General features: G+C 43.6%; 43 protein-coding genes and 4 pseudogenes. 31 read left to right on the top strand and 16 right to left on the bottom strand.

The window, feature by feature from the left end:
- The coding region (locus tag BLV54_RS06460; RefSeq protein WP_143032434.1) for a transposase at positions 1-520 on the bottom strand (520 nt) is incomplete at its 3' end.
- Between the two features lie 69 nt (positions 521-589).
- On the opposite strand from BLV54_RS06460, the gene BLV54_RS06455 reads away from it, so the two are divergent.
- Positions 590-913: a DinB/UmuC family translesion DNA polymerase gene (locus tag BLV54_RS06455; protein ID WP_090569437.1), complete on the top strand. Its 324-nt coding sequence runs from the start codon at positions 590-592 to the stop codon at positions 911-913.
- Here the strand turns inward: BLV54_RS06455 and BLV54_RS06450 are convergent.
- A pseudogene (locus tag BLV54_RS06450) lies at positions 884-2,131 on the bottom strand (IS256 family transposase). The gene BLV54_RS06455 and the pseudogene BLV54_RS06450 sit on opposite strands and share 30 nt — an antisense overlap.
- A gap of 109 nt (positions 2,132-2,240) precedes the next feature.
- Between BLV54_RS06450 and BLV54_RS17225 the strand changes: the two are divergent.
- The 3 genes and pseudogenes from BLV54_RS17225 to BLV54_RS06440 form a co-directional block, all read left to right on the top strand.
- Positions 2,241-2,363, top strand: a pseudogene (locus BLV54_RS17225) (hypothetical protein); the annotation flags it as partial.
- On the top strand, positions 2,346-2,564 hold the full coding sequence (locus BLV54_RS06445; RefSeq protein WP_339389408.1) for a DUF4113 domain-containing protein: 219 nt from the start codon (positions 2,346-2,348) through the stop codon (positions 2,562-2,564). The pseudogene BLV54_RS17225 and the gene BLV54_RS06445, both read left to right, overlap by 18 nt.
- 948 nt (positions 2,565-3,512) lie before the next feature.
- Positions 3,513-4,892, top strand: coding sequence for a porin (locus BLV54_RS06440; protein ID WP_090569431.1), 1,380 nt, complete (start codon positions 3,513-3,515; stop codon positions 4,890-4,892).
- A gap of 133 nt (positions 4,893-5,025) precedes the next feature.
- Here the strand turns inward: BLV54_RS06440 and rluD are convergent, their stop codons facing one another.
- The gene (rluD, locus tag BLV54_RS06435) at positions 5,026-5,997 is read right to left on the bottom strand and encodes a 23S rRNA pseudouridine(1911/1915/1917) synthase RluD (protein ID WP_090569427.1); all 972 of its coding nucleotides are present in this window, start codon (positions 5,995-5,997) and stop codon (positions 5,026-5,028) included.
- A gap of 63 nt (positions 5,998-6,060) precedes the next feature.
- On the opposite strand from rluD, the gene BLV54_RS06430 reads away from it, so the two are divergent.
- Positions 6,061-6,861, top strand: a complete 801-nt coding sequence (locus BLV54_RS06430) for an outer membrane protein assembly factor BamD (RefSeq protein ID WP_090569424.1) — start codon at positions 6,061-6,063, stop codon at positions 6,859-6,861.
- A 178-nt stretch (positions 6,862-7,039) separates the two neighbouring features.
- Here BLV54_RS06430 and BLV54_RS06425 read toward each other — a convergent pair whose 3' ends face one another.
- Positions 7,040-7,513, bottom strand: coding sequence for a universal stress protein (locus BLV54_RS06425; RefSeq protein ID WP_090569420.1), 474 nt, complete (start codon positions 7,511-7,513; stop codon positions 7,040-7,042).
- A gap of 26 nt (positions 7,514-7,539) precedes the next feature.
- Between BLV54_RS06425 and BLV54_RS15475 the strand changes: the two genes are divergently transcribed.
- On the top strand, positions 7,540-7,836 hold the full coding sequence (locus tag BLV54_RS15475; RefSeq protein ID WP_143032432.1) for a hypothetical protein: 297 nt from the start codon (positions 7,540-7,542) through the stop codon (positions 7,834-7,836).
- Between the two features lie 60 nt (positions 7,837-7,896).
- Here the strand turns inward: BLV54_RS15475 and BLV54_RS06415 are convergent, their stop codons facing one another.
- The gene (locus BLV54_RS06415) at positions 7,897-8,877 is read right to left on the bottom strand and encodes a sulfite exporter TauE/SafE family protein (protein WP_090569414.1); all 981 of its coding nucleotides are present in this window, start codon (positions 8,875-8,877) and stop codon (positions 7,897-7,899) included.
- A gap of 446 nt (positions 8,878-9,323) precedes the next feature.
- Here BLV54_RS06415 and BLV54_RS06410 point away from each other — a divergent pair, with 446 nt between their 5' ends.
- Entirely contained in the window at positions 9,324-11,969 is a 2,646-nt protein-coding gene (locus BLV54_RS06410) for an MMPL family transporter (protein ID WP_090569411.1), read from the top strand.
- 131 nt (positions 11,970-12,100) lie between these two features.
- Here BLV54_RS06410 and BLV54_RS06405 read toward each other — a convergent pair whose 3' ends face one another.
- Positions 12,101-12,736 (bottom strand): DedA family protein, encoded by a 636-nt coding sequence (locus tag BLV54_RS06405; RefSeq protein ID WP_090569408.1) that lies wholly within the window; start codon positions 12,734-12,736, stop codon positions 12,101-12,103.
- A 470-nt stretch (positions 12,737-13,206) separates the two neighbouring features.
- Between BLV54_RS06405 and BLV54_RS06400 the strand changes: the two genes are divergently transcribed.
- Entirely contained in the window at positions 13,207-14,442 is a 1,236-nt protein-coding gene (locus BLV54_RS06400; RefSeq protein WP_090569405.1) for a TraB/GumN family protein, read from the top strand.
- Positions 14,443-14,566: 124 nt separating this feature from the next.
- On the opposite strand, the gene BLV54_RS06395 is transcribed toward BLV54_RS06400, so the two are convergent.
- Positions 14,567-15,427: an alpha/beta hydrolase gene (locus BLV54_RS06395; protein ID WP_090569402.1), complete on the bottom strand. Its 861-nt coding sequence runs from the start codon at positions 15,425-15,427 to the stop codon at positions 14,567-14,569.
- Positions 15,428-15,772: 345 nt separating this feature from the next.
- On the opposite strand from BLV54_RS06395, the gene BLV54_RS06390 reads away from it, so the two are divergent.
- The 3 genes from BLV54_RS06390 to BLV54_RS06380 all read left to right on the top strand — a co-directional run bounded on the left by BLV54_RS06390 (position 15,773) and on the right by BLV54_RS06380 (position 17,925).
- Positions 15,773-16,960 (top strand): EAL domain-containing protein, encoded by a 1,188-nt coding sequence (locus BLV54_RS06390; RefSeq protein ID WP_090569399.1) that lies wholly within the window; start codon positions 15,773-15,775, stop codon positions 16,958-16,960.
- 245 nt (positions 16,961-17,205) lie between these two features.
- Positions 17,206-17,385, top strand: a complete 180-nt coding sequence (locus BLV54_RS06385; protein WP_090569396.1) for a hypothetical protein — start codon at positions 17,206-17,208, stop codon at positions 17,383-17,385.
- Positions 17,386-17,535: 150 nt separating this feature from the next.
- The gene (locus tag BLV54_RS06380; RefSeq protein ID WP_256329213.1) at positions 17,536-17,925 is read left to right on the top strand and encodes a RidA family protein; all 390 of its coding nucleotides are present in this window, start codon (positions 17,536-17,538) and stop codon (positions 17,923-17,925) included.
- A 297-nt stretch (positions 17,926-18,222) separates the two neighbouring features.
- Here BLV54_RS06380 and BLV54_RS06375 read toward each other — a convergent pair whose 3' ends face one another.
- Entirely contained in the window at positions 18,223-19,383 is a 1,161-nt protein-coding gene (locus BLV54_RS06375) for an NnrS family protein (protein WP_256329210.1), read from the bottom strand.
- A gap of 387 nt (positions 19,384-19,770) precedes the next feature.
- Between BLV54_RS06375 and BLV54_RS06370 the strand changes: the two genes are divergently transcribed.
- The 10 genes from BLV54_RS06370 (at position 19,771) to BLV54_RS06325 (ending at position 29,674) form a co-directional block, all read left to right on the top strand.
- On the top strand, positions 19,771-20,250 hold the full coding sequence (locus tag BLV54_RS06370) for a PepSY-like domain-containing protein (RefSeq protein WP_090569390.1): 480 nt from the start codon (positions 19,771-19,773) through the stop codon (positions 20,248-20,250).
- A 210-nt stretch (positions 20,251-20,460) separates the two neighbouring features.
- Positions 20,461-20,814 carry a hypothetical protein gene (locus tag BLV54_RS06365; RefSeq protein WP_090569388.1) on the top strand — a complete coding sequence of 118 codons (354 nt, stop codon included), beginning with the start codon at positions 20,461-20,463 and terminating at the stop codon, positions 20,812-20,814.
- Positions 20,815-20,872: 58 nt separating this feature from the next.
- Entirely contained in the window at positions 20,873-21,310 is a 438-nt protein-coding gene (locus tag BLV54_RS06360; RefSeq protein WP_143032430.1) for a hypothetical protein, read from the top strand.
- A gap of 199 nt (positions 21,311-21,509) precedes the next feature.
- On the top strand, positions 21,510-21,830 hold the full coding sequence (locus BLV54_RS06355) for a copper-binding protein (RefSeq protein ID WP_090569382.1): 321 nt from the start codon (positions 21,510-21,512) through the stop codon (positions 21,828-21,830).
- 58 nt (positions 21,831-21,888) lie between these two features.
- Positions 21,889-23,274 carry a TolC family protein gene (locus BLV54_RS06350; protein ID WP_256329208.1) on the top strand — a complete coding sequence of 462 codons (1,386 nt, stop codon included), beginning with the start codon at positions 21,889-21,891 and terminating at the stop codon, positions 23,272-23,274.
- 11 nt (positions 23,275-23,285) lie between these two features.
- Positions 23,286-24,878, top strand: coding sequence for an efflux RND transporter periplasmic adaptor subunit (locus BLV54_RS06345; RefSeq protein ID WP_090569444.1), 1,593 nt, complete (start codon positions 23,286-23,288; stop codon positions 24,876-24,878).
- Between the two features lies 1 nt (position 24,879).
- Entirely contained in the window at positions 24,880-28,023 is a 3,144-nt protein-coding gene (locus tag BLV54_RS06340; protein ID WP_090569379.1) for an efflux RND transporter permease subunit, read from the top strand.
- A 92-nt stretch (positions 28,024-28,115) separates the two neighbouring features.
- Positions 28,116-28,499, top strand: a complete 384-nt coding sequence (locus BLV54_RS06335) for an IS630 transposase-related protein (RefSeq protein WP_256329207.1) — start codon at positions 28,116-28,118, stop codon at positions 28,497-28,499.
- Complete coding sequence (locus BLV54_RS06330; protein WP_339389407.1) at positions 28,423-28,956, top strand: transposase; 534 nt, start codon at positions 28,423-28,425, stop codon at positions 28,954-28,956. The genes BLV54_RS06335 and BLV54_RS06330 overlap by 77 nt, the downstream gene beginning before the upstream one ends.
- 43 nt (positions 28,957-28,999) lie before the next feature.
- Entirely contained in the window at positions 29,000-29,674 is a 675-nt protein-coding gene (locus BLV54_RS06325) for a class I SAM-dependent methyltransferase (RefSeq protein ID WP_090569373.1), read from the top strand.
- 207 nt (positions 29,675-29,881) lie between these two features.
- On the opposite strand, the gene BLV54_RS06320 is transcribed toward BLV54_RS06325, so the two are convergent.
- Positions 29,882-30,754 (bottom strand): DUF6502 family protein, encoded by an 873-nt coding sequence (locus BLV54_RS06320; protein ID WP_090569371.1) that lies wholly within the window; start codon positions 30,752-30,754, stop codon positions 29,882-29,884.
- A gap of 253 nt (positions 30,755-31,007) precedes the next feature.
- Here BLV54_RS06320 and BLV54_RS06315 point away from each other — a divergent pair, with 253 nt between their 5' ends.
- The 9 genes and pseudogenes from BLV54_RS06315 (at position 31,008) to BLV54_RS06285 (ending at position 37,567) form a co-directional block, all read left to right on the top strand.
- Entirely contained in the window at positions 31,008-31,202 is a 195-nt protein-coding gene (locus BLV54_RS06315) for a hypothetical protein (RefSeq protein WP_090569369.1), read from the top strand.
- A 150-nt stretch (positions 31,203-31,352) separates the two neighbouring features.
- Positions 31,353-33,191 (top strand): copper oxidase, encoded by a 1,839-nt coding sequence (locus BLV54_RS06310; protein ID WP_090569366.1) that lies wholly within the window; start codon positions 31,353-31,355, stop codon positions 33,189-33,191.
- A 509-nt stretch (positions 33,192-33,700) separates the two neighbouring features.
- Positions 33,701-34,216 carry a hypothetical protein gene (locus BLV54_RS06305; protein WP_176969697.1) on the top strand — a complete coding sequence of 172 codons (516 nt, stop codon included), beginning with the start codon at positions 33,701-33,703 and terminating at the stop codon, positions 34,214-34,216.
- A 228-nt stretch (positions 34,217-34,444) separates the two neighbouring features.
- A complete protein-coding gene (locus BLV54_RS16750; protein WP_256329206.1) occupies positions 34,445-34,594 on the top strand; it encodes a hypothetical protein in 150 nt (49 codons plus the stop codon).
- Positions 34,522-34,767 (top strand): integrase core domain-containing protein, encoded by a 246-nt coding sequence (locus BLV54_RS17220; protein ID WP_371113276.1) that lies wholly within the window; start codon positions 34,522-34,524, stop codon positions 34,765-34,767. The genes BLV54_RS16750 and BLV54_RS17220 overlap by 73 nt, the downstream gene beginning before the upstream one ends.
- A 78-nt stretch (positions 34,768-34,845) precedes the next feature.
- A pseudogene (locus BLV54_RS15465) lies at positions 34,846-34,950 on the top strand (IS481 family transposase); the annotation flags it as partial.
- Positions 34,951-35,155: 205 nt separating this feature from the next.
- A complete protein-coding gene (locus BLV54_RS06295; protein WP_090569363.1) occupies positions 35,156-35,350 on the top strand; it encodes a hypothetical protein in 195 nt (64 codons plus the stop codon).
- Between the two features lie 123 nt (positions 35,351-35,473).
- The gene (locus BLV54_RS06290; protein WP_090569360.1) at positions 35,474-37,309 is read left to right on the top strand and encodes a copper oxidase; all 1,836 of its coding nucleotides are present in this window, start codon (positions 35,474-35,476) and stop codon (positions 37,307-37,309) included.
- Between the two features lie 36 nt (positions 37,310-37,345).
- Positions 37,346-37,567, top strand: a complete 222-nt coding sequence (locus BLV54_RS06285; RefSeq protein ID WP_090569357.1) for a hypothetical protein — start codon at positions 37,346-37,348, stop codon at positions 37,565-37,567.
- 142 nt (positions 37,568-37,709) lie between these two features.
- On the opposite strand, the gene BLV54_RS15460 is transcribed toward BLV54_RS06285, so the two are convergent.
- On the bottom strand, positions 37,710-37,916 hold the full coding sequence (locus BLV54_RS15460; protein ID WP_143032429.1) for a hypothetical protein: 207 nt from the start codon (positions 37,914-37,916) through the stop codon (positions 37,710-37,712).
- Between BLV54_RS15460 and BLV54_RS06280 the strand changes: the two are divergent.
- Positions 37,830-38,047, top strand: a pseudogene (locus tag BLV54_RS06280) (integrase core domain-containing protein); the annotation flags it as partial. The gene BLV54_RS15460 and the pseudogene BLV54_RS06280 sit on opposite strands and share 87 nt — an antisense overlap.
- A gap of 60 nt (positions 38,048-38,107) precedes the next feature.
- Here the strand turns inward: BLV54_RS06280 and BLV54_RS06275 are convergent.
- The 6 genes from BLV54_RS06275 to BLV54_RS16410 form a co-directional block, all read right to left on the bottom strand.
- Complete coding sequence (locus tag BLV54_RS06275) at positions 38,108-38,905, bottom strand: CPBP family intramembrane glutamic endopeptidase (RefSeq protein WP_090569353.1); 798 nt, start codon at positions 38,903-38,905, stop codon at positions 38,108-38,110.
- A gap of 164 nt (positions 38,906-39,069) precedes the next feature.
- Entirely contained in the window at positions 39,070-39,216 is a 147-nt protein-coding gene (locus BLV54_RS17215) for a GrpB family protein (RefSeq protein ID WP_371113275.1), read from the bottom strand.
- Complete coding sequence (locus tag BLV54_RS06270) at positions 39,147-39,617, bottom strand: GrpB family protein (RefSeq protein ID WP_218132330.1); 471 nt, start codon at positions 39,615-39,617, stop codon at positions 39,147-39,149. Before BLV54_RS06270 ends, BLV54_RS17215 begins: the two co-directional genes overlap by 70 nt.
- Positions 39,618-39,950: 333 nt before the next feature.
- Complete coding sequence (locus BLV54_RS06265; RefSeq protein ID WP_090569350.1) at positions 39,951-40,562, bottom strand: hypothetical protein; 612 nt, start codon at positions 40,560-40,562, stop codon at positions 39,951-39,953.
- Between the two features lie 137 nt (positions 40,563-40,699).
- The gene (locus tag BLV54_RS06260; protein WP_218132329.1) at positions 40,700-41,251 is read right to left on the bottom strand and encodes a hypothetical protein; all 552 of its coding nucleotides are present in this window, start codon (positions 41,249-41,251) and stop codon (positions 40,700-40,702) included.
- Positions 41,238-41,498, bottom strand: coding sequence for a transposase (locus BLV54_RS16410; RefSeq protein ID WP_256329203.1), 261 nt, complete (start codon positions 41,496-41,498; stop codon positions 41,238-41,240). The genes BLV54_RS06260 and BLV54_RS16410 overlap by 14 nt, the downstream gene beginning before the upstream one ends.
- Positions 41,499-41,699 lie beyond the last annotated feature (201 nt).

Genomic DNA, 41,699 nt, shown 5'->3' with positions numbered 1-41,699 from the left:
CCAGTGCACTTCCAGCCTTATGATACAGCCGGGCATCTGTCGGGTAATTGATCGCTTTTTCCTGCACCGTGCTATCCACGTTTACTGCTGTGAGCGATGTCTTTGATACGGTCTGCGTGGCAATTCCTGCTACCACCGTTAGACTTAACATGAATTCACAGCCTGCTTCGCCTATGCGGTCACGAAATCTCGTCATCTGGCTGGGATCGATTGGCAATTCGTGGCGAAAGTATTCTTCTCCACAGAAGTATTGCCAATAGGGGTTCTCCACCCAGCGTTCCACCACCGTTTCATCCGATTCGTTGAAAGTGTGCTTCAGGTAGTGCAGCCCTACCATCAAGCGGATCGGAATAGCTGGGCGGCCTTCATCTGAATACAGTCGGTCAAATCGCTCTTCTACTACAGACCAGTCAATCTTCCCTGCCAGGCGATACAGCTCGTGGCGCTGGTCCAACATCTGCTCCAGTCTCATGCGAAAAAGATCATCACAGGGGGTGGGTTCTTGCTTCTTTGGCTTCATCAATTCACCAGAAATTAGGGGTCAATAGTATTAATTCTGGCAAATTCCATACCTTTTCAGTATCCCTCAATGCCAATATTTATGCTAGCTTCTATAGTATTTCAGGGGCGACTAACTAAGAAACAGATCATGTCATCCCGATCATTTGGTAGGCTGGTAATGGATCTGGAAAGCTTGCAAGAAGCTGTCACGCTATATATAAGTCGAGCAGCGGAAAAATTGCGCCAGCAGCACTCGTATGCGAGTTTGGTATATGTATATATTCGAACCAGCCCGTTCAACAAGAAAAAAGCATATTACAGCAACAGTCTGACTACTCCGTTACCTTCACCAGAGCTACAGTCAAATCTGGTGTATAGAGAGTTAAGCGGCTGCCTGTTTTTGATCTCCTGATTGTTTAATACCGTTAACAAATTTGACGCCGGTGATGACATCAGCTAACAGCTTATAACCTCGTAATCGAAACCATTTTTTCTGTGCTGTTTCCATGAGTTTGAACGCCATGGCCAACGTGGTTGTCCTGCTACCACAATTCCTGGTTTTGTCTGTTCTCAATCTGACAGTAGCAAAGACGGATTCAACTGGATTGGTTGTTCTAATATGCTGCCAGTTTTCGGCAGGATAATCATAGAAAGCCAGCATGGAAGCTTTGTCTTTAGCCAGGCACTCCATTGCTTTTGGATATTTCGGGCTGAATCGTTCAATACAATGATCAAATGCCTGATAAGCTTCTTCCCGGGTACTGGCTTGCCAAATATCATGCAAGGCTTTTTTGACCTTGGGTTGCATGGCTTTGGGTAGTTTTTCCAATACATTAGCAGTTTTATGTACCCAGCAGCGTTGCTGGTCTGTTTCTGGCTAGAGTTTGGTTACCACTTTCCAGAATCCCGGCGCACCATCACCCACAGCCAATTCAGGTGCATTCTTAAGACCCCGTTGCTTCAAATCGATTAACACTTCCTCCCGGCTTGCCGCCGATTCACGATAGCCATCAGATAATGCCAATAACTCTTTACGTCCTGTTTCGTCAGAACCAATCATCACCAGCAGGCATAAGCGATCGTCCATGCGCGCATTGCTGTAAACACCATCAACCCAGACATAGACATAGCGTTTGTTACTCAGGTTGCGTCGACTCCAATTATAATAATCCAGCTCCCAGCCTTGCTTTAAACGGCTAATCGTAGCCGCCGATAATCCAGGTGCCCCAGGCCCCAACAGATGCTTCAGTGTCTCTGAAAAATCCCCCGTTGAAATGCCTCTCAAATAAAGCCAGGGTAAAAATTCTTCAATATTCCTGGTGCGCTTCAAGTAGGGTGGCACCAGGCTGCTGTTAAACTTGATGCCAGATTCAGAGCGATCCCGAATCTTTGGTACTTTGACCTCGATAGCTCCCAGCCCCGTCTGAATCGGACGTTCTGGCAGATAACCATTTCTGACTACTGCCGGTTTTCCCTCATCAGTTTTTAAAGTGCTATATTGCTCAATAAAGGCAGCTACTTCCGCTTCAATGGCTGCAGCCAACATTTTGCGGGCGCCTTCGCGGAGAACTTCCTGTAGCAGATCATTTTGATCTGGTTTGTTCAGGTTAAAATGATTACTATCTATCATAGCGGTGTGTCCCTTCTAGTGGTGGTTGATCTGCCAAGATCTTTACCAACAGGTTACACCGCTTCCTTCTCCTGTCATACACCAGAAATGATCATAACTCCCTTCACCAACTGATAATACCATAGCGCTCGTCAGAGCTGCTTTGTGGGGATTGAAGCGTATTTACAGGCCGGGGTATTCCTACCAAAAAGCAGGTGTGACGCTGTTGGAACTGGTGCCAGCAGAGCGCTGCCAAGGAAAGCTTTTTTCTTCAGGTAATTTAGATGATAAATCTAATCAATTAGTGGCTACACTTGACATGATCAATCGTGCTATGGGTAGACAGTCAGTGAAACTTGCTTCGGAAAGACTCCGGCAGCCATGGAAAATGAAACAGGAAAATAGAAGTCCTGCTTATACGACAAAATGGGAAGAATTAGTGATTGCAAGATGAAGTATGCTAGCTCAGGTCGAGCTAGCAGTAACCAAGGTGGAAAGTCAGAATATTTGACCGTCATCTCACATTCTGGGGACTGAGTATTTATCGGCTTATTTATAAACTCTCTGAAAAAATAAAGCCAATACTCTGCTATATAAAGCCAATATTTCTATTTATTAATCAAAAAAATTGAGAGTATAAGTAAATTAAATTTTCATATATGAGTTGATTGTATCCTAATAAGCGCCAATGTGACTCATTTTATTATGCTTATTCTTTGAATATGTTATCGCTACTATACATCCTTAAGAGAACCATATTACCAGTATGGTTTCTCAAATGTAATAAAATTATAAAGGAGAAAATTTATGAAATTACCAACAGCATATTATATTATTCTATCTATTCTTTCATTATTAAATATTCTTGAAGGGATTGCTTAATATAAATAAGCGATAGGTTATTATCAGTAATAATCGCCGCACGTTTTATATCATGAAGGATAATGTGCGGCATTTTTTTATTTTAAATTAATAAAATCTAACTATTCATTATATAAAGTAGAAAATCTATCATATAGTGATAATTTTTTAGAAAGAAAGCATTACACCAACTTTCTTTCTTAAGAATCAAATGGTTCCGCGTTCTAAAATAGCATCCTTGAACAATTTCCTTTCTCTACGTTTCTCCTTTGCTTGCTAATTTATCCCAAATTATCCCAAAGCTTCCCAATCTGCATAAGTATTAAAGTTCCAATTTTGCCCTCATCATGTTAACTATTGCACCATCCCTTGTGGCTGATTTCTGGTGTCGATAGTTCAAATCACTTTACTTAATGCTAGAGAGGTTTTACATTGACCCAGTCTTATGTTATGTGTAAAGTCAAATCCTTGTATTAAATAAGGGTATTAACTTTTCATTTTTATATTTTTAATTTATAAGTCCGAGGAAAGAGGGGGGAGAATGAGAATTAATTCTAAATGCAGAAAGCAGGGGGTCTTTGCTGTAATCGTGGGATTGTTATTATTTGGCATGAGCTCTGCTGCCGTTCATGCAAACACCACCATGAATTTTCTTGATAAATACGGACTTAATCTTGATCAATACGGGCTTAAAGTTGGTGGCTGGATTCATGGTGGTGCAACCTATAATACGTTTCAGACTGATGGATTTAATGGTCCGGTTACTTTTGCAGATCAGGCCAACCGATTTCAACTCAACCAACTTAATTTGTTCATGGAACGGCCTGTAGTAACAGAGGGAAGTTCATGGGATATAGGCTTCCGAGCCGACTTCATGTTCGGTACCGATGCTATTTTTGCACAAGCCTTTGGAAATCCGGCATTTGATGTAAATAATGGTAGACCTCTCGAGGACAGAGGCAATTGGGATCTTGATATTTGCTGTAACTCCAGTCGTACCTATGGTATTGCTTTTCCACAAGCTTTTGCTGAGGTGTACGCCCCCATTACTGACAGCAGAGGCGTGAATATAAAGATTGGGCACTTTTACACACCGATTGGTTATGAATCGGTTCCGGCACCTAATAATTTCTTCTATACCCATGCTTACACTATGCAATTTGGTGAACCTTTTACCCATACTGGCTTATTGGGTGAATATGCTATTACCGATAATTGGTCCGTAAAGGCGGGAGCAATTACAGGGAGCGCGACAGGTGGCTGGGACGGTAATTTTGATAAACAATTGGCTAACTGGGGTGGGATAGGTGGATTAAGCTGGATGAGCGATGATGGTGATACCTCTCTCGATATCAGTGGCACAGGTAGTACAACTTCCACCCGGAACAGTAGCTTCTGGGGGATGTTCAGTATCGTTCTGAAACATATGATTACTTCAAAAACCCATTTTGTTTTGCAACATGATCATGGTTTTGCTGATAACGTATTGCTTAATAATCTCCATTTTACTAATGTAACCAAGAATGCCGAGTGGTATGGAATCAATATGCACCTTTATTATGATGTGACATCAGATTTGTCGGTGGGTGTGCGGGGGGAATGGTTTCGCGATAGGGATGGGTTCCGTGTATTTTCGCCAGCTCGGGTCTCCCTTGCAACTAACCACTTAGGAGAGAGCTTTGCCTTAGGTGGCTCAACCCAACTTGCTACCAGTTCTCCTTCAGACTATTATGCTGTAACACTGGGTTTGAATTGGAAACCAGGAAAAATGTTTAATTTTACTGATAGCCTGCGGCAGCTGAATATTCGACCGAACTTTCGCTACGATATAGCAGATCCGCTTCATGGATCATCCTTTAGGCCATTTGGCGGTAATAACGATCAAGTTCTGATGTCACTCGATGCAATACTGCCTTTTTAAAACAACAATTTTCTAGGAGATAGTGAATTGTTAAACTATTTAAATATATTCAAGAAATGTACCTGCGGGTGCATTTCTTATATTGTCTCTTAGTTTTTGCATACTCTAGCTTAATAGATTCTCTATTAAGAGATTAAAATGATGCCAGACTTGGCAACGTACCATATTGCCGTAGCCCCTGCAGCAGTACACTCATATCTTCCGGTAGTTCAGAATTCCATATCATTGTTTCACCATGCAGCGGATGAACGAAGGCTAGCTGTTGTGCATGCAAAGCTTGTCTCGGGAATCGCATGATCAATCGTGCTATCTCTGGAGGTAGTTTCCTGGTTTTGCCAGTGTAGACCGGATCGCCCACGAGCGGATGGCCCATATTGTGCATGTGTACGCGGATCTGATGAGTCCGCCCAGTTTCCAGGCTGCAACGAAGCAAAGTACAACCGTCGAATGATTCTAATATTTGATAGTAAGTACGTGCTGGCTTGCCATGGATAGTCACAGCCATTTTGGTGCGTTGAACAGGATGTCGACCTATGGGAGCGTCGATATAACCGTTCTGTTTGACCTCACCTAATGCAATTGCTAAATAATCCCGCTTGACGCTATGCTCTTGTAGTTGCCGCACCAGGCTGGTTTGTGCTTCTATTGTTTTTGCAACAACGAGCAAACCAGTGGTATCTTTGTCTAGCCGATGGACAATACCCGCTCTTGGTATATTGTTAAGCTGCTTGGAATGATGAAGGAGTGCATTTAATAGTGTTCCCTGCCAATTCCCATTGCCAGGATGGACGACCATTCCTGCTGGTTTATTGATCACAAGTAAGTGATTATCTTCATAAATGATCTCAAGCGAAATTGCTTCTGCAGCATGCGTCTCGTTGGCCCCAACAATATGAGGTCTAATACTAATTTTTTCGTTTCCCCAAATTTTTTGTTTGGGGGTAGCAATCTTGCCATCTACGTTCACACGTTTCTCAAGTATCCATGACTGCAAACGGCTGCGTGACCAGTGGGGTAGTAATTGTGCTAACACGAGGTCTAGTCGAAGCCCGATATAACTTTGGGGCACAACTAATTCAATAATCGATTCAGTTTGGTCAGTCATGCGAATAAAGGTGGCTTTACGTTATAATCTTGAATAGCTTTGTTAGTTTTTACAGGAAATTTCATGTGGTATCGTTTAATTTTAGTTTTGGTTTTTGGGTTGTCAGCATGTGGTTTATTGAAGGAAAAGTCAGCGGACAATAGCCACTGGTCACCTAATAAATTTTACTCTGAAGCTAAGAATGAACTAAATAATGGTAATTATGAGAAAGCGGTCAAATTATTCGAAGCGCTGGAGGCGCGCTATCCTTATGGACGGTATGCGCAACAAGCGCAACTTGAGATTGCGTATGCCTATTATAAAGATCAACAGCAAGCTTCAGCAATTGCGGCAGCAGATCGTTTCATTCAGCTTTACCCCCATCACCCCAATGTTGACTATGCATATTATATCAAGGGGTTAGCTAATTTTCATGATGACTTGGGAATCATCGGTTATATCTCATCCAGAATTATTAATCAGGATATGAGTGAGCGTGATTCGAAGGCATCACGTGAATCGTTTGAAAATTTCAAAGAACTGGTTATCCGCTTTCCGAAGAGCAAGTACACCCCTGATGCGCTTAAGCGTATGGCACATTTGGTTAACGTAGTTGCTAAAAGTGAAATATATGTTGCGCGCTATTATATGAAACGTAAAGCGTATGTTGCTGCAGCCAGGCGCGCGCAATATGTTCTGGAAGAATATCCACAAACACCTGCTACAGAAGAAGCTCTGTACATCATGGCCAAGGCCTATGATGAAATGGGAATGAACGATTTACGAGATGACGCAGAACGTGTCATGAGAAAAAATTTTCCTGAAAGCGAATTCTTTTCGGATTCTAGTTCGCTAGGAAAAGAGGCTTGGTGGAAAATATGGTAATCATATGAATCTACCTGGAAGAGAGGATGCTTCTAGCAAGTTGTTGAAAAACGTATTTGAGGCCAGTCGATGATAAGCAAAAACAGGCAAAAAAAGCGGAGTTTATACCTGATAAATGAGCATTTTAAACCTGTTTTTAACACCGCAGCGGCAACGTAGATAGTTTTTCAACAGTCTGCTAGGCAGATGCAAACATTACCGAGCCAGCCCACTCATCCTGTAAGCGAACAGCCAGAACATCACATTGCGCATGGTGCAGCACACCACTGGCAGTAGATCCTAGAAGTAATGCAAGGCCGTGCCGTCCATGTGAACCTACTACAATCAAATCAACACCCTCTTCATTCGCGATTCGAATAATTTCTACTTCTGGTTTACCCCAGATTAACCATCGATTGGCGGGATCAATAGTTAATCTATTGGTCGTCTGGATTAATTTGTTTTTTTCTATTTCAAGCAGTTCGTAGGATGAATCCGAATAAAGTGGAATCACTGTGCCATAGGCGGTATCTGGCATTGGAATATTATCCAGTACGTGAATAATGCTCAATTTTGCGTTGAAGAAGGTCGCTAAACGTTCAGCTTTGCGGGCAACATACGTATCCTGATCGGAGAAATCGACTGCTAACAGAATATGCTGATAATCGGCCATAATTACTCCTTTAGTTTGGTAGGATAATGCTGACTGGTAAAAACAATTATTTTACTGCCATGGATACTTGGACAAAAACGAGGAAACGTGTTCCTCATAGTGTCTACTATTGTAAGTATGAATGTTATAGTAGCGGTGTCTATATGGGCAAAAACCGAGATAGCCAAGATTTTTTGCCGATTAAGCTGGATTCGAGAATGCAATTCAAGAAAGACAGCGATGATTTTCATTATTCTGCAAAAATTGCAGGCCGTAATCTGCTTGAGAATTGTCAGTGTAACGCTAAAATCCCAGTAACAAGAGCCGTAACAAATAATTCATGACACAGCTTTTGTTGTGATGAGTCTACTCTATTATGTGTTGCTCTTGCCGAAGGCTTCCTTTTATAGAGAAATAAAGGCTTTATAAAGATTGTAGCAACTAATAATAGTAATCAGAATTCCTACCAGTATGAGTAATGTGCGTGCATGAAATTTCTTGCATAAGATTGCTGCAAAGGGCGCTGCAAATAAACCTCCGAATACTAGGCCTATAATAAGTGGCCAAGTGTTAGTCTCCATCAGTAATGCAAAAACGGCTGCACTAGTTAGTGTCAAGAAAAATTCTGCAAAATTGACTGAACCAATTGTTGTGCGTGGATCATTACCCGTGCCTACCAAGGTTGTTGTTACAATAGGCCCCCAACCTCCGCCACCTGCAGCATCCATGAAACTACCAAAAAGTGCCAGCTTACCTACATGTTTTGGGGCTTCTTTTCGAATACTTAACTGACGAAAGGCTTTACTCAGGATGTAAACTCCTAGCAGAAGCAGGTAAGCTGAAATGAAAGGTTTAAATAATGTACTATCTATATGTGTAACTAATACTGCACCTAATATACCACCCAGTATGCCTGGTGCCAGTAAGCGCGTGAATAGTTGTTTGTTCACGTTGCCAAATTTGGCATGAGCAATACCTGAAACACCGGTTGTGAAAATCTCGGCAATATGGACACTAGCGCTAGCTGCAGCAGGACTTGCGCCTGATGCCAATAAAAAAGTAGTTGCTGTAATGCCATAGGCCATACCCAATGCACCATCGACCACTTGTGCGAGAAAACCAACAGCAACAGCGATCCAGAAAATTCTGCTATCCAGCGTACCGTTAATGATCTGCCAACTATCATCCCAATTCTGTGCAAGGAAGAAGCGACCAATCAGAAATAAAATAAGCGAAACTAAAATAATGACAGCAAACCAGACGGAAGCGCGTAAAAAAGGGTGTGCCTCTAAGTGAGATACAGTGTCTTCAACAGGTGGTAGCCCCAATTGTTGGTGTTCTTCATTTACCGGATTGAGTGTCAGGTCCAGATTGCGGATTTTCATAAGCTTAACTTAATAATCTTAAAATGTTTGGCACTATAGTCTTGCTCGCGAAAAATGAGAAATAATATTAAGTAATAAGCTTATATGAAAAATTTCTAACGCTAATTAGAGTATTCCAATAAATACTATGACTGAACATCTATAAACGCACTCAATTAGCCTTACCGGAGCGCCAGGTGCATTTGATGGTTTTATTGAACACGCCATTGGAAAGCTACTTATCTAGCTAAATGGTATCGAATTAGTCGACTGTACTTACTTAACTTATTACAGTTGAGCCTCTTAAGGGTTTGAATAACGCCACCTATTATGAAATACTCTCAGCTTTTTTATACACTAGACTGTCAACAGCCTGCTTAAATCCTATCAATTATGGAATTAACACTGGCACACTGGCAGATTAAAGCTGATTTTCTCAGATTGTTGCCAGAAGGAAAATTTAAATAATGGAAGCTTCACACAGTTATACCTACAGAGCCTTTGCCCGATGCGCCAGCTTCTCCTACCACTATGCTCCTTGGGTTCTGTTTGCAGCATTCCTGATAGCTGTAGCCAGCACTGTATACATCTCGCGCAATCTTGGTATGAATACCGATACTACAGATATGCTCTCTAAGGATCTGCCGTTTCGTGTTAATAGTATCCACTACAATAAAACATTCCCTCAGGAGATGGATATTCTGCTGCTCGTGCTGGATGCTCCTACACCGGAGCAGGCTTATTCTGCTGCTAATCAGCTTGCAGCGCACTTAAAAAAAGACACCAGGAATTTTATTGATGTTTATGCTCCAAATGTTGATGTTTTTTTTGAGCGCAATGGCTTACTTTACGAGAGTATTTCAGAACTCGAACGCATTACTGATCGCTTGGCAGAGGCACAACCATTAATTGCGCGCATTGCTGATAATCCATCACTCTATACTTTTACCTCAGTGCTTACCGGCGCAATAGAAGAATTAAGAAAAGGGCGTAACTTGGAGCTGGAGCCGGTGTTAAAAAGTATGAGCAATACTCTGGATGCGCGGCTTGCAGGTAAGCCACAGCAGCTATCATGGCAGACACTTTTTCGCGGTGAACCGCAGAAAAATAGCTACCAAGAGATGATTTTAGTAAAACCAAGACCAGATTATTCACAACTTTTTCCAAGTGAACAGGCTATATCTGCAGTTCATGCTGCGGCGATAGATATTGGCTTAACAGAAGATGGTCCAATTCAGCTTCGTGTTACTGGCGATATGGCGTTAGCTGATGATGAACTCAAGAGTTCGCTCAGTGGCATGGAATATGCTGGAATAATCACATTTGTGCTGGTGGGAATAGTACTCTATTTCGCAATGCGCACGATTGGTATGGCACTTGCCGTAGTGCTTTGCTTAACGCTAGGACTGTTGCTCACTGCAGCCTTTGCTACCGTTGCCATTGGTCAACTGAATGTTATCTCTATCGCTTTTGCAGTGCTATACATAGGTCTTGGCGCAGATTTCGCTATTCATTTTTTGCTACGATATCGCGAAATGTTAGAGAATGGTCTGATCTCAACAGAAGCCATGTATAAGGCGGGCGGCGAAGCCGGGAGTGCGCTGGCTGCATGTACTATTGCCAACGCTATTGGTTTCTATGCATTTATCCCGACCAGTTACAGTGGGGTGGCAGAGTTGGGGATAATCTCTGGCACAGGTATGCTGATCAGCTTATTGGTTACCTTTATCATAGGTCCCGCTCTGTTACGATATTTGTCAAAACGACCTACCCCTGAAGCGGGCATAAAAGGGTCTCTGGGCAAAGTACTTGAGTTCTCGTTGAAGTGGCGCAAATTGACGTATGCCGCTACTTTAGTGTTGTTACTTATTGCTATAGCACTATTGCCCCAGATAAGGTTTGACTACAATCTGCTTAACATGCAAGACCCGGAAGGAAAAGCGGTGCAGACTTTTCGGAAGTTACTAGCATTGCCTGAACATTCACCTTGGCACGCAGTCGTGTTGACCAAGGATCGTGAAGAAGCGCGACAATTAAAAGAACGCTTGGCTGAGCTTCCTGAAGTAGGCAAGATAGTTACATTTCTTGATTTTGTACCAACGGAGCAGGAAGAGAAACTCTCAGCCATTGAGGAAATGGCGCTTATAATAGGCCCACTCATATTATCATTGCCAGAGCCTTCGACAGATAAGCAAATGGTAGTACAGCAGTTGGAAGCATTGAATAAGTTAAATGCGGCGTTAGACCGCTATATTAAGGAACACCCCGGATCCTCCTTATCTGACTCTGCGCCTACTCTCAAGGCATCTCTTGCAGAGCTGTTTATCCGGCTAGACATGATGGATCTCAGTGATAAGGAAAAATTACTGCATTCAATAGAAGAAGATCTGCTTTCCACATTGCCTGTTTCGATTCAGCGATTACGCACTTCGATTGAAGCTACACCCTTTAGTGAGCAAGAGCTACCCGAATCACTCACTAGACGCTGGCTAAGCCATACAGGAGAATATCGAATCGCTGTTTATCCATCAGAAGATATCGGCGATAATGAAACATTAACTCGCTTCGTAAGATCAGTACAGCAAATAGCACCGAATGCTACCGGAATGCCGGTGGTAAGTCTTGAGGCAGGCGAAGCAGTAGTAGAAGCATTTGTTCAGGCTTTTTCCCTGGCGCTGGTAGGGGTCACAGTAGCGCTTTTGATATTATTGCGCAGCATAAAATATACTTTACTAGTGCTGATTCCTCTTTTGCTGTCTAGCATATTTACTGGTGTCTTCACTGTCTTGTTGAATATACCGTTTAACTTTGCCAACATTATTGCCTTACCGCTATTACTTGGCCTTGGTATCGATAGTAGTCTGCATATGGTGCACCGGAGCTTGGATAAGAAGCAGGAAAGTGAAATTCTGATTCACACCAGTACCGCGCGCGCTATTTTTTATAGTGCTTTAACTGCTTTGGTCGATTTTGCAAGTCTCATGTTCTCATCGCACAAAGGTACCGCCAGCATGGGTGCATTACTTACCGTTGGGCTAACCTTTACTTTGCTTTGTACTCTCATCATCTTACCTACATTGCTGCGGATTCCTGCTCAGTATGCAAAGTCATGAATCCCGGTTACGTTAAATTTTTCAGCTAAATGATTATGTAAATCAACCAACTTGATCTTCTGAGCTATGTGAGATTGAAAATCGGTTCTTGATAATTCAGAAAACAGAATCCTAATTTATTTCAATCTACTTTATTGTTTTTTATGGCGGTGTTTGAGATATTCAATTATGGGTGGCGTTATCGATAGAATGATAATTGCGAAAATAATAAACTTGAAGTTCTTCTGAACAAATGGGAGTTGTCCAAAATAATATCCGGCATAAATAAATAACCCTACCCACAGTACAGCGCCAATTATGTTATACACAATGAAAGTACGATAGGGCATAGTTCCAATACCAGCCACGAATGGAGCGAATGTGCGAATAATGGGAATGAAGCGTGCGATGATAATTGTTTTACTTCCGTGTTTGAGGTAGAAAGCGTGAGTCTTGTCTAAATACTCTCGTTTAAAGAAGCGAGATTCTTGCGAGGCAAAAACTTTTGATCCGATTTTTTTACCTATCCAGTAATTCACAGTATCCCCCAGAATACCTGCGATGCACAATCCAACAAGTAAAAGATGCGGATTGAGTTGTGAATTTTGTAACGATGCGAGAGAACCCGCTGCGAATAATAGGGAATCACCCGGCAAGAGAGGAAACACAACAAGTCCGGTCTCACAAAATATAATCAAGAAGAGAATTCCATAGATCCATAGCCCATATTCTGATGCGAGTGCATGCAGATACTTGTCAATATGGAGAATAAAGTCAATAAGAAACATGAGCGCAGGAAAAAATAATTTTCTTTTTTAAGAAGGATGGACTGGAAAATCCAGCATGCTATCAAACACATTGATAAGCAGTCAAAAAAAATATTTAGCTTAAGCGATAAATTACCACCAAAAGTTTAGGATTTGTAATTGGTAGCAATGTCGTAAATTTGAATTCTGATGATCGGCATGATATTTTCATGCAGATCTTCACGAATAAAAAGTGTTGAAGTTTCACAACCTTAATTCTTTTTGTATGCGGCAACATCAAATGAAAAGAATCATAAAATTCTTTTTTCACTTAATATCGGCTGCTCTCTATTTATTATATTCGACTATACTGCCTATTTATTACTGATCATTCTGAATACATAAAGGCTTATATCTTTAGATATCAAAATTGAATTGGCAATATTTCCACTAGTTAAAATAACCTTACCTTAAGCCTTAATCGATAAAACTAATCCACTCATGTCTGAATTATGCAAGAACAGATAACACTCTCGGTAAAAATAAAAAACGAAACCGAGACAGAACCAATCAAAACTGTTGAGGTAGACGGTCACAAAATTACGATCCTCGGTACCGCACATATTTCCCAAGCTAGCGCAGACAAAGTGAAAGAATTGATTGCCATGGGTGAATTTGATGCGGTTGCTGTCGAATTATGCCCAAGCCGTCATAAGGCTATCGTTGATCCGGATCTGTTAAGCAAAATGGATCTCTTCCAAGTTATTCGAAAAGATCAAGCAAGTATGGTTGCTGCCAGTCTAGCGCTGGGAGCTTTTCAGCAGCGGATGGCTGAACGATTAGATATCGAACCTGGCGCAGAAATGCGAACTGCTATTAAAGACGCTATGGAAGCCAAACTACCGATTTTACTGATTGATAGAGAGATTGGAACCACTCTTAAGCGCATCTATCACAGTGTACCCTGGTGGAGACGTATGGAGTTATATAGTGGTTTGCTGGCCAGCATTATCACTCGGGAAGCAGTGAGTGCTGAAGAAATCGAGCGATTGAAAGAAGGCGATGTGTTGGAAAGCGCTTTTTCACAGTTTGCAGAAAACGAAAAGCACCTATTTAAACCCTTGATTAGTGAACGGGATGAATATATGTCGGCACGCCTCTTGAAAGAATGCAGGGAAAACAATTATCAACACACCCTTGCAGTGGTAGGCGCTGGACACTTGAAAGGGATTGAGCAAATCATGATGGACGGTAGGATTAACGATCCGGATATAACTATTCAGCAGCTTGACACCATTCCAGAATCCACAAACTGGCTTAAATTTATACCATGGGTGATTGTAACCTTGGTACTGACTGGCTTTACAATAGGATTCATGCGTAGCCCTGAGGTTGGTATGGCTATGATAATCGATTGGATACTCATCAATGGTGGTCTGGCCGCTTTAGGTGCTGCCATTGCACTCGCCCATCCACTCACAATTTTAACTGCTTTTCTAGCTGCACCAATTACCTCCCTTGATCCTACAACAGGGGTCGGAATGTTTACAGCTTTAGCAGAGGCTTATTTACGTAAACCCACAGTGGGTGATTTTAGTCGTCTTAGAAGTGATACAACTAGCCTAAAAGGCTGGTGGCACAATCAAGTAACACGTATTTTACTGATATTTCTGCTTTCTTCATTCGGATCCGCTATTGGCACATATATAGCAGGTTTCAAAATACTTGAACTAATCACTGGTAGCTGATACCTATTAAGAAAAAACCTTTGAATAAGTAGTCAAATAGTGAAATAAGGGTTTGAATAATCGAGAATGACTGCTCTTATTGTCTTAGTATGATTCTGATTAATAAAGAAAGGATGAAAATATTTTATTGCCGTAGATACTTGGACAGAAACGAGGAAACGCGCTCCTCATAGTTTCTGCTGTTGTAAGTATGCATATTATAGTGACCTGCACCGGGAACGATCCACAGTTCTTTGGGCTGAAGAGCGGCATCAAATAAACGCTCAGTCTCGGATTGTGTCGTATGTCTGTCGTGCGTACCTGAAATCAAGAGGATAGGGGTATTCAGATTACTTATCCGATCAATGGGATTGAGTTGATCAGTTGAGAGATCCAAAAGCAAGGATAAGTAGGATAATAAGAAAGGCTTAAGCCATATGCCGAATTCACCGAGATGAAGTTTTAGTCGATTCTCAACGGCTTCTTCAAATGTCGGATGAAGAGATTCCAGCACAACGGCATTGAGTTTTAGAGGGGGATTTGCTAGCGTGATCGCGGCTGCGCCCAGGGTGACACCGATGGCGGCAATGCGTTCACCAGGAAAATTGTCCCGCAGATAGTCAACAGCAGCTTTGACATCTTTCGACTCACGCACACCAAAAGTAATTCGTTCGCCCGGTGTTTCCCCATGAGCTTGCAGATCAATCAATAATACGCTGTATCCTTGCGCATTTAAAAATCTGGCTCTGCCAAGCATTTCCAGGCGATTGCTGCGGATGGAGTGGACAAGCAGTACTGCACCGTGATCCCTGATGCCCCGTGCCAGCCAGCCATGGACTTTGTGGTTCTGGCCAGCTGGAATCTGTACTGATTCCACCGGAAAATCGGGTATCAAGACACCAACAGCGGTGGATGCAGGGCTGGTTAAAATCTCGCCCATGATAACAATGCCGATAACAGCAGCGACCAGAATTGAAGCGATTTGAATCAGAATCAAGCGATACATTGTTTAGAGTTTGATGAATAACTTGTTGGAAATTATGAGGTGAATATCTGGTCAAAACTCATGTTTTTATACCATGCTCAGGTAACATATTCTATAGTGCGAATAAGAGCGGCAAATTTTCTTGGCTGACCGGGATGAAAAATCAGCATACAGAAGAAGTGCGTGTATGATAAGGATGGCATAACATTAAGCAATAATTGTTGATATTTAGGCTTTATCCTGAACTCATTCTATTTCTAAATTAAATATGACATGAAGGTCAGCCGTAAACAGTATAAATAATAAGGCAAAGAGAAACCGATAAAGTCGGGTTTGATTTAGAAATAGAATAAGAGGTGAGAGCTTATGACAGTACCTGGCAATCAGCGTTTTATTTTGGCTGTTCAACTGACACAACCGGAGCGCTTTCGTGAGATTTTTGGCGAGGCAATCGTCAAGTTTGCTTATGTGGATATGACATATGATATTCAACTTTTATCCGAAGTTCTGTTACAAAAATATCAATGTTACGGCTCGATCGCTTCATCTTATTTCGGACGCTGGTACAGAGTATTTAGTCCTAAAGCTTCCTTAATGTCTTTTGACATGGCGGAGCAAATCCCGCTATTACAGGAAGTAGGTACAGCAAAGATGCATGAATTGCTGATCACCAATTTCGGGCAAGCAACTGGCAGTCGGCAAAATTTTAGATTATTGATTCTACCTGCCCCAGAATTGCTTGATGAGAAATCGATTAACCAAGCCATCGATGATGCGCTTAAGCTTGTTGCTGATGCGAGCCTGCTTTTGCATGGCAATCAAACCAGGGAAATCCTGCAACGATTGATTGAGCAGGATCAGCTGCAATGCTATTTTCAACCCATCTTTTCACTTGCTGATCAAAAAATCGTCGGCTATGAAGCATTATCACGAGGACCAGCCGATTCAGTTTTTTATACGGCAGATGCCTTATTTACTGCCGCCAGGCAGTTTGGTATGACGCAAGCGCTGGAATTTGCCTGCCTCAAACAAGCAATCAATTGGTTGACTGATATTCCTAAGCATTTATGGATATCAGTCAATCTGGGACCAGACTTGTTCATGTCAGATGAGTTTCAGCAATACTTATCCAGCCCACATATCAAGCCTTTGTTGTCACGCATTGTTTTCGAACTGACAGAACATTTGCCAATTGAATCGGCGGTAAAGCTGCATAGCGTGATGGCAGATTTCAGGAACAACGGGCTTAAGCTTTCATTGGACGATACGGGTTGTGGTTTTTTTGATATGACGACGGTCGAGGAATTGCGCCCCGCAATTGTTAAATTATGCATTACTGTAATCAGCCGCATTGGTCGTAAAGACGGAGTCGAACAGGAGATGTCGGAAACGATTCGAGCGATTACCGCGCTGGGTGGGTTAACTTTAGGGGAAGGCGTGGAAAATGCTTATCAGGCTGAGGTGCTCAAGCAATGTGGCGCAACCCTAGTTCAAGGCAACTTATTTGGGCTACCAAAGCCTGCAAAAGAATTATTTTTAACTGAAAGGCTGTGATTAAATCTACTGCACACTCCAATCGTTGTATTGGGCGGTACTCGCTTCTCGCCTATCTATTTGATATGTGTAGCTACGCTAAAACGCAGTTTCGCTGAAACTTCATTTTCTCGTCGCTGCGCTCCGTCCGCCTTGCGCTTGGAGTGTTCGCTACGATTTTTTGGCGAAACTTCGTTTTAGCGAAACTCATTACATTCGTTTTCACTACCTTTGAGAGTGTGCGAAGTTACTAATGAACCAATGACATGGACGCAGATCCCGATTGCAACAAAAGTGTCTTGATCAATCCGCTACCGATCATTATGGTGATCTTGCTTGCAATAAGTGTGCTGATCAAGAATATTCATCTGGAAAGTGCCCGCCCCAGTGATGTCGAGCGGGTGAAGTTTGTTCCGATCAAACAGCAGAGTACTGACGCATTATGAGCAAGCGCTGTTACTGCCATTGGGTGGTTTTGGTGGAGCGCAGTTGATTGATTATCTATTCACATTTTAATCTACGTAGTTGACTTTATTTGCTAGACCGGTTGATCATTATTGAATGAAATTTTTATCAATATTTTAAGGGGAGATAGTATGAGTATGACAAGGCGGTTGATTAGCTCAGGTTCCATCTTTGAAGAAGAAATTGGCTATTCACGTGCAGTTGTGGAAGGGGACTGGATTTTTGTTTCAGGAACGACAGGCTTTGATTACTCCACCATGACCATTTCGGATGATTTACTTGAGCAGGCCGAGCAGTGCTTCAAGAATATCGAATCAGCCCTACGACAGGCCGGCTCCGGTTTGCAGGACATCGTACGGGTGACTTATGTACTACCCAATGCGGCTGATTTTGAATTGTGCTGGCCAGTTTTTCGCAAGTATCTCGATAAGGTTCGCCCGGCGGCCATGATGATTGCAGCTGGCTTATCCGATCCGCGCATGCGAATTGAAATTCAGGTAACCGCACGCAAGAGCCCCTAAGGTAACCATATCCAGGCACCTGTATTTGTTGCATATTCAGCGTGAATTGCACAAGAGCACCGGTATATTTCGGAGGAACCCGATCCGTGAGGTAGCTGCACAAATCACGCTACGATATGGCTGAACACCAGCGTACCAGCGAACTGGTCAGGTGCTACTCCCATTGCGGGCTGGGTTATATTGCAACCAATTCCACTCTGGATGGGTTGCAATATTTTCCGCAGGCTTTTGAACAGCAGATTGTCAATCTATTGTTTTTTTAATTTTGGCCAGATAAGTAATAAATCGAAGGAAGTGTTAGATCTTATCTTTTGCCAATGACTGCTGCTTCACAGATTTGTGCTGCAGTATATTCGTCCGGCAATCCAGCAAAACAAATAAAACAAACAAAAAACTGGTACTCCAGGCTACTGCGGCGATAGCTAATAATATTTCCCGATGGGCGCTGAAATCAGCGCCCATGCGCGTGAGTGCAGCGATGCTCATGATGGTAGTCATTATCACGATCTGCGGTATACGCGAAGGGTATTGCTTCACATGCAGCAGTGTCACGCGCACCATGACATTGGCGGCGAGTGTACCTAACGCACCTACGGTGATTGCGTGAACTGCGGTACTAAAATAGTCACCTCCACTCAGCTTTACCCAGCCCAGCAGCATGAGCCCCAATGCCAACCAGCCGTAGCCTAGCCCAAGACAAATCAGATCAGGCCGTGCCAGACAATGCCATAATTGCCAGCGAAACAGCCGGATAGCTGCCAAAATTCCACTCATGATCAGCAAAACACCTGATACCGAAGTCGCGATTGGAGCAAGCACGAAAGCAGCTGTAACTGTCACAATTAACCCTGCTTCGATGTGCGGCTGAACCCTTGCCTCAAGTTCCATCCCTTGGCGATAAAACTCACCGGCTACTGCTGGCGCCAGCATGCGTCCTCCCATGAAAAGCATCAGTAAGGCGAATAATTGCACGCTTTCATCCAGCAAAAAGCGATGCAACCAGCGATAGTCAAGCTGGTTCATCAAGGTGATTGCAATTGTAATGGCGCAAATCAGACCGAGCAAAGGTACCAGCGTACGATTACGCCATTTCTTCGCAACCCGCAGACGGGGAAGTAAATGCCAGGCAAGCAGCGTGACAAAGGCAGCATTACTCACCAAAGTCAGCCAATTGGCAGGATCGATCAATCCCATTAGCCGCGCCAGCAGCCAAGTAACTATGAATAAGGCTAATCGTCGTGCAGGCATAGGACCCAGCAGATAACCCGCGATCAAGGCCAAGGCGAAACCGAACAGCATTTCAAAAGCATGGCCGGTTGGTGCGGCCAGCGCTCCCGGTCCGTAACCATGCCTTGCCAGCATGGCCAATGGCACCATCAGCACAGCATATACACATGCAGCCGGAAAGAACCATTGATGCGCGTGAGTTTTAGTTTCATCCGGAAACCACTGTAACAATATATTTTTCAATTGGGTAATGTACTTTTTTATTCAAATTATTATTTTATTCCATTTTAAAACCAAACCCGACTTTGTCGGCTTCTCTGCCGTATTATTTATACTGTCTGCGGCTCTCCTTCGCGTCATGTTTGATTTGGAAATGGAATTAGCTGCAAATCAGCTTTGCTGATTGAATATGACCGACTGCTGCGATAAATGCAGACGAACTCGTTATTTTGGGTAATTCTCATACATCGAAAATGATATTGACAATCATTCAACTAAAGAGTAGAGATAGATCGCAACGAAAATTTTTTCGTTGCGATCTTTTCGATCTCTGCCTGCAAAGACAGAGATCGATAGGTTTTAATGAGTGCATATTCGGCTACGGCCAAAGGAGGTTTTATGAAAATGCAACTTTGGATTGTGGCGGCACTGGCCACTTTTTTAGCAGCATTCGGCCAGGCAAATGCCGGTGAGAAAGAATTAAGCAAGCATCAAGTACCCAAAGCGGTTCTCGAAGCCTTTGAAAAGGCTTACCCAAATACCAAAAAGGTAGAATTCGAGAAGGGAGTGTTCGAAGGCAAAGATGCTTATGAGGTGGAATACAAAGAAGACGGCAGAGAACACGAAATTCTGTATAGCCCAGAAGGTGTGGTGCTGCAGAAGGAAGAAACCATCGACGTCAAGACACTACCTGAACCGGTAGTTCAAGCCATTTCCAAGGCACACCCAAAAGCGACCATCAAGGAGGCTGAGAAGATAATGAAGCCTGATGGGACGATTACTGGTTATGAAGTTGAACTCAAGACAGAAGGAAAGGAACTCGAACTCGAACTCGAATTGGATCTCAATGGAAATATTCTGAAAACAGAGCGGGATTGAGTTTATCTTTATCTGATACTAATACAAGACAGTATTCCTCATCCACTTGCCTTTCTTTTAACTTGGGTGAGGAGTCCGTTATTTCTCCTGAAGTATTCTTTGCAAAATCCTTTTTTCAGGGACAATTTAATAGTAAACTCCAGTGTGGTAAGTCGTATCAGGAAGTCTTAATTGCTAGCTTAATACTTCAACTTATTTGGGAGCGATGTCATGAGAATATGGAAAATTTCTGTGATTTTAATCGTTCTTGCTTTATTGATTTCCTGTGCCCAAATGAAACCCCATTCAATGGATATGACACAAGCTATCCAGAATGCTAAAACCGCTGCTGACCATGAAGCGCTAGCCAGGCACTATGAAGCTGTTGCTAGAGAGATGCAATCAAAAGTGCAAGAGCATAAGAAAATGCTTGAACAATATGAAGCACAAAGACAATTTTATGGTAGACGCGGTCTAGATATGGAATCGATGTGCCATGCCTTGATCAATTTTTATGAGCAAGCTGTAAAAGAGAATATGGATATGGCTAATTCTCATCGTAAAGTGGCTGCAGAGATCAAGTAATGTTTGATCAACAAAGTAGCAAGATTCGGCTGCCAGTTTTAAGAGTTTGTTTTTCGGCATGAAGCACTTAACTCTTTCCACCTGCTCCCGCCTGTTTTCCTTGCGCTATTCGAAACGACTGTTGAGCGGAGTATTGCTCATCTCCCTTTTGATGATGCAAGCAAAGATTATGCTGGAGGGCTGTCTGGTAATGCCCTATCTGCCAGCACTGCAGAGCATGGAGCATATGGAGGGGACTTGTGCTGAGCCTGCTTCACCTAGTGAGCGAGTCTGTCTGGCTAATTGTGAATATTCGATAAGTAAACCCAAGCTTACAGGTGAGATCGCGTTGCTTGACATTATCGTCGGGTTACCGGTGATAATGTTTGTGATGGGCTTATTCCTTAGCTTTTCGCCCCATACTTCTTATACCGCATTTGTGCCCGGCCTCGGGCCGCCTTTATATCTACTCTTCCTGCGTCTTTTCATTCCCACTCCTCCTTTCAGTATTGATTGACTGGATTTCTGCACGCCCCTCAGCGTGAGTGAATTCCATTCGATTCAACGAGTATTTTTAATCGTTTTCCAAACTTGTTTCGCTTTCCTCATTAGAAGGAAAGCGCAATACATCCTGCCAGTGTGCCAGGATGTATTTGCCTGCTTGGATTACTAGAGCGATTTGTATACCAAGATTTATTTATTCAGGAGTGAGAATCATGAAACGAAACGTAATGGTTGTTTTTGTCAATGTTTGTGTTTTATCCGTATTGGCTGGGTTGATCACCATGCAGCTTGCCGGTGCTGCCGCCGTGTCTCATGAGGGAACAGCAACGGTAAAAGCGATTGATTTGGATAAGAACATCGTAAAACTTGCCCATGGGCCGATTGCATCACTTAAATGGCCAGCTATGGTGATGAATTTTAAGGTCAAGGAGCGTGCTCCCATGCAAGAAATCAAAGTGGGTGACAGTGTGACTTTTACATTCATTCAGTCGAATGGGGACTATATAGTTACGCATATCCAGCGGAGTAAATAGGTGTGGCTATCAGGGAGGTCGTATATCAGTGATACATTGATACGTGAGGGAGAGCAAAATGATTGCCTCATCGCCGGACAGCGCTAGAAATGTTTTTTCCATACTCAGGAATGGAATTATCGCAGTATGGGTTTTAGGGATGGTGATTCCGCTCAATGTGCGGGCAGATGCTTCAAACCATGCTCATCCAGCGATATTTCAGCAAGATAAGCCCACAGTCGATGGCAAGCAGGTTACGCCACTGGCCACCCTCATCACCGAGGTCTTACAGAACAATCCGGAAATACAGGCTGCGCAGCGGGAACGCGAAGCAGCTCAGCGGAGAATATTACCGGCAGAGGCACTGGATGATCCTGTGCTGGAAGCGGGAGTGATTAATGCGCCCTTGGCATCTTCGCCATTCAATCGCGAGGATATGACCATGAAAATGATTGGCCTATCCCAGCGTTTCCCCTTTCCGGGGAAACGTGGTTTACGCAAGGAAGTTGCCAGCAAGGACGCAGAAGCGATTGATTACGGCTATCAAGAAACAGTAAATCGAGTAGTACGTGATCTCAAAGTTGCTTATTTCGACCTGGGGCTTACTCTGGAAATGACCAAGCTGGTCGAGAAAAACAAGTTGATTCTGGAAGATCTTACTCACTTGGCTGTGGATCATTACCGGGTGGGAATGGGTACTCAGGCCGATGCATTCAAGGCGCAGACACAGGTATCCAGAATGCAGGATGAGTTGCTCAAGCTGGCACGCGAACGGCCCGTGATTGAAGCAGAGCTTATTCGCGCGCTTGGTCGTAGTGCTTATGCTGGAGAGCTGATACCCGAGTCGCTACACATTCATCAAGCCTCCTTGAAGCTGGAATCATTGCGGGAGAGAGCAATGACGCAGCGGCCGCAATTATTAGCACTGCAGAGCCTTGCCGCGCGCAATAAAAAAGCAGTGGAACTCGCGCAAAAAGCATATTATCCGGATTTTGATGTGCGCCTTGCGTATGGCCAGCGGGATAGGATGTTAGATAACACATCGCGCCCTGACATGGTCAGCCTGACTGTGGCGATTAACCTTCCGGTATGGCGCACCAGTAAAATCGAACCACGTATTGCGGAATCGCAAGCGCTGCACTATCAAGCATTGGATCTGCATCAGGCGCAAATTAACGAGATTGCGGCAAAACTGCGGCAACAGGTGGCAACGGCTGAGCAGAATTTCAAATCGGTGCAGCTGTATCAAACTACCATTCTGCCACAGGCCAGACTCACGGTTGAATCAGCGCTGGCTGCCTACCGAGTTAATCAGGTCGATTTTCTCACGCTGCTTGATAGCCAGATGACGGTATTTAATTACGAAATCAGCCTGGTGACAGCGATAGCCAACTACAACAAGGCGCTCGCAGAAATCGATCTGCTTACTGGCAAAACCCCTGATGAATTAGCAGATCACCATTAATGGAGTTCGCTATGAGAGCACTTGCTAAAGTAATTCTTATTGCTGTTTTGATCACACTTTCACTCGTTGCAGGATATTGGTGGGGAAATATCCAGTCTGTTAAGCCTGTGGCCGAGTCACCCGAGGTTACCACTGCGAAGGGTAAGATTCTTTATTACCGCAATCCGATGGGACTACCGGATACCTCGCCAGTGCCTAAGAAGGATCCGATGGGGATGGACTATATTCCCGTTTATGAAGGTGAAGAACCTCCAGTGGATAGTGCGGCGGTGAAGATTAGCACTGAAAAAATACAAAAACTGGGAGTTCGGACTGAAACTGCCATGTTACGAGAGATGATTCATACCGTCAGGGCTGTGGCCACAATACAGCCAGATGAGCGTAAATTGTACACGTTAGTGACCAAATTCGAGGGATGGATTCATCGACTCTACGTCAATACCACTGGCCAAGCAGTCAAAAAAGGCGATGCATTGATGGATGTTTATAGTCCTCTTCTGATTACGGCACAACACGAATATTTTATTGCAATGAAAGGCATGCGTATGGTTGCCGAGGGCAGCCCAGATGCGCGAGCTGGAGTGCAAAGGCTGATCGAGAGTGCATTGCAGCGATTGCGCAACTTAGACATATCGGAGATTGAATTGCAGCGCCTGCAGCGTGAAGGCGAAATCAGGCAATATCTTACGCTACGCTCCCAAGCAAATGGCGTCGTGCTGGAAAAACCATCCATTGAAGGCAAACGCTTTGAGCCTGGAGAGGAGCTTTATAAGATTGTCGACTTATCAAGCGTATGGGTATTGGCTGATGTGTTTGAACAAGATCTCCGTATGATTCGTCCAGGTCAGATGACTACCATCAGAGTCGATGCCTACCCGGATAAGGTATTCAGTGGTAAGGTGGCTTTTATCTATCCCGAAGTGACACCAGAAACACGTACTGCTCTCGTGCGCATTGAGCTGCCCAATGTTGATGGACTGCTTAAACCAGATATGTACGCACGCGCGGAGTTTGCTACTTTTCATAGTAAGGAAAAAGTACTTACTGTCCCTGACTCAGCAGTACTCGATACTGGCATACGACAGTTGGTACTGGTTGATCTTGGTGCAGGCCGTTATGAACCGCGCACGGTAAAACTCGGTATGCAGGCCGATGGTTATGCTGAGGTATTAGGAGGGCTTGAAGCAGGGGAAGCCGTGGTGGTCAAGGCAAATTTTCTGATCGATGCAGAAAGTAACCTCAAGGCAGCCATAAGTGGCTTTGGTCCCGGAGACCATTCCTTAGCGAAAAGCGAAAAATCACACGCCGAACCTGGCACGTTCATTGAAAGCGCACCGCCAAAAACTCATCGTGGTGAGGGCAATATTAAGGCAATTGATTTTGCGCATACAACCATCACACTTGCGCATGGACCGATCGCCAGTCTCAATTGGCCTTCGATGATTATGGATTTCCGCATTGCTGATCCGGCATTACTTCGCTCGTTAAAGCCAGGCCAGAGAGTCACATTCGAAATCACCGAGGAATCAGCAGGGGAATACCTGCTCGTCCGTATCCATCCAGTAAACACCAGCCCCGTCGTCAACGAACGCGGAGAACACTGAGATGGTTAGCAAAATAATCGAATGGTCGGTACGGCATGTTTTTCTAATATTGCTGGCAACATTCTTTATCGTTGCCTGGGGCGTGTATGCAGTGTTGAAAACGCCTGTTGATGCAATTCCTGATTTATCCGATGTTCAGGTCATCATCTATACCGAATATCCCGGCCAGGCACCGCAAGTGGTTGAAGATCAGGTTACTTATCCACTGACTACGGCCATGCTGAGTGTGCCCAAATCGAAAGTAGTGCGGGGAATGTCGGCCTTTGGGGTGTCGTTTATCTACGTCATTTTTGAAGATGGTACTGATATCTATTGGGCACGTTCACGTGTGTTGGAATACCTGAATTTTGCAGCTAACAAATTGCCACAGGGTGTCAGGCCCGCGCTCGGTCCAGACGCGACTGGAGTAGGTTGGGTTTATCAATATGTCGTTACTGCTGAAGAACGGACACTGGATGAGCTGCGCAGTATCCAAGACTGGTTTCTGCGTTATCAATTGGTCGCGACGGAAGGGGTGTCGGAAGTAGCTAGCGTCGGAGGGTTTGAGAAAACTTATCAGATTACGGTCGATCCACGGCGTTTACAAGCTTATGGCATTTCACTTAAGACGGTGATCAATGTTGTTGCTCAGAGTAATCGCGATGTGGGCGGGCGTGTGATCGAGCTTACAGAAACCGAGTACATGGTGCGTGGCAAAGGATACTTACGCAGCATCAGTGACCTAGAGAATCTGGTCGTAAAAGCACACGAGGGTATGCCGGTACTATTGCGTAATGTCGCCCGTGTTGAGCTGGCGCCCAATGAACGCCGTGGGATCACTGAACTCAATGGTGAAGGCGAAGCCGTTTCAGGGATCGCCATTGCGCGCTATGGCGAGAATGCGCTCAATGTTATCCGCGATATCGAAGCGAAAATCGATGATCTTAAACCGGGTTTACCGGAAGGCGTAACGATTCAATCTGTTTATGACCGTTCCGAGTTGATTGAGCGTGCTATCGCGACACTGGACGAAGTGTTGATCGAGCAGGTGATTATCGTGGCGCTGGTATGTGCCGTTTTTCTCATGCATGTGCGCAGTGCGCTGGTGGCGATCATCATATTGCCAATCGGTGTGCTTATCGCTTTCATTGTCATGTTTCACCTGGGCATCAACTCCAACATCATGAGTCTGGCTGGCATCGCACTCGCCATTGCCGAGATGACCGACGCCGCGGTTGTCATGGTGGAGAATACGCATAAACACCTTGCACGCCTTGATCCGCTTGCTCCCGCAGCGGCGCGTAGGGATGCCATTATTACAGCATGTAAGGAAGTCGGGCCGGCGTTATTTTTCAGCCTGCTGATTATTACGGTATCGTTTCTGCCGATATTCACGCTCGAGGCTCAGGAAGGGCGCATGTTTCAACCACTCGCCTTTACCAAGACATTTGCCATGGCAGGTGCTGCACTCCTATCCATCACGCTGGTTCCAGCGCTGATGCTACTGCTGATTTGGGGCCGTATTCCGCGTGAGCAGGATAATCCACTGGGTCGGCTCATGATCCGGCTTTATCAGCCCCTCATTCCATGGGTCATCAAATGGAAGAAAAGCATACTCGTTGCTGCCATTGTTTTATTAGGATTAACTATTTATCCGGCTGTCAAACTGGGATCCGAATTTATGCCACCGTTGAATGAAGGTACGCTGCTTTATATGCCGGTGACGCTGCCGGCTATCTCCGTCACCAAAGCGGCGGAACTCATGCAAACTCAGAACAAAATCATTAAAAGCTTTCCAGAAGTGGCATCGGTATTTGGTAAAGCTGGCCGCGCCAATACCGCGACTGATCCAGCGCCATTGGAAATGACCGAGACCATCATCAATCTGAAACCGGAAAGTGAGTGGCGTCCCGGCATGACCATCGACAAGCTGATTGCTGAACTGGATCAAGCGCTGCAAATACCCGGTGTCAGTAATGCCTGGACAATGCCGATCAAAAACAGGATTGACATGCTGGCAACCGGCATCCGTACACCAATTGGTATTAAAGTATTTGGCAGCGATCTGGATGAAATAGAAAAACTCGGCAAGCAGATCGAAATGGCCGTCAAAACAGTGCCTGGCACCGCTAGTGTCTATGCGGAACGAACCACTGGTGGTTATTACCTCGATATCGAACCTGACCGTATGGCACTTGCGCGTTATGGCTTGGCTGTCGGTGATCTGCTGGAAGTGATTACCACAGCATTGGGGGGCGAAACGATTACTACTACCGTTGAAGGACGTGAGCGCTATGGAGTCACCGTGCGCTACCCACGTGAACTGCGCAGCGACCCGCAAGCGATTGCGACACAGGTGCTGGTCCCTACTATGGGCGGAGCGATGATTCCACTGGGACAGCTTGCGCAGATTAAGCTTGTCAAAGGGCCGCCGAGCATTCGCACCGAGAACGCTTTGCTGTCCGCTTACATTTTTGTTGATATACGTGATCGTGATATCGGCAGCTATATCGCGGATGCGCAGCAGGCAGTCCGAGAACAAGTACAATTCCCACCGGGGTACTACGCTACCTGGAGCGGCCAGTTTGAATATATGCAGCGTGCCATCGAGAAATTGAAAGTGGTGGTGCCCTTTACGCTGTTAATCGTATTTGTGCTGATCTATTTAAATTTCAATCGTCTGACCGAAACATTGATCGTGATGCTGACAGTGCCTTTTTCCGTGATCGGGGGCATCTGGCTGATTTACTGGCTTGGTTATAACATGAGTACTGCGGTCGCAGTGGGTTTCATCGGTCTAGTGGGTATCGCAGCCGAAATCGGTATGGTGATGCTGACCTTCCTCGATCAAGCGTTCAAATCCATTACAACAAAACGCCATGCAGCTGGTGAAAAAGTCACCATTGAAGATCTCTATGCTGCCGTGTCAGAAGGTGCAGTGAGAAGGATACGTCCCGTCATGATGACCATTGCCGGCAGTATCGTGGGCTTGTTGCCAGTCATACTGAGTACGGGCACCGGTTCAGAGATAACGCGGCGCATTGCTGCTCCAATGGTTGGCGGCATGGTCTCAGCCACTGTGCTGACGCTGATCATTTTCCCAGCCATTTATGCAATGATTAAGGAAATGCAGATTCAGCGTTCATTTAAAACCGAAAAAATATAAAAATTTACATTTGCAAACCAATTTAATGACCTGGTTATTTGGTGGCTAATCGTAGCAGTAAAAAATTTTCACTATAGCAGAACAAGATAATTATGATTATAATAAAAGGTATGGCATATACGTTGGATTTTCGCCGTAAAGTTCTGTCTGTTCGAAAGAAAGAAGGACTCACAATAGCGGAGGTGGCGACCCGGTTTGATGTTGGTGTGGCAAGTGTGACGCGCTGGATTAAGAATATTCATCGCAAGCCACAAGGGTTCAGAAGACGCAAGATCGATCTCGAGGCGCTGCGCCAGGATGTTCTCGATTATCCCGATGCTTACCAATACGAACGAGCAAAGCGTCTGGGTGTTACGCAAAATGCGATTTTTCTTGCCCTCAGGAAATTGCGCGTGACCTATAAAAAAAACACTGCGGCATCCTGGGGCGAACGAAAGCGCACGGTTTTCCTTCCAGGAAAAAATCAAGGCGCATGAAACTGTCGGTCGCACGATTGTTTACATTGATGAAAGTGGGTTTGCTCATGATATGCCGCGCACGCATGGATATGCTCCCATGGGGCAAAGATGCTACGGCGTCCGGGACTGGCATGCCAAAGAGCGGACAAACGTCATCGGTGCGTTGATCGGAGAATTCCTGCATACCATCGGATTGTTCAGGACGAGCATCAATGCCGATGTTTTCTACGCGTGGACCGTGCAAGACCTGTTGCCCAAACTTCCTCCGGCTTGCGTCATCGTGATGGATAACGCCACTTTCCACAAACGACAGGATATCGAGGATGTCATCGCCAAAGCTGGGCACATGCTCGAATACCTGCCCGCTTACTCCCCAGACTTCAATCCCATCGAACACAAGTGGGCGCAATCAAAAGCCTTGCGCAGAAAATCTCAGTGCTCCATCGAGAACCTCTTCAATGAGAATGCTCTTTGAGTCATTCCTAACTGGTTTAGCTATATATGAGAGGTTGATCACCATGAAGAAACCTTTGCGTTATATTCCAGCATTTCATTTCCACTGGTTGACGCGTTGGTACGATCCGATGATACGGCTCTTCTTTCCTGAAGAGGCGTTAAAGACTGCGTTGATTGCTCAAGCGCATATCCAACCAGGCCAAAACGTGTTGGATATTGGCTGCGGGACAGGCACGCTCACCCTCATGATCAAACAGGCCAACCCGAACGCTACAGTATACGGACTTGACGTGGATTCCGAGGTGTTAGATATCGCACGCAGGAAGACCGAAGAAGCAGGCGAGATCATCATCCTGCAGCAGGGTACGGCAACTTGTCTACCCTATGCAGACGAAAGCTTCGATCACGTATTTGCCAGTTTGATGCTACATCATCTAACGAGGCAAGATAAACAGCAAATGCTCAGGGAAGCATTCCGTGTCCTCCAGCCCGGTGGCAAGCTGCATGTAGCGGATTTCGGCAAGCCACATGATTCAGTCATGTGGCTGATCTCTTGGTTAGTGCGTTGGTTTGAAGAGGTACACGATAACATTCTGGGTCTATTGCCGGTTTATATGGTGGATGCTGGATTTCATTCGATCGAGGAGACAACATGTTACCGTACAGTGCTTGGCACTGTTGCTTTATATCACGCTGATAAACCCATAAAGAGAAGGAAGAAAGTGAATTCGGGATGATACGGAAGCACCTGCCGTGCCGCCCATTTCAGAATGAGAAAGGTTTGCAGGATTAACCTGTGAAGTGTTGGTATCGCAATTGTTTTTCGCTAATGCATTTATTAATGCATATGAATAACAAAATAATAATGCGTAATAGATAAGAAGTGCTGAAATGGTATGCTGTTGTTAATGAAATTTTGTCATTCAGAAGTTTTAAAATATTTTTTATTCATTCATATTATGTACATTATTTTTCTTCTCAACAGGTATCTCGGGTTCAACAGATTCGCTGAAGCAATAAATACCAAATGTCATACGGTAACGTGGACTATTATTCAGTGCATCATTTGTTTTTAGTTCTATGGCCTCTTTGTTGATGGCAAGTAAAGATTCCATTCCCAGACTTTCAGACTTTTCAGCCAATACTCTAACTGAATCCACGCTTAGTGCATCGTAATAAACACTGCGCTCTAAAAATGGTTGATCATCTTGTAACAAATTACTGGTAGCTGCTGCTGCATGATCGTGCAAGTTATGACCAAAATAATAAACTTTTTCATCAAAGCCATGTGCAGGGACAAATGCAGCGGTATTGAGACACACGCGATTTTTTTCATCAAAGCGAGCTATACCGAGCCTTAACCATTCGTCAAGTACAACTCGCGAACGGATATCACAGCTCACACTGGCAACCAGTCCTTCAAAAGAAATATCTCCACCTTCTTTAATAAATCTGGGCAATGGCCTGGGCTGATTGCTTTCATCCAGATAACGCGTATCACTTGTCCACAGGCTTACGAGTCGCGCGCCCATTGAAACAGCGTGCGGGATAACTTGAATAGTGGAATGGTCACTATGACGTAATCGTTTGATATCTTTACGATGGATACCCGTCAGTAAGCTCAAATGACTATCACTAGAAGGCTTTCCTCCAATCCTGCATTCTTTTTCTGCTACCTCTACAAAAATATCTTTTAATAATTCAGATAAATAATTGTAAGTAATTCCCTTTGCTAGCATCAATTTGATAAATGGCCGCAATACACGGCGCAACGCAGAAACGAGTGCTGGTGAAAGTATTGAAGTGGAAGGAAGCACAGTGCATTTTAAAAATAAGAATATCAGATTATCAAATTAAATCTGAAATTAATAACATTGTAATAATAACACGATGACATTGTAATAATAACATGATGTGGTAATGCGGCAAGCATTTTGTGGGAAATTTTTACACAAAATGTAGACATGAGAATTGTTTTCATCTACTATTCCTTTTGTGTGGGAAATAATCACACAATATACATCGTGATGGTTTTACTGATGCTGCATTAACTAAATCAAGGAGAGTGCTATGAGAAGACTCTCAAACATTTCAATTCTTACACTAAGTATAGGTCTTACTTCTGCTCCAGCCTTGGCACGACAAATAGTCAATTCAAGCGACTATGCGACTATATTGAATACACAAATAGTGCATATGCTTTTGCAGAACTTGTACATGGCAGCCGATGATCTTGAAGCAAGGCGCGTTGGAAAACTCCTTTAGATTAACAACCATGTTTAAGACGACCAACCACTGTAACGTGAGATAGGGAAAGTAAAAAACCCAGTTTTGCCGAATTAACGGCAAAACTGGATGAATACAAAAGCGGAAAACTAATAGTAATAGTGTTAATTAATCCAAGGAGAGCATTTAATGCTTGATATGTCATATTTTAAAAAAATTGTGAACCTGACGGTTTGTTCTTCAGCACTCTTAACTTGTTTGTCTATAAACAACGCTTCTGCTGCTAATGCTAACGAAGTCGTATTTATACCGAGAGATGACCCAGCACGCTGGTTTGATACCGGAACAGCGATCGCAGGCAACCGCTCTATTGCAATTGCCCAGCCGGGTGTACGAGTCAAGTTTGATTGGGACAATTCCAACACGGTGCACACGAGAACCAGTTTGATCTTTCCAACTGGAGCGGCTAACATGCCATTTAATACGCCAGCTGACGAAAGCAGCTATGAGGTAACGCTGACAACGCCAGGTTTATATGTTTTCTTCTGCAGCGTCCATCCCTTCATGTTTGGTGCAGTGATTGTCGATGATCCAAATACTACTGGTCTGGATCTTGGATCTTCACTCAGTTTAATCAATGGCCCTACCTTCCCAAGTAGTAGTGATCTGGCAACCCGCTTATTACGCACTTTCTTTATCGCGACCAACTCTGATAACTGGCAAAACTACGCGGATAACAAACCGTGGCATGTTACCTATCCCGATATTGACGTGCGTGTGGATAGCGGTGTCGTTAATCTGCCGACCATGCTGAATGCGCGCTATGGCAATGATATCCCGTTGGCACCACTTGAAAATCCAAAGACACCGGCAGTAGGTGAAGTTTTGGTAGCCACTGAGTTTGAAACTACGTCAGGAAAACAAAAACCAGGTACGGTATCAGCGGTAGATGGTTCTTCCTGGCAGGTCACCCGCAAAGTAGCGTTGCCTTCCATCGACATGAACAATCCACACAATCTGTGGACCGATAAAGATCAAAACGTTATTTATGTGACACAATGGTTTGACAGTAAACTGGCTGTTTATGATCGTCAAACGGGTAAATTGATTCGTAATGTATCTGTGGGCGAATCACCTGCGCATGTGATGACTCTGCCCGATAGCGATCGGGTTCACGTCACGAATAATGGCGACACCCAAAATGATTCTGTGATGGAACTGGCTCCTCTGGCAACCGAGGTGCTGCGTACGGTGAATATTGGACGAGGCGCTCCACACGCACACTGGATGAGTCATGAGGGCAAAACCATGGTAACGGCAAACGCCCTTTTCGGCGATTCCACGCAATACAATTTCCATACAAATGGTATTGATTCCCTTACAAAAGTCGGTGGTGAATTCAGTCATCCTTTGGCAGCCGGCATGATGCCGGATAGCAGCAAATATTATGTTTCGAATTTCCTTGACAACACCATCGCTGTTATAAACATGGACACACATCAAGTTATCAAGCATATTGATCTGCTAAAAGATTATGATCCCGTGGCAGGAACCATTTCCGGCCCTGTAGGTGCATTACCGATTCAAACCCCCGTCTCTCCCGATGGGAAAAATATGATCACAGCGAATACGCTCACAGGCACGATTACTATTGTTAATACCAGCACTGATGAAGTTGTTGCCATGTTGCCTTGCGATCCTGGTTGCCACGGTGTGCAATACGGCGCCAAAAAAGGAGGCGGTTACTATGCGTATGTTGCCAGCAAATTCTCCAACAGACTGCTAATTGTCGATCCTGATCCAAACAATGATGGCGATCCCTCCGATGCCATGATTGCAGGTCAAGTAGGACTGTTCGCTGCAGGCGCAACAAAGCTGGATGACACCATAAAAGGTAATCCTGGAATGGGGGGGCAAGGCGTCCTGGCAATCCCAGTCGTGTATAACGGCTGGGTTCAGAATCTGCCTGCTTCCTGGAGTGATCAACTAACCCCAGCGCAACGTGATCCAATTAATCCAATTAAATAAGCTAAGACGGGTATAAGCAGTGTTCGATAGAGTCTCATGATTTGTAATACTGTTTATACCTTGACTTACCTATATTGATGAGGAGAAAAAAATGAGATCAGGACATGATGATTTATCCACCAGCAGTGATAAACAGTTTACATTTACCATTGAGAATGCGTTGTAACGACCTTTTTTAAAGTTGAAAATGGAGTAACGGAACAACCCGGTCAAATTAGCTGGGATGATGTCACTGTCCTGAGCTAGCACTGAGCAAACAAAGGGGGCATTAATCGCCCCCTTCTAGTTTCTAATTGATGATTCTTCCCACCATACTTACCCATAGTAAGCAATATCAGGCGTGCTCAGGAAATTACCAAGAAATACAGATTCTTGGTTTTTTGTAAATTTAAATCCTGTCATTACTATATCGAATATGTCTTACTGCCAGCCAAATCTGGATCAGTGTTGTAAGCAATAGTGTGTAAGAATTTCTAGCGTTGTTTACAGTATTGTGGAGAATACTGTAAATGAACATGCACAAACATATAAGACTTACGCCACTTGACTGTCAGGAGCTGTGGCAGCTTTACCAAACTCGCTGCTGGAAAGTGTCCCAACTTGCCGAACGCTTTCGAGTCTCAAGACCTACGATCTACACTGTTCTCAAACGGGCAAGGCTCAAGGAGTTTGTTCCCCGTGACAGTACCAATCAACGTTTTAAAACAATCCAGTACGGCCTCAAACGCTTAGCCAAAGTCGAGCAGTCCATCCAGGAGCGCTTGAAACATGAGGCAAAGCGTTATAACAAGTCTTATCCTGGCGAACTCGTGCATTTCGATACTAAACGCTTGCCTTTGCTCAAAGGCCAATCACCCAACCAAGGGAATACCTGTTTGTCGCGATTGATGACTTCTCCCGAGAACTCCATGCAGCCATCCTGCCCGATAAAACCCAAAATAGCGCCGCCTGGTTCCTCACCGAAACCGTTATCGCCCAATGCCCTTACCAGATCGATTATCCTAAATTCCTCAGTTGGAATTTAGAATGAAAATAGCTGTAATCTAATACTATCAACGGTTCATAGCCAAAAATGTTAACTGCTCCTCAGTTACAGTAAACAAGCTGAGAGCAAGGTGTGGCAACACTTTCAGCAGATTTTGATTATTTCACTAAAATCTCATCTGATTGGTAATGCCATGGATCTTTCAAAGAACCTTAATCAATAGGGTTCTTGAGCGATTTAGGAGTCTTCAACTGAGGAATTTAGGATTATGCTTATTCTGATAATGGCAAAGAATATAAGGGCACTGACAGTCATGCTTTCGTTAAAACCTGCAAAGCGCACGGCATCGGCCAGAAATTCACTCAAGTCAATCGACCCCAAACCAACGGCAAGGCTGAACGCGCTATCCGCACTCTAATGCAGATGTGGCATGACAAGACCAACTTTAAAGACTGCACCGACCGGAAAATTCAACTCGGCCGCTTTATTAACTTTTATAACACTGTCAAACCTCACAAGAGTTTGAATAACTCAACTCCTTATGAAATACTCCAACATTATTTCAATCAACCTCTCTGTAAACAACCCTGAGGTTTCTTACAAATAGCGCAATAAGAAAAACCAATGTAAATGTTTGCATAGTCAATATGACACAACACAATGCATAATTTGCCAATGTTACGGATATTAACTGATAGAGGTACGGAGTATTGTGGACGGGTTGAACATTACGATTCCCAGTTGTACCTCGCAATCAATGATATCGATCACACATTAATAACATTGTAATAATGACATGATGACATTGTAATAATAATACGATACGGTAATGCGGCAAGCATTTTGTGGGAAATTTTTACACAAAATGTAGACATGAGAATTATTTTCATTTACTATTCCTTCTGTGTGGGAAATAATCACACAATATACATCGTGATGGTTTTGCTGATGCTGCATTAACTAAATCAAGGAGAGTGCTATGAGAAGACTCTCAAACATTTCAATTCTTACACTAAGTATAGGTCTTACTTCTGCTCCAGCCCTGGCACGACAAATAGTCAATTCAAGCGACTATGCGACTATATTGGATACACAAATAGTGCATATGCTTTTGCAGAACTTGTACATGGCAGCCGATGATCTTGAAGCAAGGCGCGTTGGAAAACTCCTTTAGATTAACAACCATGTTTAAGACGACCAACCACTGTAACGTGAGATAGGAAAAAGTAAAAAACCCAGTTTCGCCAAACTAACGGCAAACTGAGAATAGTATTAATTAATCCATGGAGAACATTTAATGTTTGATAGGTCTTTTATCAAAAAGATTGTGAACCTGGCAGTTTATTCCTCAGCAATCTTAACCTTGTCATCTGTAAGCAACGTTTCTGCTGGTGATAACGAAGTCCGATTTGCACTGACAGACAACGCAGCACTCTGGTTTGACACCGGAACAGCGATCGCAGGCAATCGCTCCATTGCAATTGCCCAGCCTGGTGTGCGGGTTAAATTTTCTGGTGATTCCAATACGGTGCACACAAGAACCAGTTTGATCTTCCCAACTGGAGCCGCTGGTATGCCACATAATGATACGAAACATTCGGATGGGGGCGATGATGTAACGCTGACAACGCCGGGCTTATATGTTTTTTTCTGTAGTATTCATCCTTTCATGCTCGGTGCAGTGATTGTTGATGATCCTAATACCACCGGTCTGGATTTAGGATCTTCACTCAGTTTAATCAATGGCATTACTGTGCCAAGCAGCAGCGATCTGGCAACCCGCCTATTACGCACTTTCTTTATCGCGACCAATCCTGATAACTGGCAGAACTATGCAAGTAATAAACCATGGCATATTACCTATCCTAATGTTGATGTACGTGTGGATAGTGGCGTCGTTAACTTGCCAGAAATGCTGAATGCTCGCTATGGCAATGATACTCCCTTGGCAGCGCTTCAAAATCCTAAAACACCCGCAGTAGGTGAAGTTTGGGTAGCCACTGAGTTTGAAACCACCTCAGGAAAAGGAAACCCAGGTACGGTATCAGCGGTAGATGGCTCTTCCTGGCAGGTCACCCGCAAAGTAGCGTTGCCTTCCATCGACATGAACAATCCACACAATATGTGGACCGATAAAGATCAAACCGTTATTTATGTGACACAATGGTTTGACGATAAACTGGCTGTTTTTGATCGTCAAACGGGTAAATTGATTCGCAATGTATCTGTGGGCGAATCACCTGCGCATGTGATGACTCTGCCCGATAGCGATCGGATTCACGTCACCAATAACGGCGATGATGTAAAAGATTCAGTCATGGAACTAGCTCCACTCGCAACCGAGGTGCTGCGTACGATAAATATTGGACAAGGCAATCCACATGCGCATTGGATGAGTCATGAGGGCAAAACCATGGTAACGGCAAACGCCCTTTTCGGCGATTCCACGCAATACAATTTCCATACAAATGGTATTGATTCCCTTACAAAAGTCGGTGGTGAATTCAGTCATCCTTTGGCAGCCGGCATGATGCCGGATAGCAGCAAATATTATGTTTCGAATTTCCTTGACAACACCATCGCTGTTATAAACATGGACACACATCAAGTTATCAAGCATATTGATCTGCTAAAAGATTATGATCCCGTGGCAGGAACCATTTCCGGCCCTGTAGGTGCATTACCGGTTCAAACTCCCGTTTCCCCCGATGGGAAAAATATGGTCACATCCAATACGCTCACAGGCACGATTACTGTTGTCAATACCAGCACTGATGAAGTTGTTGCCATGTTGCCTTGCGATCCTGGTTGCCACGGTGTGCAATACGGCGCCAAACAAGGAGGCGGTTACTATGCGTATGTTGCCAGCAAATTCTCCAACAGACTGCTAGTTGTCGATCCTGATCCAAACAATGATGGCGATCCCTCCGATGCCATGATTGCAGGTCAAGTAGGACTGTTTGCTGCAGGCGCAACAAAACTGGATGACACCATAAAAGGTAATCCTGGAATGGGGGGGCAAGGCGTACTGCCAATCCCGCTCGTGTATAACGGCTGGGTTCAGAATCTACCTGCTTCCTGGAGTGATCAGCTAACCCCAGCGCAACGTGATCCAATTAATCCAATTAAATAAGCTAAGACGGGTATAAGCAGTGTTCGATAGAGTCTCATGATTTGTAATACTATTTGTAATACTGTTTATACTTTTACTTACCTTATATTGATGAGGGAAAAAATCAGCTCAGGACATGATGATTTATCCACCAGCAGTGATAAACGGTTTACATTTACCATTGAGAATGGCGCTGTAACGGCCTTTCTCGAAGTTGAAAATGGAGTAACGGAACAACCCGGCCAAATTAGCTGGAATGATGTCACTGTACTGAGCTAGCACTGAGCAAACAAAGGGGGCGTTAATCGTCCCCTTCTAGTTTCTGATTGATGATTCTTCCCACCATACTTACCCATAGTAAGCAATATCAGGCGCGCTCAGGAAACCACCAAGAAATACATATTCTTGGTTTTTTGTAAATTTAAATCCTGTCATTACTATATCGAATATGTCTTACTGCCAGCCAAATCCGGGTCAGTGTTGTAAGCAATAGTGCAATAAGAAAAACCAATGTAAATGTTTGCATAGTCAATAGTTTCCCCAGTTGTACCTCGCAATCAATGATATCGATTACACCAAAACCAAGGTGATGTCTCCACAGACCAACGGTATTTGTGAACGATTTCACAAAACCATTCTGCAGGAATTCTATCAAGTAACTTTCCGCAAGAAGCGCAACTATGATTTAGAATCCTTAAGAAAGACCTGAACAGTTGGATCGATTATTACAATAATGAAAGAACTCATCAGGGTAAAATCTGAAATGGGAAAACTCCTATGGAGACTTTATTCAATGGGAAAGAGGTTTGGCAGATTGATTCATAGCATTCCCTTGCGATACAAAACACTTAAATCCATCATGATTGCGATACCATAATGAAGCATTACACCTGGCCAAATGCTCTTACTTTTCAGACTCATCGCACCTAACACGATACCGGCCACTATTGCGCCAATTGTTTCAGGTAGAGGTTTACCAAAATGAATCATGCAATAGGGAATTGTCATGACAAAAATGGCATAAACCCCAAATCTTCGTTTAGTTCCATGCAATAAAAATCCTCGGAATAAAAATTCGAGCGCAATAAACTGAAGAAAATAAAATATCTCCCAGATTACAAAATTTGGATAAAGCCCCTCATTTTTCCCTACTTTATAAAATGGATAGCTTGCCAGAAAACCATCTGTTCCTGAGAAATAAGCAATTAAGGGAATCATACTGATGATCATGATTAAGTAAGGCCTGTAATTGCTAAAACTGTAATTAGGCGCTAATCCATAATCACCGGGTTTTTCTTTTATCACCAGCACAATTACGAGCAATGGCAGAATGAAATAAAACAAAACGATGGATGATGCCCAGAACATTAATTGATGTAATTGGGCATTAACATGATGCAACATGAATGATTGAAATATATTTGAGAGGTCGTTTAGTTCTATGCTTTTTAAAACCGATAACACAAAACGATAATCTCCCAAATAGCGATGAAGGGTTAGCACCAACGCTACCACGATACAAATCAGCGCGACTTTAAAGCTGGCTCTTCTTTTTGTTTGCCATTGCAGTAATTTGGTAAGACTTTGATCTGATTGAGTTACAAAAAACCTGAGCATCTTGATTCGGATAGTAAGGAAATCTTATTCAAATGATTTATGCTACACAGATATTTACTTTATATAGAGCGTAAATATTTTCATGGATCTTAGGAGGTTAAAGCAGATTTTTAAACATAAGTAATAATTTAAGAATTGAACTATAAAGAGTATACAGAATGGGGTCAGATACCATCTGACTCGCTTAATGCCCGAGCTGTAATTTGCTCTACAACCTCCGTTTTTGCGCTAGCATATGCGTTCATGTCTGCCCAGTCCTGTTTTGCCAATTGACGCTTGACAGACTCGTATAGAAGACGTTCTCCGTCAATCTGCCGTAGTCGATTTCGAAAGGCAATTTGCCTTTTAATCTCCCCGGACACCCAAGCGAAAAAATATGTGCATGAACATCCCGTTCTGGAGTTCTAACCATTCTATGCTGATGCCATTCGGGCTCTCTCACCCGGAGAACATAACCAGCATCCAATAATGCTGGGAGATAGGTTGCTTCATTGCTGGAATCTTCAACAACAATAATGATGTCAATTATTGGTTTGGCCGCCAGCTGCGGAACTGATGTTGATCCAATGTGTTCGATTAAGATAAAACGACCTTTCAAGGCCACCTCAATCCTTTTCTTATGCTCTAGAAATTTGTTTGGCCAAAGCGGATCATAGTCTACGATCACGATTTCTCTTTTCTCAATTCCGCCAATCAAGACTTCATTTTCCACGATTTTTGACACCTTTTTCTGTAAGGAAAAGCCCATTTAAATAACCTTTCGACACTTCTCTACCTTCCGCACATTCTCTCAAACGTTCGGGCCGGCCCAGCGGACAGAACAAGGACATCGTTTTTAGTTCTCTAAGGACATTGTTTGATATGGAATAGCTATTGAGGTACCGTCAAACGAAAGAGGCGGAAACAGATAGGCAGTTCCTATTGTTGACTGGAAGCCAGTTCTTTACTCTACCCATTGTTATATGTTACCTTGCTACACCACGAAATGGCGTGATGTGCCCATCGCACATGCTTCCTGATTGAAATTAGCGAGTGAGCTAATAATTTATTCTATTGTATACTCTACAGGGATATCACCGTTATATAAAGGAACTCCTTCTTCCATCGTTATGATCTCAGCAAGGTATTTATCTGACGGCGTGGTGTTTCCGGTTGAAAATACTGTTCCTTTCTTCTGTATTATTTGTTCGAGTTTGAAAGAAGATCTTTCTGGGATGTATTTAAAGATCAAGGTGTTAGCAATTGGATTTACCCAGCTAGAGGAGAAGGTATTGTCTTCAGAATTTATTCCACCTTTTTGGTTTGATAATGCATGCAATGAATGAACAGAAATAACTAATTGCTGACCATTAAAATAACCGATGGCTTCATTAGACTGTTTTGGTGTGACAACTGTGGATACATTAGGAACAACGGGCTGATTTTTGTTCTCTGTAATGACTTCATCTCCTATTCCATTCCCAATATCAACACAACCATAAATTTGAGTAGTACATTCTGGAGCTGCAGCTGAACAATTTCTTCTCACAACAAAAACTGCTAATCCACCCGTAAGACGTAAGCGGAACATTCCGTTTCCATTGTCTTCAATTATCTCAAAACGACTTTCAATTGGATTATGTAATGTAGTTTGGTGCGTCAATGGATCAAATGACATAGAGTCTTGGCATGATTGACCGCGGTAAACAATGGATAATCCAAAAGCCTCTCCAGAAATTAAGCTTATAAACAAAAAGATTTAGGTTAATTTTTTCATAGCTTTTTCCTGTCAAATTTATCTCAAAAAGGTGCCAGTCATTGCATCTTGCAAAATGAACGAATTAACCGGCTAACAGTACTGTAATGAACATTAAAATACGTTGCAATTTCAAACATTGTGTAATGTCCCGTTTTGTATATCGCATTCATTGCTTCTTCTCTATCAGTAATGCCGGCAACAATTTCATCCATTGGTTTTTTGGGTGATTTCTTCGATCGCTTGGTAATATGAATACTATCACTTTGTTTCAAACTAATATGTTTTTGTACCTCACCAATAAAAGCATTATCGCCTAAATAAGTTTGTTGCAATACCTTTCCAGAGAAAGGCTGATCAACACCCTGGCTGACATACATCTTGTATAAGCGAATGGCCTCTTTTCTTCGATGATCGAACAAACTGAGTAAATTATCAGCAGCAAGCCAGTCAGGACATGCATACCGACCTATAGTTGCACTATAACTGGACCAGTTATAGTTTTCTGGAACATCAATGATGCCGGCACGTACTGGATTGAGAATGATATGGCGCGACAGTTCAAGTAAGTAGTTATCCTTTTGCACAATAATCGCTTTATAGCAACCCATGAAATACATGCCCCATTCGTTGACGCGTTTTGTTGAAAAATCTTGTATAACGCCCGTTTAGTCCTCGCATTATTTGAGATAGATTTGCCTTTGGCGTTTCCAGCAAAAGATGATAGTGATTATCCATCAGGCAGTAGGCATAACATATTGCCCCATAGCGTGTCATCAACTCTGCTAATAAATCAAGAAACTGCTGTCTATCCTCATCTTCATCAAAAATAGCTTCTCCACCGCTCCCTCTTGACATAACATGGTATAAACCATTCTAAAATCCTAGCCTGATTGGACGCGCCATAAAACCATTCTTCTCCATATTCATTTATGGCTACGTATCATAAATGCGCTTCATGCACTATACAATGACTGAACATCCCATTTAAATTTTCAAGCGATTTTTGTAATCTATTTACCGAGTTTCGTATTTTCTCCCTTGCTTGGTCATTGACCA

The sequence above is a fragment of the Nitrosomonas sp. Nm33 genome, from assembly GCF_900107265.1.
GTDB lineage: Bacteria > Pseudomonadota > Gammaproteobacteria > Burkholderiales > Nitrosomonadaceae > Nitrosomonas.
Note: the sequence above shows the minus strand (reverse complement) of the source record. Positions and strands in the feature narration are given on the sequence as shown.

Coding starts and splice junctions, on each gene's coding strand:
- BLV54_RS06440 (WP_090569431.1), top strand. CDS start 3,513: ATGAGAATTAATTCTAAATGCAGAAAGCAGGGGGTCTTTGCTGTAATC.
- BLV54_RS06350 (WP_256329208.1), top strand. CDS start 21,889: ATGATTGCCTCATCGCCGGACAGCGCTAGAAATGTTTTTTCCATACTC.
- BLV54_RS06365 (WP_090569388.1), top strand. CDS start 20,461: ATGAGAATATGGAAAATTTCTGTGATTTTAATCGTTCTTGCTTTATTG.
- rluD (WP_090569427.1), bottom strand. CDS start 5,997: ATGACTGACCAAACTGAATCGATTATTGAATTAGTTGTGCCCCAAAGT.
- BLV54_RS06260 (WP_218132329.1), bottom strand. CDS start 41,251: ATGGGTTGCTATAAAGCGATTATTGTGCAAAAGGATAACTACTTACTT.
- BLV54_RS06425 (WP_090569420.1), bottom strand. CDS start 7,513: ATGGCCGATTATCAGCATATTCTGTTAGCAGTCGATTTCTCCGATCAG.
- BLV54_RS06315 (WP_090569369.1), top strand. CDS start 31,008: ATGAGAAGACTCTCAAACATTTCAATTCTTACACTAAGTATAGGTCTT.
- BLV54_RS06345 (WP_090569444.1), top strand. CDS start 23,286: ATGAGAGCACTTGCTAAAGTAATTCTTATTGCTGTTTTGATCACACTT.
- BLV54_RS06390 (WP_090569399.1), top strand. CDS start 15,773: ATGACAGTACCTGGCAATCAGCGTTTTATTTTGGCTGTTCAACTGACA.
- BLV54_RS06410 (WP_090569411.1), top strand. CDS start 9,324: ATGGAAGCTTCACACAGTTATACCTACAGAGCCTTTGCCCGATGCGCC.
- BLV54_RS16410 (WP_256329203.1), bottom strand. CDS start 41,498: ATGTCAAGAGGGAGCGGTGGAGAAGCTATTTTTGATGAAGATGAGGAT.
- BLV54_RS06400 (WP_090569405.1), top strand. CDS start 13,207: ATGCAAGAACAGATAACACTCTCGGTAAAAATAAAAAACGAAACCGAG.
- BLV54_RS06395 (WP_090569402.1), bottom strand. CDS start 15,427: ATGTATCGCTTGATTCTGATTCAAATCGCTTCAATTCTGGTCGCTGCT.
- BLV54_RS06405 (WP_090569408.1), bottom strand. CDS start 12,736: ATGTTTCTTATTGACTTTATTCTCCATATTGACAAGTATCTGCATGCA.
- BLV54_RS06295 (WP_090569363.1), top strand. CDS start 35,156: ATGAGAAGACTCTCAAACATTTCAATTCTTACACTAAGTATAGGTCTT.
- BLV54_RS06430 (WP_090569424.1), top strand. CDS start 6,061: ATGTGGTATCGTTTAATTTTAGTTTTGGTTTTTGGGTTGTCAGCATGT.
- BLV54_RS06335 (WP_256329207.1), top strand. CDS start 28,116: ATGATTATAATAAAAGGTATGGCATATACGTTGGATTTTCGCCGTAAA.
- BLV54_RS16750 (WP_256329206.1), top strand. CDS start 34,445: ATGCTTATTCTGATAATGGCAAAGAATATAAGGGCACTGACAGTCATG.
- BLV54_RS06415 (WP_090569414.1), bottom strand. CDS start 8,877: ATGAAAATCCGCAATCTGGACCTGACACTCAATCCGGTAAATGAAGAA.
- BLV54_RS06285 (WP_090569357.1), top strand. CDS start 37,346: ATGATTTGTAATACTATTTGTAATACTGTTTATACTTTTACTTACCTT.
- BLV54_RS06265 (WP_090569350.1), bottom strand. CDS start 40,562: ATGTCATTTGATCCATTGACGCACCAAACTACATTACATAATCCAATT.
- BLV54_RS06305 (WP_176969697.1), top strand. CDS start 33,701: ATGAACATGCACAAACATATAAGACTTACGCCACTTGACTGTCAGGAG.
- BLV54_RS06355 (WP_090569382.1), top strand. CDS start 21,510: ATGAAACGAAACGTAATGGTTGTTTTTGTCAATGTTTGTGTTTTATCC.
- BLV54_RS06370 (WP_090569390.1), top strand. CDS start 19,771: ATGAAAATGCAACTTTGGATTGTGGCGGCACTGGCCACTTTTTTAGCA.
- BLV54_RS15475 (WP_143032432.1), top strand. CDS start 7,540: ATGCTGACTGGTAAAAACAATTATTTTACTGCCATGGATACTTGGACA.
- BLV54_RS06455 (WP_090569437.1), top strand. CDS start 590: ATGCCAATATTTATGCTAGCTTCTATAGTATTTCAGGGGCGACTAACT.
- BLV54_RS06275 (WP_090569353.1), bottom strand. CDS start 38,905: ATGCTCAGGTTTTTTGTAACTCAATCAGATCAAAGTCTTACCAAATTA.
- BLV54_RS06360 (WP_143032430.1), top strand. CDS start 20,873: ATGAAGCACTTAACTCTTTCCACCTGCTCCCGCCTGTTTTCCTTGCGC.
- BLV54_RS06310 (WP_090569366.1), top strand. CDS start 31,353: ATGCTTGATATGTCATATTTTAAAAAAATTGTGAACCTGACGGTTTGT.
- BLV54_RS06385 (WP_090569396.1), top strand. CDS start 17,206: ATGGACGCAGATCCCGATTGCAACAAAAGTGTCTTGATCAATCCGCTA.
- BLV54_RS06325 (WP_090569373.1), top strand. CDS start 29,000: ATGAAGAAACCTTTGCGTTATATTCCAGCATTTCATTTCCACTGGTTG.
- BLV54_RS06340 (WP_090569379.1), top strand. CDS start 24,880: ATGGTTAGCAAAATAATCGAATGGTCGGTACGGCATGTTTTTCTAATA.
- BLV54_RS06290 (WP_090569360.1), top strand. CDS start 35,474: ATGTTTGATAGGTCTTTTATCAAAAAGATTGTGAACCTGGCAGTTTAT.
- BLV54_RS06380 (WP_256329213.1), top strand. CDS start 17,536: ATGAGTATGACAAGGCGGTTGATTAGCTCAGGTTCCATCTTTGAAGAA.